Here is a 57671-nt window from a genome sequence, read left to right as displayed (position 1 = left end):
TTGAGCTCAGTTTGTCAGCCAGGACCTCATCACGGCATCCGAACGCTCATACCGGGATATTTCTGCTTCGAACTGCAGCGTCTCTCCGATGGAATCCAGCCCTTTCAACATTTTATTCTTGAGCGCCGGGTCAATCTGGAAAAAATATTTCGCCGCCGAAGGAAGAGAAACGGATTGGGCGACGAGATCAACGGCAATGACAGAGGCGGATTCCTGCGCAATTCGTATGAGTTCCTGCACTTCGTCGAATTTGAGGACAACCGGCAGCAATCCGTTTTGAAAGCAGTTGGCATAGAAGATATCGGCAAAGCTCGTCGATATGACGCAGCGAATCCCAAAATCCATAAGCGCCCATGGCGCGTGCTCACGGCTTGAGCCACAGCCGAAATTGTCTCCCGCAACCAATATGCCCGCCCCCGCATATTCGGGGCGATTCAAGACGAACTCGGGCCTCTCCTTTCCATCTTCGTCGAACCGGAACTGGTAAAACAGCCCCTCGCCCAGCCCCTCGCGCGTAACCGTCGTCAAATAACGTGCCGGGATGATCTGGTCGGTGTCGATATTGGCATTGGGCAGCGCGACGATCTTGCTTTCCAGACAGGAAAAAGCCTTCATTAGAGGTACTCCCGGAAATCGACGATCGAGCCGGCGAGCGCGGCGGCGGCGGCCATGACAGGACTGGCAAGATGTGTCCGTCCCCCCGGCCCTTGCCGCCCTTCGAAATTGCGGTTGGATGTCGAGAGGCAACGCTGGCCTGGCAAGAGTTTGTCCGGATTCATGCCCAGGCACATCGAACAACCGGGTTCGCGCCATTCGAACCCCGCCGCCTTGAATATCTTGTCGAGCCCCTCCTGTTCGGCGCGCGCGCGAATAAGGCCGGAACCGGGGACAACCATGGCGCGGACCCTGGGCGCGACGTGCCGCCCCGAATGCAAAATTCCGGCGGCGGCGCGCAGGTCTTCGATACGGCTGTTCGTGCACGAGCCGATAAACACGACATCGATCTTGACGCCGGCGATAGGCTGACCGGCCTCAAGGCCCATATATTCGAGCGCCCGTTCGGCCGAAGACCGCTTATCGGGGCTGGCGAACTCGGCGGGTGCCGGGACGGTCGCAGTAACCGGAATGACATCTTCCGGGCTTGTCCCCCAGGTAATCAACGGAGGGATTTCGGCTGCGTCGATTTCCAGTTCGCGATCCCAATGCGCGCCCTCGTCGGAAAAAAGCGTTTTCCAATATTGCAGCGCGGCGTCCCATGCCGCGCCGCTCGGAGCCGCAGGTCGACCTTCGAGATAGGCGAAGGTGACATCGTCGGGCGCGATTATTCCGGCGCGGGCACCAGCTTCGATCGTCATGTTACAAAGCGTCATGCGTCCCGCCATCGAAAGGGCGCTAACCGCGGAACCGCAATATTCGATGACGTGGCCGGTACCGCCGCCGGTCCCGATTCTGGAAATAACCGCCAGCGCAAATTCCTTCGCGCCGATTCCCGGGCCGGGTTCTCCCTCGATGCGCACACGAAAATTCCTGGCCTTTTTAAGCCGGAGCGTCTGGGTTGCCAGGACATGCTCCACCTGAGACGTGCCGATGCCCATCGCCAAAGCGCCGAACGCTCCGTGGGTCGATGTGTGCGAATCGCCGCAGACGATTGTCATCCCCGGCTGCGTACGCCCCTGCTCCGGCCCGACGACGTGCACGATGCCATTGCGGACGTCGCCCATCGGAAAAAACTCGATGCCATTGGAGCGCGTGTTCTTTTCCAGCACCTCCATCTGCAACCGTGCAGCGGGATCCGCCACGCCCGCAAGACCGAGCGACTGTCCTTCGGTCGGCGTATTGTGATCCGCGATTGCCAGACTGCGATCGGGTCGACGGACCTTCAAATTTCGCTGTTCGAGCGCAGAAAATGCTTGCGCCGTCGTGATCTCGGTCAGGAGATGAAAATCGATATAGAGGATCGTTTCACCATTATGCTCAGTGACATTGTGCGTGTCCCATATCTTGTCGTGAAGGGTCCTCGCCCGCGCTGGCGATGAAGATTTGCCTGTCTGGGGCGTTTCCTGTGCAGATCGTGTCATCGCGATGTCCCCTGTGCTCCGGTTCATGAAAGGACCATGTCCTTGAGTGGCTTGCTCGCGTCGGCGAGCTGTTCGGCGCCCGCGCGAAGGCCTGCGGTGACGATCATGCGGCCCTGGACATAATCCTTGGTCGCATTGACGCAGTCGATCGCGATCACCTTGCCCGCCTTGAGGTAGACGACCGAGAAGCTGCGGTTCGCGGGATCGCCGCGCAGCACCGCCTGATCGTGGCCGGTGGAAAGGCCCGCGGTCTGGAGCTTCAGATCATATTGGTTCGACCAGAACCACGGGATCGCATGATAGGGCGCCTCATCGCCGACGATGCCCTTGGCGACGACATTCGCCTGATCATTGGCGTTCTGGACCGACTCGAGCCGGATCTCGGCGCCCTCGGCGAAGTCGTTCACATGCGATGCGCAGTCGCCGATCGCATAGATGTCGGGCAGGCTCGTCTTGCAGAGCCGATCGACGCGCACGCCGTTGGCGCAGTCCGCCCCCGCTGCGATCAGCGGCTCGACGGCGGGGACGATGCCGATGCCGACGATGACGAGATCGGCGGGGATGAGCTCGCCATCGGCGAGCCGCACGCCGGTGACATGCGTGTCGCCCTCGATCGCGTCAACGCACACACCGAGCCTGAGGTCGACGCCGTGGTCGCGATGCTCCTTCTCGTAGAAGCGCGACAAATCCTCGCCCGCGACGCGCGCGAGCACGCGGTCCTGGGCCTCCAGCAGCACGACCTTCTTGCCCGCCTTGTTCAGCACCGCCGCGGCTTCGAGCCCGATATAGCCGCCGCCGATCACGACGATCTGCCTTGCGGTCTGCGACGCGGCCTTCATCGCATCGGCATCGGCGCGGGTACGCACCCCCTGCACGCCGGGAAGGTTCCCGCCCGGGATCGGAAGCACGCGCGGTTGCCCGCCGGTGGCCCAGACGAGCTTGCCATAGCCGATCGTCCCGCCGCCGTCGGTGGTAACCGTGTGCGTTCCGGGATCGACCGACACGACGCGCCGGCCGAGCAGCATCGTCACCTCGCGCTCGTCCCAATATCTGGCGGGACGGAGCTGTATGCGCTCGAATTCCTTCTCGCCCGCGAAATACTCCTTCGACAAGGGCGGGCGCTCATAGGGAAGCTCGGGCTCTTCGCCGATGATCACGATGCTGCCTGCGAACTTTTGCGTGCGCAGCATCACCGCCACCTGCGCGCCGCCATGCCCGGCGCCCACGATCACTACGTCGAACCGCATCCCCCTAAAACACCACGACACTGCGGATGCTTGTCCCCGCGTGCATCAGGTCGAAACCCTTGTTGATGTCTTCCAGCCCCATGACGTGGGTGATCATCGGGTCGATCTCGATCTTGCCCTGCATATACATGTCGACGATCTTCGGCACGTCGGTGCGCCCCTTCGCGCCGCCGAACGCGGTGCCGCGCCAGTTGCGTCCGGTGACGAGCTGGAACGGCCGCGTCGCGATTTCCTTGCCAGCCTCGGCGACGCCGATGATGATCGAGGTGCCCCAGCCGCGGTGACAGGCTTCCAGCGCCGTGCGCATCACGTCGGTATTGCCCGTCGCGTCGAAGGTGTAATCGGCGCCGCCGTCGGTCATCTGGACGATCGCCGCGACGACATCCTCGCGGCTCATGCCCTTCGAATTGAGGAACTCGGTCATGCCGAACTTGCAGCCCCATTCCTCGCGCGCGGGATTGATGTCGACGCCGATGATCCGGTTCGCACCCGCAAGCCGTGCGCCCTGGATCACGTTGAGGCCGATGCCGCCGAGGCCGAAGACGACGACATTGTCGCCGACCTGCACCTTCGCGGTGTTGATCACCGCGCCGACGCCGGTGGTGACGCCGCAGCCGATGTAGCAGCTCGACTGGAACGGCGCATCCTCGCGGATTTTCGCGACCGCGATCTCGGGCAGCACGGTGAAATTCGAGAAGGTCGAGCAGCCCATATAGTGGAAGATCGGCTGGCCCTTGTATGAAAAGCGCGTCGTGCCGTCGGGCATCAGCCCCTTTCCTTGGGTGGCGCGGATCGCGGTGCAGAGGTTGGTCTTGCCCGACAGGCAGCTTTTGCACTGGCGGCATTCGGGGGTGTAGAGCGGGATGACATGGTCGCCCGGCGTCACGCTGGTCACCCCCGCGCCGACCTCGCGCACGATCCCTGCGCCCTCATGCCCCAGCACGCTCGGGAAGATGCCCTCGCTGTCGAAACCGTCGAGCGTATAGGCATCGGTGTGGCAGATGCCCGTCGCCATGATCTCGACCAGCACCTCGCCCGCCTTCGGGCCTTCAAGGTCGAGTTCGACGATTTCGAGCGGCTTCTTCGCTTCGAAGGCAACGGCGGCACGGGTCTTCATGGGATGCTCCGAAAGTTGATATTGAGCCACCTAGGCGGAAAAGGCGGCCGCCAGCATGTCTGCCGCCTCTCGAAGATGCTCGGGCCGCTTCAGATAATGATCGGCATCATCGATCGCATGAAAGGAGGATGTCGCATTCCCCCGACTCTCGATCGCTTCGCGCCAGATCCTCGTGGTGCTCGGAAAGGTCGAGGCATCGCCGCCAAGTTCTATATATTGCACCGGTATGCTGGTTCGCATGACGTTGGTCGGGCCATCGGCGTTCGAGCATCCGGCCCATTGACTGAGGAAAGCTGTGAGCGACGTGTAGCGCCCGATCGCATTCGCCGCATAATTAACGTCCCGCGCGTTTCCCCAAATGCCACCGGCATGACGACCATTGGGATCGAGGGAAAGATCCATGAAACGTGGATCGGCAAATGTCCGGTGAACGACAAAGGCCTCGTCCGCGGATGGATTATTGATCCGTAGGAGCCCGAGACGAGCCTTTGCCCATGCCTCGATCCGGTCGCGCCGCGCGGATTGTGCCGAGCGATAGCGTTCGAGGAATTCGTCGGAATAGGGCGGACCGTTCACCGCATCATACATGTCCAGCGACGGATCGCGGCTCGCCGCATCGCTCTCGTCGGTGAGCGACGGGTCGATCCAGTCTTGCAAAAGGCGCGACCGGCCGAGATGGGCGGCGATCAGCGACAGGCTGTCAGCTGGCGGCAGATCGCCCGCCGACAGCGACACGGCATCGCCCGCGGGCGTCTCGACGATTGTCAGCTTCTCCGCTTGCGCCTGATAGAAGCATGCGAGCGCCGCGCCGCCGGAAAATCCGACAAGATGAACCTGTTCGTAGCCGCGCTCGCGCAGCCAACGAACACCCGCGCCAATGTCCTGGATCGCCTTTTCCATGATCAGCGTCGCGTCGTTATTCATGAAGCGCGTGTTGAGACCAAGCGCTGCAATACCCCGCTCGGCCAGTGGGGAAAGAAGCGGGTGCCCCAGGAAGTTATTCGTCGGATGCGCGATCAACGCCGCCACTCCGGTCGGCGCATCGGGCTCGACCAGCGCACCCAATATCCGGGGCTTCATGCGGGTGATGCCCGACTGGGTTTCGGACATGCCGACAGCCGGAATATCGATCTCGACGATCGTCCTACGCGGCATGGCGCGCCTCCGGTCGCGATGGCATCATGGGGGCAATCCTCTCTCTTTCTGTGACGGCTGGACTATGCCGAACGGACGTGCGCGCCTGTCCTCCACGATGAGGACGCGCGCCCGATTGCGGCAAAGGTTCAACCGGATCTCCGGAATTCTTCGATCGCATGGCCCGTGGGATGAAGGCCGTGTCCCGGCCGGGCCGTCGCACGCATCCGTCCGCCCCGGACCTCCGGCCAGCCATCGAACAATGGCTCGATCAGGGGAAATTCCTCGAGCATGGTCAGCGCGGGGCAAGCCGACGCCAGTTGGACGAACAGTCCCGGCAGGAAATGCGGCGACACCTTCACCCCGAACAATTCGGCTGCGCGCGCGGCACGCAGGCACGGGGTCAGCCCGCCCATCATCGCCAGGTCGGGCTGGAACAGCGAGAGCAGGCGCTCCTTCAAAACGGGGAGCAGCAGCAGGTCGTCCTGAAAATGCTCTCCGCCCGCGATCGCCAGCGTCAACGCGCGGGCAAGCCGGCGCAGACCGTCGAGATCGCTCGCGGACAGCGGTTCTTCCAGATAGTCGAGCCCCGATCGGACCGCGTCGCGCGCCAGCGCCATCGCCTGCGGCAGATCGAGTTTTTCATTGGCATCGCCAAGCAACAGCGCATCGGGCCCGATCGCCGCGCGCACCCGTTGCAGGAGCAAAAGATCGGCGGATCGGCCCGCCAGCCGCGGCTTGACCCCGCAATAGCCGGCGGCGATCGCCGCCTTCGCAAGTTCGGCTGCCTCTTCGGGGTCTTGCCCCGGCGAAAAGCCGGAAGAAGCATAGACCGGACGATCCACTTCGCCGCCCCCCAACAAGGCGGCGATGGACCGGCCGTGCACCTTGCCCCACAAATCCCACAGCGCGACATCGATTGCGGCCAGACCGACGAGGTTGGGACCCCCGCCCGTGCGATTGAACCCGGCGACGGCGCGGCGCCACGCCGCCTCGGGATGCGGGACCGGCTTGCCGACAAGCACCGCCACAGCGTCGCGTGCCGCCGCAAGGCTGGCCCCGCGATGGCCGCGCAGGACATAGCTGAATCCCCAGGCTTCCAGTCCGTCGTTCGTCTCGACGCGGGCCAGAATGACCTCGACCCCCGTAATCCCCGAACCGCCGCGCGCGCCACCCAGATCGAGGTACACGCATCCCGCTTGCGCACCGGTGACGTGCGCCGACGTCATCGGTTGCCGGCGAACTGGCCGCTACCGAACAACAGATCGTGCGATCCGTCGTGGGCGATAATCCCGCGCCGCTCCGCATCCGAAAGCGGGAGCAGGCCGGCGATCACCGCGGGCCGCGCAATGATCGTTTCGTACCAGCATTGCACATGGGGATAGGTCGCGAGATCGACCCCATGCCGCTCGTGCCGGCGCACCCATGGGAAGCAGGCGATATCGGCAATGCCATATTCGCCGGCCAGAAAGGGCGTCTGCGCCAGACGCGCGTCCATCACGCGATAAAGCCGCGCGACCTCGGCCGTGTATCGCTCTACCGCGTAAGGGATATCCTCCTTCGCATAGTGCCGGAAATGATGCGCCTGCCCGGCCATCGGTCCAAGGCCGCCCATCTGGAACATCAGCCATTCCATGACGGCGATGCGATCGCGGTCCGTCGACGGCAGAAACCGTCCGGTTTTTCGCGCCAGATAGAACAGGATGGCCCCCGATTCGAAAACCGATATCGGCCGGCCGTCGGGGCCGTCGGGATCGACGATCGCCGGGATCTTGTTGTTCGGACTGATCGCCAGAAAGGCCGGATCGAACTGTTCCCCCTTGCCGATATCGACCGGCACGACCCGGTAAGGCAGCCCGACCTCTTCGAGCATGATCGAAATCTTGTATCCGTTGGGCGTTGCCCACATGAACAGGTCGATCATCGGCGTCCTCACGGCATGGTCGCGCGAAGCGACGGGCGACCGCGGACCTTGCCATACCAGTCCGCGAGTGCCGGACGGCCGGCGAAACTGTCATGATAGACGTCGCGAAACGCGATCCATTCGATCGCGCAGACGAGCGCGAGCTGGCCGATGTTGAACGGGCCGGACAGAAGCCCGCCGTCGTTCTCGATCGCATCGAGCGCAGCGACCAGTTTGCCGCGATGCGCATCGACCCAGTCGGGCCAGCGTATGGCTTCGGGACGCAGCCCTTCGAGCCGGCAGGCGATCCCCGCCTCGATGATCCCGTCGGCAAGCGCGTGCAGCGTCAGCGCCGTCCACCGCATATCGTCGCGCGGAAACAATATGCCGCTGCCGATGCTGTCGAAATATTCAGCAATCACCGCGGAATCGACGATCCGCCGGCCGTCGCCGAGCTGAAGAACCGGAACCTTGCCGAGCGGATTCTCGCGCGACAGCTCCGGAATATGATTGGTAGGGACCGTCATCTGCGTGATTTCGACGGCCTCGACATCCCGTTCGACGCCGGCCTCCGCCGCCGCAGCACGCGCCTTGCGGGCGAACGGGGATGCGGAAGTATAAAATAATTTCATCGTCTGTTCTCCCCGTCAGGAACCCGGCCGCGCGCAAAGCCCTGCCAACACGCATCATAGTCTTTCTGAAGAAGCTCGGTCTCGAGCGCCCATCGGGTCGGGCGGATGACGTGCCGGCTCTCGAGCATGAAGGCGAGCGTGTCCTTGACCTTGTGGGGCGCCAGTTCGGCGACCGTTGCCTTTTCGACGCTTTCGCGGTCGGGGCCATGTGCTGTCATGCAATTGTGCAGGCTGGCACCGCCCGGATCGAAGCCCTTGGCCTTCGCATCGTGGACGCCCTGGATCAGCCCCATGAACTCGCTCATCACATTGCGGTGGAACCACGGTGGCCTGAACGTGTCCTCCGCGACCATCCAGCGCGGCGGAAAGATGACGAAATCGCAATTGGCCGTCCCGGGCGATTCCGACGGACTGGTAAGGACCGTATAAATCGACGGATCGGGATGGTCGAAACTGACCGTATTTATCGCGTTGAAACGGCGCAGATCATAACGATACGGTGCCAGATTGCCGTGCCAGCCGACGACATCGAAGGGCGAATGGCCGATTGTCGCCGACCAGAGCCGGCCCTGGAATTTCTGCACATGCAGATGCGGCTCCTCGCGGTCCTCGAACCAGGCGACCGGCGTTTCGAAATCGCGCAGGTTCGCGAGGCCCGCGGTCCCGATCGGTCCCAATTCGGGCAGCCGGAACATCTCGCCGTAATTCTCGCAAATATAGCCTCGCGCGACTCTATCCAGCAGTTCGACCTTGAATTTCAGCCCGCGCGGGATGAGCCCTATCTGCAGAGGTTCGAGCGTGAAGCGGCCTTGCTCGGTGGTGACGATCATCCGCCCCTGCTGCGGTATGATCAGCAGTTCTCCGTCGGAAGAGGAGAATATCTTTTTCTCCATCGAGACGTTGGCCGCATACATATGGATGCCAACGCCGGCTCCGTTCGCGATATCGCCGTTGCCGCCGAAGGTGACGATGCCGTCGACGAAATCGGTCGGAACGTCCGGAACGGGGAAGCTGTCCCAGCGCAAGCGATCGGGCGGAAGGTCGAGGTTGGGGAAAGGCGCGGTGTGGATTCCCTGCCCGCCGGCATAGGCCTCGAAACGTCCATGCTGAGCCGACGGCATCAGGCGGTAGAGCCAGACACGCCGATTTTCCGCTCGCCGGACGGTGAAGGCGCTGCCCGATATGACCTCGACATGAAGTCCGAATCTGGTGCGTTGCGGACTGTTCCGTCCGACGGGAAGCACCCCCGCCACCGCTTCGGTCGAGACGTAATTCCCGAACCCGGGCATCATGGCGCCATTCTGAATGGCCGGGCCGGTCGCGCTCGCGCCGGTTTCGATTTCTGCAGTTTCCATCGCTCTTCCAGTTCTCTCCCGGTCGATCGGATGTCGACACGTCATTGCCGGGCTCGGCGGCCATGATGGCCCGTTCGCGGAAAAGGGCTGTCCACCCGATTGGGGACAGCAGGCGCCGCCCTCCCTCCGCGTCCTCAATGGAGATGACGTATGACCTCGACGCTTGCGCTAGGCAGGACGGGAGATTGCGGGCCGTCAGAGCCCGGACCTGAGAGGGAGACTGCCAATGTTGCGCCGCCAGTATACCGTGTCCGTGTCCGCCGTTGCCATGCTGGCGCTGGCGCTGCCGCAATTGGCAAAGGCGCAAGAAGAAATGCCGCCGGCGATCGGCGACAGCGACAGCGCCAGCGTTGCCGCGGACGGATCGGGCGACATCATCGTGACGGCGACGAAACGCGCCGAAAGCATCAACTCGGTCGGCATGTCGATCACTGCGGCGGGCGAAGACGCCCTTGCCCAGGCCGGCGTCGTGGATACCGGCGATCTTGCCAAGATCGTCCCGGGCTTCAATTTCACCCCGTCCAGCTATGGCGTCCCCGTATTCACGCTCCGCGGCATCGGCTTCTACGATACCAGCCTTGCGGCTCCGCCGGCGGTCAGCGTCTACAGCGACGAGGCGCCGCTGCCCTATTCGATCCTGACCACCGGCGCGTCACTCGACCTTGAGCGCGTCGAGGTCCTCAAGGGACCGCAAGGCACGCTATACGGGCAGAATTCGACCGGCGGCGCGATCAACTATATCGCGGCCAAACCGGAGGATGTTTTCGGCGCCAGCAGCGAAATCAGCTATGGCCGCTTCGATGCATTGACGCTGCAAGGTCATGTCACAGGACCACTGGGCGAAGGCGTCAGCGCGCGCGCGGCCATACGCTATACCCGCGGCGACGACTGGCAACGCAGCTTCACGCGCCGCGACGGGATCGGCGAAAAGGATTTGCTCGTCGGCCGCCTGCTGGTCGACATCGAACCCGCCGACGAGCTGCGGATCCGGCTCAACGCCAACGGCTGGCGCGACCGGTCCGACAACCAAGCCTATCAATTCCTGCGGGTGCTCGTAAACCCGGCCGCCCTGCCGCCCGAATTGGTCAATTATCCGCTGGCGCCCGACACCAACAGGGCCGCGGACTGGACGCCCGGCTTCGCCTACAAGCGCCACAATGATTATTACCAGCTGTCGGGCCGCGTCGAATATACGCTGGGAAGCAATGTCGATCTGGTTTCGATCACGACATGGCAGGAACTCGATCGCAACGGCTTGGTCGATGCAGACGGAACCACGCTGCGCGCCAATGAATATTCGACGCCGGGGCATCTTGAAATATTCTCGCAGGAATTGCGATTGTCGGGGGAGGCCGGCCGGTTCTTCTGGCTCGTGGGAGGCAATTACCAGCATGAAAAGATTGCAGACTCGCTCGCCGCTACCTTCTCCAACATCGGCGTGCCGTTTGACGGCGTCGACACGCGCAACAGCACCATCGTCGACACTTACGCCGCCTTCGCCAATCTCGACTATGAACTGGACAGCGGCGTAACCCTCCATGCCGGCGCACGCTATTCGGACGATCGGCGCCGTTTCGAGGGATGCATGTACGACAATGGCAGCGGCCAGCTGGCCGCCCTGCTATCGGCGATCGCGACGGCGCGCAACGGCCGGCCGATCACGATTCCGCCCGGCGCCTGCGCATCGCTCGACACGAATTTCCTGCCCGATCAGTTCCGCGACACGCTGGCGGAGGATAATCTGTCGTGGCGGCTCGGCGCGGACTATGAGGTCGGCGCAGGCAAGCTTGTTTATGTCAATGTGAGCCGCGGGTACAAGAGCGGCGCTTTCCCGACGTCGGGCGCCACTTATGGCATCCAGTTCCGGCCGGCGACGCAGGAATCGGTCCTCGCATTCGAGGCCGGATTCAAACTCAGCCTGCTCGACCGCCAACTGCAGCTCAATGGCGCTGCCTTCTATTATGATTATACCGACAAGCAGTTTCGCGGAAAAATCATCGACCCCGTTCTCGGCGCGCTCAATGCGCTGGTCAATGTCCCGAAATCGCGCGTTCAAGGCGCCGAATTGCAGATCGGCTGGACGCCCTCCGACTCCTTCTCGCTCAACCTGGGCGGAACCTATGTCGGCTCGCGGATCAAGGGGTCGTTCCAGAACTTCAATGCTTTTGGTCAGCCGGTCGATGTCGGCGGCGAACAATTCCCGCTAACCCCCAAATGGCAGCTCACGGGGGATGCCGAGTATGGGACGGAAATCGGCAGCGGCCTTGACGCCTATGTCGGCGGAAACTTCAGCTACCAGAGCAAGCAGAATTCGGGCCTCGGCGCGCTGCCCGATCTGGACGTCGACGGCTATGCACTGTTCGATGCCAGGTTGGGTGTGCGCTCGCACGGCCGAGGATGGCATGCCGCCCTGTTTGTCCGCAACCTCACCGACAAGAATTATGTGACCTTTGTCAGCAGCGCATCACCGACGCTGCTCGCACAATTGCGCGGGCAGCCCAGGACGTTCGGCGTGACGATCGGCTTCGACTATTGAGTTAGGCGGGCGAACCGGTCGCCGGATATTCAGCGCGTTCAAGGAAAGACAGAATGGACCCTCGCGAAATCATCGCGCAAGACCGGATGACCTGGCGCCAATGGCTGGCCGTCGTGATCTGCCTCGTGCTCAATGCTCTCGATGGTTTCGACATGCTTGCAATCACCTTCGCGGCGCCGGTGATCCGAGAGGCATGGCAGGTCACGCACGAGCAGATCGGAATCGTCATCGCGTCCAGTCTGGTCGGCATGTCTTTGGGATCGCTGTTCCTCTCGCCGCTGGCCGACGTCCTCGGTCGCCGGACGATGATCATCATCTGCCTGACGATCATGGCGATATCGATGGCGATGGCGCCGCTGTCGTCGGATATCGCAACGCTGTCCTTCTGGCGCCTGACGACGGGCCTCGGGATCGGCGCCTTGGTCGGCACTATTACGGCGATGGCCTATGAATATGCCAATATGCGCTGGCGTAATCTCGCGATCGGCCTGATGGGCGTCGGCTATCCCGTAGGCGGCGTCCTTGTCGCGGCAACATCGGCGGCGCTGCTGCCCGCTCATGGATGGGAAGCGGTTCTCTGGATCGGCGCGGCAGCGACAGCGGCGATGATCCCCCTCGTCTTCCTCATCATGCCCGAATCCATCGCGTTCATCATGTCTAAACAAGGTGCCGGCGCGCTCGCCGATGCCAATGCGGTACTGCGGCAACTCGGCCATCGGCTCGCGACGCTCGTCCGCGACGACGGGTCGAGCCCCACCATCAGGCGCCTCGACATTTTTTCGCACACTTTTCTCCTGACCACCGCGACGCTGACCATCGCCTATTCGCTGCACACGATGACCACATATTTCGTGCTCGGCTGGGTTCCCTCGATCGTGGTGGATATCGGGCACGATCCGGGCACGGCGGCGCTGGTTTCGATGTGGATCAATATCGGGGGCGTTGTCGGCGGCCTGGCCTTTGGCTGGTTCGCCGGGCATTTCGGCCTGAAGCTCTCGACGGTCCCGCTTCTGGCAGGAACGATGGCGGCGGTAGCGATATTCGGCGACCTGACGTCGGGGCCGACCCTCAAATTGACCGGCTTCGCAATCGGATTCTGCATGATCGGTGCTTCGGTCGGTCTGTATGCGTTGATCGCGCACCTGTATCCGACTGCGCTCCGCGCCACGGGAACGGGCGTCATCATCGGCATCGGGCGGTCGGGTGCTGCTGTCGGCCCTGTCCTTGCCGGTGTCCTCATGACGGCCGAAGTCGACAAGGCAACGATCGCCATCCTGATGGCGACCGGTTCGCTGGTGGCGGCCATTGCGATCTGGATGCTGCCGACGCGCCCCGGTGCCGATCAGCGCAGCGGAGCCGTACCATGTCCCGCCGACTAGAAGGCGCTTGGCGGCACGGCGGTTTATAAGATATCTAACGTCATAGCGACCGAACGAAAAACAAGCGTCGCAGACAGGAGGGAACTGATGCTGTCTGTCGAGGAATTTCCGGGGCGAAGTACATCGCCGCTGCGAAAGATGGCAACATTGGTGTCTGCGATCGGGCAGGACGAGTTCGCCACTTCCGCGCTCGACGCGCTCGACGAGGCGGTGGGCGTCGACCATCTGTCGCTACTGCGCATCAACGCCAAGGGCGATGTCGATTTCCGCGCCGCCACCAGTGTTGGCGGCAGCCATTTGAGCGACGCCGTTTCGCGCGAATATTTTCACCGTTTCACGCATCTGGACCCGGTCAGATCGGTCAGCCGCCGCCGGATGGTACCGGGCGGCTATCTGCTGGTCCGTGTAACGGGCAAGGACGTGCTCAACGCTTCGTATCGGCAGGCCTGTTATACCAATCCCGACATCGGCGAACGCCTGACAATCTTTTCGCGCGTGAACGGCCTCGATTACCAGATCAATTTATATCGTGTGTCGAGCCGCGGACGCTTCGGCGAGGACGCGCCTCAGTTTCTTTCGGGCGTCGCCGAAATCCTACTCCCCGCGATCATGCGTCACGCGGATTTGATATCGGGTCCCGGCGAAGGCCGTGTTCGACGCCTGTCGCTGGAAGCGCTGGAGCATCGCGTTCGCCGTCTGAACGACAAGCTCAGCGATCGCGAGATCGATGTCTGCTCGCGCATGCTGTATGGTCAGTCGATCGAGGGGACTGCGCTCGATCTTGAAATCAGCCAGACAAGCGTCGTCACCTACCGCCGGCGAGCCTATGCCAAGCTCGGTATTACCTGTCACAACGAACTCTTCGCACTCGCCATGTAAAAGCCCCTCCGCGCTGTCAGCACGAGCGCGCGGAGGGGCCTGTCCCGCATTCGGCCAAGATCGGACGAATGCGGGTCGGGAGCCTGCCGGTCAAATTAGGCCGCTGCCGCGCCGCGATCCTCCGCGAGAGCCCTTTTCAGCATGTTGCGACCTTGGACAACGCCCGCATCCATGGATAGTGCCATCAGGTCATGATCGCCGGTACGCAGGACGACTTGCTGTTGCGCCTCGATCATCACCTTGTCTTCTTCCAGACCCGCGTAGGTTTCGTCGAGTATCTTGTCGCTGAGCGCCTCGTTATCGAGATCGAAGTTGCGCGTGTAGCTCCAGAAATAGTGCGTTGAGGTCTCGGTTTCGGGTGTGAGCGACTGGATGCTGTGGAAACGCAGCGCTCCCGGCACATCGACTCCGTCGAGCGCGCCCTTTCCTGCCGGAGCAAAGCCGGAATCGAGATCGAGCAGATTGCCCAGCGTGCGCCATTCATATGTCTGCCAGCGATCCACTGGCCCTTCGAGCGTGGGAGCGAGCCGGGAGATATAGGGCGGAACCGGGTCCGAAGGATATTGCCGCTTGATACGAATGCCGCCGTCGATGCGCTCGATCTTCGCCTGCGTGTTCGCCATGCTGCGCGAACCGCCGAAACTGTTCTGGTGAACGAAGGAGAGGTGCGAAAAGTCGAGCAGATTGTCCATGATCAGGCGATAATCGGCGCCGACATGGACATATCCCGGCTTCCATGCCCATTCGCTGCTCGCCTGCCAGGGGCGCGGTATGATATCTTCTGTTTTTGCGCGTTCGGGTTCTCCCATCCATATCCAGATATAGCCGTCCTGTTCAACGACAGGATAGCTGCGCACCCGGATCCGTGGACTGATGACGTCCTGCCCGGGTATTTCCACGCAGCGGCCGTCGGGCGCAAAAACCAGGCCATGATACATGCAGCGAACATTGTCGGCCTCCTGCACCCCGACCGACAGCGGAGCCTTGCGGTGACAACATTCATCGATCAACGCGGTGGCCGTCCCGTCGGCCTGGCGATAGAATAATATCTGCTGGCCCAGAATCCGTCGCGATAGAAGATTGCCGAACTGCAGCTCTTCAGGCCATGCCCCGACATACCATGCATTTTCGATGAACATTCCCGTCCCTTCTCGCTGGTTCTCGGAATAAAGGCTTCATTCTTGTCGGCATGCCGGGACATGCCGGCGAGGACTCATCCGAAGCCATCCCGTTTCGTTCGATCAATTTACGGCCTCGCCAGGAAGATTCTGTCATTCCAAAGATGGACAGAGACCTCCGATCCATCGGCTATGCCGCGAGGCAATGAGCCTTTGGAATAAAGGGGTTATCCATGAGCGATTTCGACTATGATCTCTTCGTCATCGGCGCGGGATCGGGCGGTGTCCGCGCCTCGCGCATCGCCGCCTCGCACGGCGCGCGCGTCGCGGTGGCGGAGGAGTATCGGGTCGGCGGCACCTGCGTCATCCGCGGCTGCGTGCCCAAGAAACTGCTCGTCTATGGCGCCCATTTCGCCGAGGATATCCACGACGCGCGCAAGTTCGGCTGGGACGTGCCCGACTGCAAGTTCGACTGGCCGGTGCTGCGCGACAATGTGCTCGCCGAGGTCGACCGGCTGGAAGGCCTCTATGGACAGACCCTCGACAATCACAAGGTGACGGTGCTCAAGACGCGTGCAACGGTCGCCGGTCCGCAGAAGATACGCCTCGCCGACGGGACCGAAGTCACCGCCGAGCGCATCCTGATCGCGACCGGCGGCTGGCCGCACGTTCCCGAGTTTCCGGGCAGCGAACATGCGATCACCTCGAACGAGGTCTTTCACTTGGATGCGCTGCCGAAGCGGATCATCATCGCGGGTGGCGGTTATATCGCCAACGAATTCGCGGGCATCTTCAACGAATTCGGCAGCAAGGTGACGATCGTCAATCGCGGCGACGCCATCCTGCGCGGCTATGACGAACAGATCCGCGACCGGCTGCTCCAGATTTCGATGACCAAGGGCATCGATTTCAAGTTCAACGCGCCTTTCCAGTCGATCGACAAGAAGGACGACGGGACGCTCATCGTCCATCTCGAGGGCTGCGATCCGATCGAGGCCGACGCCGTGCTAATGGCGACCGGGCGCACTCCGAACACCAAGGGCCTAGGGCTCGAAGAGGCCGGGGTCGAACTCGACGACAAGGGCGCGGTCAAGGTCGACGAGCGGAACCAGTCGTCGGTGCCGAGCATCTTTGCGGTCGGCGACGTCACCGATCGTATCCAGCTTACTCCTGTCGCGATCCGCGAAGGGCAGGCCTTCGCCGACAGCTTCTACGGCGAAAAGCCGACTGTGGTCGATTACAGCAACGTCCCCAGCGCGGTGTTCAGCCATCCGCCCATCGGCGCGGTCGGGATGACCGAGGCCGAGGCGCGCAACAAGCTGGGCTCGATCCGCGTCTACACCAGCGATTTTCGCGCGATGAAGAATGTCCTCGCGGGGCGCAACGAGCGCGCGCTTTACAAGATGATCGTCAACGCCGCGACCGACCAGGTCGTCGGCCTCCACATGATCGGCCCCGATGCCCCCGAAATCCTGCAGGCGGCGGCGATCGCGGTGAAGGCGGGGCTGACCAAGGCCGATTTCGACGCGACGGTCGCGCTGCACCCGAGCATGGCCGAGGAGCTGGTGCTGCTGAAATAAGGTTCGTGGGGCCTTCTGATGCCCAATGAACCGGTTTTTCGGAGGTTATCCGTTCCCGCGAACGCCTGAAGGGCGGCCTATGCGCGTAAAGTCCCAGCTTGGGGCGCAATTTCCTGAATTCTCATTAGCTATTGTTGCGTAACGCTCGACGATCATCGTGGTTGGTTGCCGGACTTTTGCGGTAATTTGCGCATCTCCTTGCCGATATCGGCGCAAAATCATTCATCCAGGCCATGGCCTCCTAACAGATTCCGATAGCCGCCCGCTGCCATGCGCCGCGCCTCGCGGACAAGCCGTCTCACCCGCGAACGCAGCGAATCCGATGCCGCCCGCCAGTCCAATGATATCCGCTCGTCTCCGAACAGGGCGCATGCAATGTCACGCTGCGATGCACCGGCCTTGAGGGCGTCCGCGACTCTCAGAACATCGATCAGTCTCTCGATCCGGCGCTCGACGGGAAAGAGCGCGGGCAGGAAGCGGCCGGTCCGGAACAGCCCGGCGGCCCGGCGAAGCGGAAGCAGCCGAGCATCCGTGTCGCGGCCGACCGAACCGGAAAGCAGATAGCGAAGCAGTACCGGGCGGCCGTCCGCCAGGCTTCCCTCTTCGACATCGATGCGAATGCGCCGGTAGCCATCGGAAAGAACCGCATGCTCACGCCCCTCGGGATCGGTGACGACGTAGAGCCAGCGCGCGAACCGGTCGTGATCGAACCGGTCGGCATGCCGCGGGTCGACCGGCAGAGCTGCGACGCGCAATGTATCGAGATCGATACCTGCATCCCACACGACCCGCGCATCGGGTGCCGCCCGCGAGGGATCTTCGGCGAAAGAGCAAGCCCCAGGCCAGGCGCCCTGGCCGGTCGCAGCCATCGCGCGTCGCCCTACTCGCCGACGTGTACCAGGCAACATAGGCCGGGTCCCGTCGCAGCCACTCCCACATCATCCCCGAACGGTCGATGCCGCGCAGCCGCCGGTAGGGCGCCGGGTCCCGCCAGTCGCAGTGAGACGTGGGCCCGGGCATTCAGCTCGCCCGCCCGTTAAGTGCCATATCGAACAAATCGCCTGCAAACAAAGCGTTGCGCGCCGCAGATGGGTGGCTATGATGGGTCATCATTCCAGCATTCGGGCGCGGCGGATACGGAAAACCGCGCACCCGCCCGAACCGGCAGGAAAGGACGGCAGCGGGGGGCACGGCGGCTTGAGACGCTGCCTCGGGCCGGGATAACGCATGAGAGACATGCGTGCGGAGGTCGAGTGGTTCCTCGACGCGATCGCGCTGGCGCGCGATGTCGGCGCCCTTGCAATGATCCTCGGTGAAATGACGAGCCGGATGGGTTTCTCGCATTTCGCGCTCACCCATCATGTCCATATTCTCGATGCGCCGAACGCGGGAATCCGCCTTCATGATTATCCCGAGGCGTGGGTCGACTATTTCGACACGCATCGTCTCGGCCTGTCGGACCCGGTCCATCGCGCAAGCCATCGCACGAGCGCCGGGTTCCGCTGGAATGCGATGCCCGACCTTATCCGGATGACACCCGCCGATCACCGGTTGCTCGAACTCGCACACGAGCATGGGCTTACCGACGGCTTCACCGTTCCCGCCAATGTCGTCGGCGAAGCCACGGGTTCGTGCAGTTTCGCGATCGGTCCCGGCCGCGCCCTGCCGGCGGATGCGCTGCAGTGGGCGCAGCTTGCGGGCATCGCCGCCTTCGAGGGCGCGCGGCGTATCTGGCTCGCCGGCGCCGTGCCACCCGGACCGCGGCCGTGCCTCACCGACCGGCAACGCGACTGCCTCATCTGGGCGGCGCGCGGCAAGACCGCTTGGGAAAGCGCGCGCATCCTTGGGATCAGCGAAGAGACGGTGGTGCGCCATCTCAAGCAGGCCCGCGACAGATATGGAGTCGAGAAGCAGACATCGTTGCTGATTCGTGCCCTGTTCGATGGAGTTATCAGCTTCTCCGACATCTTCTGGCGTTGATATGCCCATTTCTGGGAATAGCGCGATCGCGCTCCGAGCCCGACCCTCCCGTGCACACGCAAGACGGGAGCCTCAACCATGCTGCATCTGCCTGACGCCGACTGTTCCGCCAGCGAAGACGATGTGTTGCGTGCGATGTTCGTGGCGCGCAAGCAAGTGTTCGTCGATCTGCTCCGCTGGGACGTGCCGGTCCTCGACGGACGGTTCGAGATCGACCAGTTCGACGACGAACATGCCATCTACATCGTCGTGACCGACCGGGCCGGCCGCCATCTCGCCTCGGCGCGATTGCTGCCAACGACACGGCCGCATATCCTCGCCGATCTCTATGCGTCGCTGTGCGACGGCGATGTGCCACGCGGGCCGCGCACATACGAGGTCACGCGCTTCTGCCTCGATCGGCATATCGATGCGCGGGCAAGGCGCCGGGCGCGCGACCGGCTGGTCATGGGACTTGCCGAGTTCGGGCTCGCGGAAGGCATCACGCTCTATACCGGCGTCGCTGAGGCTGGCTGGCTGGAGCAGATACGGGCCTTCGGCTGGCGCGCCTGGCCGTTGGGCGCTCCGCAACGGATCGACGGACGCCAATTGGGAGCGCTGGCGATCGCAATCGATCGCGACACGCCGCGCCTGCTGGCCGAGGCCGGGATCGGCGGGTCCGCCACCCCGGCGTGGGAGCCGGTTCATGCGCTCTGAGACGATCGATGCAGCCGCAGCCTCCCTTGCCGGCTGGTCTGCGAAGCTCGCACGCGACGGCTATTGCATCATCCCCGATGCGCTGCCCGAAACGCAGGTCCGGCAGCTCGACGCGGCGCTACGGCCGAGTTTCGCGGCGACGCCCTTTTGCGAGGGTGGTTTCTACGGTGCCCGCACCCAAAGGTTCGGGCGGCTGCTTGCAAGGACGCCGCTCGCCGAAGCGTTCGTCCGTCACCCGCTCATTCTCGGCATCGCCGAAGCGATGCTGCAACCCTGGTGCGATCGCATCCAGCTCAACCTCACCCAAGCGATCGCAATCCATCCCGGCGCGCTGCCCCAGCTTCCGCACCGGGACCAGGATATGTGGTGCGGCGCCGTCGGCGAGACCGAATATCTCGTCAATGTGATGTGGCCGTTCACCGACTATCGCGCCGACAATGGCGCGACGCTGATCTGGCCGAACAGCCATGGCCAGGCGGCGGTCGCCGCGCATCGAGAGGATGAACCGGTCATCGCCGAGATGGCGCCGGGATCCGCCCTCCTCTTCCTCGGCTCGGCGCTGCACGGCGCGGGCGGGAATACAAGCCGCGAAATCCGCCGCGGCATGGTCGTCAGCTACTGCCTCGGCTGGCTCAAGCCTTATGAGAACCAGTGGCTCGCCTACCCGCCCGAGATCGCGCGCCACTTCGACCCCGAGCTCGCCGCGCTCGTCGGCTATCGCCAGCACCGTCCCAACCTCGGAAATTTCGAAGGGCAATGCCCTTCGATCCTCCTCGGCGACCATATTCCAGCCTGCATCGGCGCAACCGACGCCTTGCGGCCCGACCAGCAGGCGCTCGTCGACGCCTTTGTCGCGGAGCAACGGAGCGAACGATGAATGCCGGCGTGACGTCGGAGCGCGTCTATGACGCGCTCAAGGCCCGATTGCTTGGCGGCGAGGTGCCGCCCGGCGAGCGGCTCGAACCCAAGAAGCTCGCCGCGCTGCTTACAAGCAGCGTGTCGCCGATCCGCGATGCGCTGCACCGGCTCGCGGGCGAGCATATCGTCGAGATGCGTACCTCCGAGGGATTTCAGCTCCCGCTCGTCACCGAGCCCGCCTTGCGCGAGCTCATCCAGTGGAACGGCGAGTTGCTGCGCATCGCGCTACGGCGCTGGCCCGTCACACCCTCCCAGTTAATCGAACTTCCGCTAACCGAAGATTATGCCGCTTGCCTGCGGACGCTTTTCGGCCTCATCGCTGCGCGTTCGGGCCGCGCCGAAATTGCCCGCCAGGTCGAGGCGGCGAGCGACCGGCTGACGGCCTCTCGCATTGCCGAGAGCAAGATCCTCTCCGATCCCCGGGGGGATCTCGCCGATATCGCCGCTGTGATCGAAACCGGCGATCCGCGATCGATCGCGCGCCATATTGCTGTCTATCACCGGCAGCGCATGGCGCTCGTCCCCCCGATTGTCGAGGCCATCTACCGCCGCGGATAAAGCGCCTCACATATAACGCGTCTATATTCGGCGTATGGTCTGCGTATAAATTTCGGATAGCCTTGCTCCTTTCCTAATCTTCTCCTTGCCGCAATCCCGCGGCAAGAGGAGAAGTCTCATGGAACGTGAACATGAAGAACTGATCGACCTCGGCGCGGCGAGCGTCGAGACGCAGGGACCCGACGGTCAGCAGCTCGAACTGTCGGTGATCGGCAAGCCGTTCGGCATCGACAACGACGACTGAGCCAGGTGGACGGGCGGACTGCGGTCCGCCCGTCAAACGGCATGCTTGAGATGGAGCAGTTCAGCCTTCGACCCGGGATCTCCCATCAAAGCTTCGACGACGGCGCGATCATTCTCGATCTCCATCGCGACCGATACTGGCGCGTCGATAGCAGGGCCGCGTTCGTGCTCGACTGGATATGCGGGGACACGGCGCGAGCACCCCATCCGGAGGCGGTCGAGCAGCTTTGCAGTCTTGGCCTGATTGAGCGGTCGCGGGGAGACACAGCAAATTCGAAACCGACATTGCCGCAGGGACGGAGCAGCGCAATGGAACAACCGGGCCAGAGCGTGCATGCGCGCGTTCGAGATATTCTCGAAGTGCTGACCTTGCTCGTCACCGCACGCATAATCGTCCGCCGAACGGGCGTTCGCGGGGTGGCCGATGAGGTGCGCAGGGTGCGCGCCGCAAACCCTCGCCCGCCTGCGGAGGATCTCGATCTTCTGGTTCAGCGATTTCACGCAAGCCGCAGCATGATTCCACTCGCCGCCAAATGCCTGCCCGATACTCTCGCCTTTGTCAGATATGTGGCCCGACGCGGGCATTTTCCTCACGTCGTCTTCGGTGTCGTGCCGATGCCCTTCGCCGCACACTGCTGGTCGCAAAGCGGTGACCGGATTCTGAACGACGCGGTCGGCCATACACGCGCCTTCGCGCCGATACTCGTGCTGTGACCCGCCCCCGCTATCTGGCGATCCTAGATCCGCTCGAAACCGGTGCGGCGGAGAGGATGGCCGCCCGAAGCGGCGCGCTTGGCCTCGTCTATCGGACGACGCATACGACGGTTCTGGCGGGAGCGGAGACGCCTTTCCTCAGAGACAAGGGCACCGGGATCCTCATCGGACGGCTGTTTGCGAAGGCGGACGGCCGCGAGATCAAAGCCTTGCCGTCTCCGATCGCCTCGGGAGACGCCCGGTCGTTGATCGGCGACTATTGGGGCGATTATCTTATTCTGGGCGAGCTGCCGGCTCGGTCAGTACTCCAGGCGATCCGAGCTCCATCAGGAACGCTACAGGCCTATCGCATCCGTCAAGGTCCAGTCACCTATCTCACGTCCGATGTCGAGATTGCGCTCGAATACGGCCTGATCATTCCCGCCATCAACTGGCACTTCGTTGCCTATCACCTTGCTTTTCTCCACCTTCGGTCTGCGGCCACCGGCCTTGCCGGCCTCGACGAAATGATGCCGGGAGAAGTGCTCCGTCTCGACGGCGGGCGTGCAACGACGCGCAGTCTTTGGACGCCATGGGCCTTTGCTGCACCAGAGCGGCGCGTTGCCGCGATGGATGAGGCGAGCAATCTCGTAGCCAACGCGGTCCGCAACTCAATCAAGGCCTTGGTCCGGCCAGCCGACCGGGTCCTCCTCGAACTATCTGGCGGGCTCGATTCTTCCATCATCGCAGCCGCGTTGTCCGAAGCCGGCCGGGAAATCGTCGCACTTAATCTCGCCACGTCGGATCCCGGTGGTGACGAGCGGGATTATGCACGCACTATGGCGGCGCATTGCGCTATTTCTCTATGTGAAGCGCAGGTCGAAGAGGCCATCGATCTGACCGCCGACGTCCCGGCCCTGACCGCGCGTCCCGGTCTGCCCGCCATGCTGCGTTCGGCCGATTCGGTGTTTTCTCGGTTAGCGAGAGAGGAAAATCTTACCGCCTACGTCAGCGGCACCGGTGGCGACTGCGTCTTTTGTTCGCTGAGTAGCGCCGCCCCCGCCGCCGACTATTTGAGATCGCACGGACCGAAAGCAGCCCTCGCAACGATCGTGCGCGATATCGCGGCCATTCATCGCACGAATAGCTGGCACGTGACGCGGCTGATGCTGAAGCAGCTTCTCAACCGAAAGTCACGCGCTGCGTGGAGGCGCAACGAAGAATTTCTGAATGAAGACCGGCTACCATCCATGCCGCCCGCGCACCCCTGGCTGGATGGACAGGACCGCGCGCTGTCCGGCACACGCGCGCATGTCCGCGCGATCATCGCAGCGAACGCGCACCTCGACGGTTATGGTCGACAGGAGATCGCCCCATCACTTTACCCGCTTCTCTCCCAACCCGTGGTTGAAGCCTGCCTAGCTGTCCCGACGTGGCTGTGGGTTGAGGGCGGCTATGATCGCGCCGTCGCACGCAACGCATTCAGCCGGTCGCTACCCGCAGCGATCGTCACACGCCGCACGAAAGGCTCGATGGATGCCTTTTGCGCGCGTATTTTCGATCAGCATCGGATGAGACTTCTACCATTTCTCCTTGACGGCCTACTTGCCAGCGCTGGCTTTCTCGATCGACCGGCGATTGAAGCTTATCTCACCCGGCCGTTCGGCAACCGCGACGATCGTTTCTACCACCTCCTGCCTATCGCTGATACCGAGGCGTGGGCGCGCGGCGTACAGGCCCGATCATCGTGATCTCGCCGCAGCCAGCGCGTTCCACCGGCGATATTGCTCGGTCTTGGCCGGGTTCGGATCGACATGGCCCTGCAGCCAAAAGCGGAACCAGTCGAGGTTGCGTTCGTAAACAGCGCGTTTGTGCCGCGGTTGGTACATAATGTGGGTTTCGGCAGGAAACGCCCAGAGTTCGACGGGTTTGCCGGCACGCCCGAGCCGCGCCGCAATCTCGACGTTGCTGCGGAATTCGCGCTCGGGCAATTGCATCAGGAGCGGCGCGTCGAGCTTGCCGATCGAATGCGATGCCGCCAGCTGTTTCCAGCGCGCGTGATCGACATCGGGCGGTCCGAGATTCCAGACCTTCTTCAATATATCCGGCACTTCACGACCGGCAATTGCGTTGAGCCAATAATAGGTTTCGGACAGCAGCGAGTTGCTGATCGAAATTGCCGAGAGTTTCGACGAGTGGGTCGCGATCCACATCGTGACCTCGCCGCCGAAACTCAGCCCGCCCATACCGACCCGGGCCGGATCGATCAGTCCCTTGCCCGCGAGCATGTCGATCGCAGCGCTGACACCGGCCTGAGCGATCCGATATTGCTCGACCTGATCGCCCAGTCCCGCTTTCGTGGGCAATCGGTTGACACAAAGCACTGCGATGCCCGCACCGGCAAGCTGCCGTAGCGGGAAATCGTCGCCCGTCCCTCCACGCAAATAGCCATCACAGACATAATAGGTCACGAAAAGTGGTGCATTTCGGGGTTTACCCTGCGGCAACATCAGTTGGCCCGTGAAACCTTGGCCTGACGGGTCCGTCCAGCCGATCTGCTCGAACTGCGGCACATCGGACCGCGCGAGCGCCAGGTTAGGCGACGCCAGCACCTTAATCTCACCGGTATCCAGATCAATCCGAACGAGCCGGGGCGGCAAATTGGCCGAAGCGGCGACGCAGAAAGCCGCCGATGCATTTGCGGCGCATCCGCGCCGGTCGTCGCGTCCGCCATTGAAGCGCCCGACCCCGCCGCCGACGCGACGGACCTCGCCGCTTGCCGGGTCCCAGAGATACAGGATCTGATTGGCTGCGAGATCGCTCGCGGCGAACAATATCTCGTCCCTGTTTCCGCGCCACGCCAGACCACGGATCAATTGCCGGCATTCGGATGCCGCGCATAACAGCGGCGTATCTTCACCCGGCCGCTGGACGGCAAGAACCGCTTGCTGACCTTCACTCAGCGCATAGGCCGTGCCGCGTTCATTGCCGGACGGCTCGGCCGCAAGGATATAGCGGTCACCAAGCTTGTCGAACGGTTTACTGCGCTTAACGATCCGCGCCGCCTCCCCAGCAGTAGCGAGCCGTGTCGCGCCAGTGGAGAGATCGAGCGTGCGATAACTGACCGGGGTGTCGGCCAGAAGCCCGCCATGTGCAAACCAGAAGCCAGTGATGCGATCGGTCGCAAGCCGCCCGTCGATCCGGGAACCGCGATAGAGGGGGCGCGACGGATCGACCTGTGCATCGATCAGAACGCCATTGTCGTATTCTTGGCGTTCAGCACGAGCGATGTCTTCACGCGCCGCACCGATTGCATAGGTCAGCGTCAGGCTATCGGGCGCCAACGCAAATGCGCGAATATTGGCCGCATCGCCGGTCAGGCGGTCGATATGCGCGCCATCGACACTGCTACGCCATATCTGGATTTCGCCTTCTCGGATCGTTCGGTAGATAATCGCCCGCGAATCCGTCGTCCATGTGGGTGGTTCCGCAGCGAGGGTGCCGTCGGGCCAGTCACCCTCGCCTGCATCGGCGATGCGTCGCGGCGACGTCGTCCCGTCGGCCCGTACCACATACCAGTCGAGATCATGCTTGTTGCGCTCGATCGAGGCGGTCTCGGCGCGATAGGCAACCCACTCCCCGTCAGGCGAAATAGCGATACTGGACAAATCGGTAAGTTCGATCATCTCTCGAATGGTTGGTGTCGGCGAACCGACACCCGCAGCTGCCATCAACGCTGCCATGGCGATGCCGCCGCTCACCACGACGTCACCAATTGCAAGGCAACAAGGCGGCCGATCGCACTGGCATTTTCCGGATCGAAGCCGGACGCCGACTGCAATGTCTGAAGATTTACATAGGGTGGCCGGCGGTCCAACAGGTTGGTAGCGCTCAGCGAAATACGCGTCCCCGCCAGGATCCGGTCGAACTTATAGCTCAGAGTCAGGTCCACCGTTGTCCAGTTCTTGACGGTCTCGACGGGCGTGACGCTATTGTTCTTGTAACCGGCCGTGTAATTCGCAAAAGCCGCGGCGGACCAAGGGCCATCCGCAACTACAAGACGGGCGCGCAAGCGCATATGGACGGGATTTCCGATCGTTGAGAGAATATCGACGTCTGGAGATCCCGCTGTGATCTTCTGCTTGTTACGCAGAAGCCAGGTTCCGCTGATGCCGGCCTCGATCGAACGGCGCAGCCCGGCGTGGCTGTAGCCGAGGTCGAAATCGAGCCCTTCGAGATCTACCGAGGAGAGGTTTCGGGTCCGGCCATCGATGATCGCCCGGACTTGGCCCGGAGCGATACCGAACGGATTGAAGAAGTTCTCATCGGCATAATATTTGGCGACATCGCCAACCGGGGGATTGTCGATGATGAGTTCCTCGTAGACACTCCGGTTGGACAGGAACGACAGATAATTGATGCCGGCGCTACCGATGCGATCGCGATAGGCGATGTTGAAATAGCCGATGTCGAGACGTAGACCCGGAATCTGGCCAGGCGTGAGCGTCGCTCCCAACGTCCAGGTACTAGCTCTTTCCGGCCCGAGATCGGGCGTGTTTCCGAACAGCGCGAGAACAGGCGTCGTGCCTGTCGAGGATGCCGGGTCGGGCACATAAAGAGGCGCGATAGAAGCGGTCCCTTTGCCGGTCCGGATGTCGAGGAAACCTGGTGCGCGAAACGACCGGCCATAATTTGCGCGGAAGGCCACCTCGCTACCCGTTCGCCAGCTTAGCCCGAACCGGGGATTGAATGTCGTCCCGAAATCACTGTAACGCTCGGCGCGACCAGCCACGGACATGTTGAGCGCTTCCACCCCACTTATGTTCATCTCAGGACGAACAAGCGGTATTGCCAGTTCGGCAAAAGCGGCCGCCACCGAACGGCCGATCGGAAAACCCGCCGATCCGGCATCGACGGGGATCGCCGTCGAATCATAGTTAGTGCCTGTTCCATTGTAGCGCTCGCGCCTGAATTCGGCACCGACCGCAAGGTGCGCAACGCCCCCAGGGAGGCGGATCAATGGGCCATCCGCCTTGAACGTGGCCGACCAGATTCGCGATTCACCAATCGTTTCGTACCAGCCGCGGACTTTTTCGATCGTCGCTCTCGCTGTGTGCGACCCGTCTCCGAAGAGATTATAGGCGCTGGCAGGATCGCTGTTCGACAGCGTCTGTGCTAGCCAATAATAGTTCGGCACGTTGATCGTGCGCAATTCTTCATGTTGCTTTCCAAAGGAACCGCCGAGACCCAGGCGCCACTGTCCCAGTGCCGCCTCGAGGCCACCTACGCCGCTATAGCTGCGTACGGAGGCACGATTGGTCTTGATGCCGAGATCGTCGGTGAAGTCATAATTGACCAAGACTGGCTGCCCAGTCCCGATCGGATCGACATAGAAGGCGTTGGTGGTGGGAACGCTGACGTTACCGCGGTTACTCGGCGGCGTGCGAAGGACGGATTGTCGATCCGCGAAAAAGCCCTGCGCGGTAAAGCGCAGCCAGGGCGCGAGCGACTGGGTCAGCGAGCCGAAGGCGGCATGGCGCTCCTGGCGCGGTAAAATGTCGCTGTTTGCGCGCCCGTCGGCAAGATTGGGCTGCCCAGCGAGCAGCTGGCCCGGCGTGAGAGCGGTACCGTCCTGCCCGCGCGGAATACCGTAGACCGTGCCGTCCGCGGCCAGGATCGTCCCCGGATTGGAGAAACTCTTGCGATAATCCGGCCCACCGAAAGCTCGCAGATCCTCCGTCGCGAAACCCCGGTCCGCTGCCGCAAGATTGCCTCGGTGATAATATTCATATCCGAGCATGAGGCTCCCGCTCGACCAATCGACGCCTGCGATCTGACTGGCCTGCCATTCGTTGACCCCCTTCGCCGCGCCGAAGCGCGCCCGGCTTTCGGCACCTTGGAAGCGATTGCGAAGCCTGACGTTGATGACCCCGCCAACCGCGTCTGACCCGTAAATCGCCGAAGCCCCATCCGCGAGCACCTCGATGCGCTCGATGGCCGACGAGGGAATCAGTGACAGGTCGACAAACGTCCCTGAAACGCCGCCGAGCGCGATACGGTTGCCATCGATCAGGGTGAGCGTAGAGGTCGTACCAAGGCCGCGAAGATTGACGCTCGATCCCAGTCCCAGATTTGCCCCCGCATTGTTGCGATCGGTGTAGCCGCTTGTCCCCTCGTTCGGTCCGCCCCCGAAATTCTGCGGCAGCGCCTGGACGATCTGCTGCGTCGTCGCATAGCCGCTTCGCTCGATGTCATCGCGATCGATCGTCACGACGCGCGCACCGGCGGGCGGCGCGCCGCGGATGCGGCTCCCGGTCACAACAATATCCTCTTCGGCAACCGCCGCCCCGCTGTCAGCAATCACCCGACTGTCGCTATGCCCGGCCGCGGTGCCCGCACGCCGCACGACCAGGCCGCGGCCCACCGGAAGGCTAACAAGGCCGCTGCCGCGAAGAAGCCTGGTCACGGCCTCCTCGAAACCATAGCGTCCTTCGATCGCCGGTGCGGTGCGTCCCACCACAAGGTCGGAAGAGACGCTAAGATTCCGCCCGAACTGCGTTGCCACCTTGCGCAGCGACGCGCCGAGCGGCTGCTCGGGCAAACTCACCTGCTGCCGCGCTTCTTCCTGTGCGAGCAGCGGAGCGGGCGCGAGCGACGCCGCTGAGCCCATCAAGAAAAGCAGCAAATCCCCGTTTCTCATCATCGTCTCCCGGTCGAGCGGGCACGCTTTGTGCCCTCTTCGACCGGTGAGACGCCCGTCGCCGGATTAACCCTGTGACTTTTTCAGCCGGGCGCTCGCTGCCCTACCGGATGCTTACCGAACATCGCTCTTGCCCTCGCGAAGCAAGAGACTCCCGTCCGCCGTCGTCTCGACCGTCATCCCGAAACTCGCGCCGAGCGCGTCGGCGAAGCTCTTGGGGTCGTCGCGCCGGAACGCACCCGACACGCGCTTCGCGCCATCCCCCCCTCTCTCGATCCGCACGGCTTGTCCGCCACCGCGATTGAACGCCGCGACCGCCTCGGCGAGCGGCACCTCGTCGAAGCCGATCATCGGCTCGGTCCAGGCGAGGCGCGACGCGTCGGTTCGCGAAGGCACGCCCATTATTCCGACGCGCATCACAAGCTCCTCGCCCGGCGCAAGCAGGCGCGAGCCATGCGGGGAAGATTTCGCCGCTTGGCGGTCCCGGACTTCGACCGAGCCCTTGAGAAGGACGACCCGCACCGCGCCGTCTTCAAAGCCGACATCGAAGAGCGTGCCATGCGCGATCACGCTCCCCGCGCCGGCGTCGACGATGAAGGACCGCGCGGGATCGTGCGCGACATCGAAACGCGCGCGGCCGCGCAGGAGAGTGAAGCGCCGCTCGCGAGGCGAGCTGAGGTCGGAAAGCGCCGCATCGCGATCGAGCGTCACCTTCGAACCGTCGGCCAGCGTGAGCGTCCGCACGCCGTCCACGGCCGCGATGGTCGTTGCCGCGGGCGTCTGCGTGCCTGCGGAACCCAGCCATCCCATCTGCGCCGTCATCAGGCCCGCCGAGAGCAGGGTCAGCAAGGCTATGCCTGCAGCGAGCAGCGCGGCAGGGGGCATCTTCCGCCGCACCCGCATAAGATCGCGGTCCCGCCCGGTCCGGCTGTTCGCGAGAAAGAGACTTTCGTCCCATGTCGCGTCGAGGCGCGCATAGGCCTCGGCGTTGGCGGGGAGCGCCCGCCACGTTTCGAAGGCGGCGCGCTCGGCATCGGCATCGGGCCCGCGCATGACCGCGAACCATTCGGCCGCGCTACGCGCGTCGGCCCGCCGCGACCTTTGCGTCATGGCGTCGCACGCGATTGCGCGAGATAGGCGATGGCACGCGTCATATGCATTTCAACCGTTTTGACGCTGAGTCCCGTTCGGGCAGCGATTTCGGCATAGCTATAACCATCGATCCGGTGCGCGAGAAATATTTCCCGCGTCCGCGGCTTGAGCCGCAGTAGTGCCGCTTCGAGCCGGCGCAGGCGATCGCGCGCCTCGAGTGCGGCGAGCTGGTCGGCCGAGCGGAGCGCAACCTCATCCTCGCCAACATGGAGCATGGCCGAGCGCCGCTCGTTCTGCCGCGCATCGTCGCGCAGCATATTGTCGGCGGCGCGCCGGAGATAGGCGGCGGGGGCCGCGATGCTCCGCCGTTCCCGCTCGCTGAGACCGGCCAGCCGGCAGAAGACGCGTTGCACCACGTCGCGTGCGCGCTCATCGCGCACCCGGCGCCGGATGAACCGCAGAAGACCGTCATGATGCGCGCGATATAGCGCTTCGAGCGCGGAACCTCGCGGCAGTGCGCGACGGTCGTCGGGCGGCAACGGGTCCGCCTCGGCAACGACCGCGAACTCCATTTTCTCGGTGATCGGTTTCAGCTGCACGCGCGGTCTCCGCGCATGCAAGTAGCGCGCTGCGCGCGTCGACAGCGCGCGCCGCGCGCGGTCCCCAAGCCCAAAGCCATGGGCGCTCTCCGGCAGGGAGGCCAACCGGACATGCCGGTTGCCAGACGCCGGCCCGGAACATGCGCTGCCGCCTTTAACCGCCTGCGCGGCCTGGACATTCGCGGCTGCGGCCCGGAAACGCTTTGCTCCGGCCCAATTTCCCGTTTGCGCGGCAGTCTTGCCTCGCGCAGCTTTTAAAAAAGATGCGCGGGTTCAGCATAAGGGGCCGCGCTCGCAATGCAAGCGCGCGGTCCCGCATGCCGGGCGACGGAAACATGCTTGAGCATGTGCCGAGACCTTTAGCCCCGCAGGGCCTGGACATACGTCCCGGCCACCCGGCCTCGCGGTTCGAAGCAATTGCGCCTTGCTCGAACGAGCCTCGGCAGTTCGGTCGCGATCGGAAGAATTGTCGCGGGGGAATCGGAAGATCCCCCCGCGACACAGGATTTTCTAGCCCGCCGGCACCAATGTCTCGCTCAAGGCCCAAAGACGGTCGGCAAGCTCGGGATCGGATGCCCAGGGTTTCACGCCGCGGCGCACCTCGGATTCCGCCGGCGAAGGGAGCGCGATATCGCAATCTTCGCAATAGACGCCGCCGTGGCCTTCGAGCTCGGGAGCAACCGCGCACCAGAGCTGGGTGGCAGCCCCCTGCTCGACGTTTTTCTTGTCATTGTCGGGGTCGATGACAGGGTTTCCATCATCATCGATCGCGCCATATTGCCGGATGACCTCGACCGGAAGATGCTTGGAAAGGCCGGTCACGATCCCGCCGGGATGGACGGAAAAGGCCCGTATGCCGTCGTCGGCCCAGCGCCGATCGGCGCCCAATGCGAAAAGCGCATTCGCCGTTTTCGCCTGCGCATAGGCGAGGGTCGCGTCATAGGGCCGCACGGTAAAGTTGGGATCGTCGAAATCGACACCACCGTAGAAATGGCCGCGCGACGAGAGTGCGACGATCCGGGCGCCGTTCGCCGCCGCGAGGTTGCGCCGCAGGCCGCGGGCGAGTTGAAAATGACCGAGGTGATTGGCGGAGAACTGCATCTCGTTGCCGCGCCCGTCGCGCTCGAACGGCGTCGCCATGATGCCCGCGCTGTTGACCAGGATATGTAAAGGAAGGTCCGCAGCGACGATGTCACGGGCGAAGGCGTCGACCGATTGCGGATCGGCGAGGTTCATTTCGGCGATTTCGACGTTGGCGATACCGCTCAGCGCCTTCTCCGCCCGCTCGCGCGATCGCGCCGGCACGATCACGCGTGCGCCCGCCTGTGCCAGCTTCCGGACGGTTTCGAGGCCGAGCCCGGCGGCGCCGCCGGTAACGATCGCGTTTCGACCGGCGAGATCATGGCCCTCGATGACATCGGCGGCGGTGGAGGAGGCTCCGAAGGCGGAGCCCAGGGGTTTCTGGATCATGGATTAATCGTCCTTTCTTCGAAAAAGGAGCTAGTCACGCGGCGCCGCGATCACCATCTTCGGTCCGACAGGAATTCATCGCGATCGTTCAATATGCATAATGACCCGATTTCCGACCTCATCGCGCTCATCGACCCGCGCATGATCGTGACGAGCGGCCTTGTCGCGGGCGACGATTGGGCGGTCCGCTGCCCGGCGCCCGATGGATTGAAGTTCGTCGCCATGCTGCAAGGGTCGGCGTGGGTGTACTCCGACGAGACCCCGGCCCTCCCCCTCGAAAGCGGCGACGTTCTGCTTCTCAACGGCACGCTGCCATTCGTGCTCGCCGGGAACCTGGCCGCCACTCCGCTCGATGCATCGGAAGTCTTCACCGACGCCGGAAGCGGTATCGGAAAGATCGGCACGTCGGCCGGCGCGCGCATGATCGGCGGGCATGTCGCACTCGATCGCGATCGCGGACATCTCCTGCTCGACATCCTGCCTCCCGCGATCAAGCTCGGCCGCGACCGGTCGGCCGCCGCGGGCGTGCGCGCCATGATCGGGCGGCTCGACGCCGAGGTCCGCGAGGGGCGCATCGGCGGCGGCGGCGCGATCAGCCAGCTCGCGCAGCTGATCATCCTCGACGTTCTTCGATATCATCTGGAGGAAATGGGTGACGGCGCGGTTGGCTGGCTGCGCGGGGTCACCGACCCGCGCATCGGACCGGCGATCAAGCATCTTCACGACCGGCCCGAGCATGATTGGCATGTCGACGAACTGGCGCGCCTCGCGGGCATGTCGCGCACGGCCTTCGCGCAACGCTTCAAGGCCATCGCCGGCATCCCGCCGGTCGCCTATCTCACCAAATGGCGGATGCACCTCGCGGAGCAGAAGCTTGCGGGCGGCGCACGCGTGGCACAGGTCGCGCATGCGCTCGGCTACGCGTCCGAAGCCGCGTTCAGCCAGGCCTTCAAGCGCGAGCGGGGCCTGCCCCCGAGCAGCATAGCCGAACAATCCTCGCTCGCGGCCGAGACGGCCGGCTTCAATCGCGATTCGTGGCGCGGCGCCCCGCTGTTCACCACCGCAGACAGCGAAGCCTCAGCGGCCGAAGAAGTCCAATAGCGCATCGCCCGTCGCAGCGGCATTCTCCTCGGCGAGGAAATGACCTGCCTCGACCGGCTGCCCTTCGACCTTGCTGCCCCATTCGCGCCACACGGCGAGCACGTCGTACCATTGCTCGAGCGCGCCGCGGCTTCCCCATAATATCTGCAGGGGGATGTCGATACGGACTTTCCCTTTTTCATGCTGGTCGAGCACCCGGTCGTACGACGCCCCGGCGCGGTAGTCCTGACACATTGCATGAATGACCGCCGGGTTTTCCATGCACGCCAGATAGTCGCGATAGCCGACCGGATCGAGATAGTCGGCGGCGCCGGGGAACTGCTCCTTGAAAAAGAAGGTCTCGGGATCGGCACCGATCAGCCGCTCGGGAAGCGGCGCCGGTTGCGCGAGAAAGGCCCAGTGCCAATAGCCGAGTGCGAAGCGGGCATCCGCGCGGGCCCACACCTCGCCGGTCGGTATGATATCGAGGATGCTGAGTTTCCGGATCGCGCCCGGATAATCGAGTGCCATGCGATAGGCGATGCGGCCGCCGCGATCGTGACCGGCGACGAAAAAGCGCTCGTGGCCGAAAGACCGCATGACCGCAATCATGTCCCATGCCATCAATCTTTTTGCATAGGCGGCATGGCCTTCGCGCTCCGGCGGCTGGGTGCTGCGGCCATAGCCTCTGATATCGGGCGCGATGATGGTGAAGTGCGAGGCGAGCCGGTCTGCCACCTGCCGCCACATCATATGGGTCTGTGGATAGCCGTGAAGCAAAAGCAGCGGCGGCCCCTCGCCGCCGTGGCGCGCGAAGATGGAGACGTCGCCGCAGGCGACATGCTTCGTAGCAAAGTCATCGAAGGCCATGATCGTTCAGCCTCGCTGCGGGGCCGGGCCGATCGCCGGAGCCGAAACGGTTGCCTCCGGAAGAGGTCCTAGCAACGCTTCCGGAATCGGTTCGCCCGCCGCGTGCGCGCGGTGGAGGACGCTGGCCTCTTCCCGCGCGAGCGTTTTCGCGACGTAAAGGAGACAAAGGATCGCGCACGGAATGCTGTAGAGGCTGGCCAATATGGCGCCGCGCAGATCGCCGGTGACGTCGCTGGTCAGCCCGACAACATAAGGCCCCAGGCCCAGCCCGATCACCGACGTGCTGAGCGCCTTCAGCGCGAAGGCGATCCCGCGCATCCGGGGAAGCACGAGATCCTGGGCGGTGGCGTGCATGCAGCCCACCCAGAGCGTCATCGCGATCGAACCGATCGTGAAGGCGACGTAGAAGGTCGTCCGGTCCCCGGCCTGATATTGGACGAAACTGCAAAGGAAGAGGAGGATCATCGCAGCGATCGACACGAAGACACGCCCGGCCGGGTGCCGGCGCTTGGCGATATCGCCGAGCACGCCGCCGATACTGGCGCCCAGCACGCCGGTGGCGGCGCCGATGGCGCCGAGCACGAGGCCTTGTTCGGGTTCGAAACCGAGATAGCGGTGGGCATAGAGGAAGACGAAGGCGAAGAGCGAGTTCGCGCAAATGCCCATGAAACCACTGACGCCGAGCAAGGCGAGAAATGTGCGCGAGCCCGCGGTGAGGCGATAGGTGACGACGTCGCTGATTTTCACAGCCTGCAACCAGCTGAGAACCGCATAGGCGGCGATACCGATCGCCATCCACTGGACGACATTGGTCGTGAGCAAAAATTCGCCCCACTGGGTGATCACCGCGCGTTTGGCCGGCGGCAGAAGCTTGTCGGTATGAACGATGACCTGCCAAGCGACGAGGGCGATCACGGCAGCGCCGCCGATATTCTGGAGCAGGTGACGCGGCGTGCCGCGGCGCGCGATCAGCGCGAAGCTGAACGGCGGGATCATCGCGGCGAGGTCGAACAGCACGCCGCGAAGCGGGACACCGCGATTGGTCTGGGGCAAGGCTTCGAGCGCGCCGGGGGTCGGCTCGCGAACGGTGAGCGCCACGAGCAATGCGAGGAACAGACCCGGGATGCCGACCCCGAAAAAGGCGGCTTGCCATCCCGCGAACCCGAAAGGCGCCGAGGCCGGATCCGGATAGGCGGCACTCCAGGCGGAGACGATCGCGCCGCCCACGACGAGCGACGCGCCGATGCCAAGGTAGGAACCGGTCGTGTAGAGCGACAGCACAGTCGATCTTTTCTCTTTCTCGAACAGGTCTCCGAGGAGCGAAATAGCGGCCGGCGAGGCACTGGCCTCGCCGATACCCACCCCGACGCGTGCCATCGTCAGGTGAGCGAAGCTGCCCGAGAGGCCCGATAGCGCGGTCATGATCGACCAGAAGAGCAGACCGCCCCACAGCGTGCGTACCCGGTGCCAGGCGTCGGCCAGCTTGGAAAGCGGCACGCCGAAAACACCGTAGAAGAGCGCGAAGGCGGTTCCGTACAACAGGCCGATCTGGGCGTCGGTTAGATCGAGGTCCTTCTTGATGAAGGGCGCGAGCACGGTGATGATCTGGCGGTCGATCTGGTTGACCATGTAGATCAGGACGAGCACGCCCAGCACATACCAACGATACCAGTTCTTCATCGCGCGCATTCCCGTCCTCTTCTCAGTCAGCGACTGCCGATCGCCGTGGTCTTGCCCGGCAGAACCGAAGAGGGTCCCACCCGCAGCCTCGCGTGACGAACCAACCCCGTGCCTCTCCCATGCGCGTACCGTTCGCGCCGGTCCGGTCGCCGGCCGCCGTCACCGATCATTCTCGCCTTCTTGCTCTATGACCGCTTCCGGCTTCGGCGTCAGTCCCCCATTACGGGGACCACTTCGGTGCCTCTGTCCCCGCGGAAGGGGGCATACAGGAAGCGCTCTATTTCACACCCTTGGCATCATGAAACGCATGGATCGGCGGGGAATAATGACGAACAGGCCGGGGCGACGACCCACAACCGAAACGACAAGCCTGCGCTCTTTCAGGCAGCCGATCGCTCGCCGCGAGCGGAGTTGCCGTCATGGTTGAGGCGCGGATGAGCGACGCCGCGGAACGGCGGGCGCTGGCGGAAGAACTCGCGCGCTATAATACGCGCGTGGCGCAGCCCGACGATCCGCCGCTTTTCACCCGCGCGCCGAAGCCGGCGATGGTCCCGCTCCACTGGAAGGCGGCCGATATCGAGCGATTGCTCAGCCGCATCGGTGCGAATCTGAAGCTCGAATCGGGAGGGCAGCGTCGTACGCTTCGGCTCACCAATCCCGGCCTGCCGTACGGGACGACCACGACCCTCTGGTGTTCAATCCAATATATATTGCCCGGCGAAATCGCCACAGCGCATCGACATACGGCGACCGCGCTGCGCTTCATCATGACCGGTGATGGCGCTCACACGACGGTCGATGGTGAACGCTATGCGATGCGCAAGGGTGATCTCGTCCTGACGCCGAGCCTTGCCTGGCACGATCACGAGCATCGCGGCGACGAACCGATGATCTGGCTCGACGTGCTCGACATTTCGCTGGTGCGCGCCCTCGACGCCACCATGTTCGAGCCGGGGACGAGCGAACTCCAGACGACGGCCCCCGTGGCGGAACGCTCCATGCTCGAATATGGATCGGGGCTGATGCGACCGCTTGGCCGGCGCGGCAGCTTTCCCGCCGCGCCCGTGCCCGTTTATAGCTGGACGAGGGCGCTGGAAGTGCTCGAGCGCGCAGCTTCGCTCGATCCCGATCCCTATCATGACACCGCGTTCGAGTATCGCGACCCCGTAACGGGCGGCCACGCGCTCTCGACGATCGGCACGGTGCTTCAGCGCCTGCGTCCGGGCATGCGCGGCCAAATGCACCGCAATACGGGAACGAGCGTCTTCTATGTCGTGCGCGGCCACGGCCGCATCGAAATCGAAAGCCAGGCCTTCGACTGGGGGCCCGGCGACTTCGTGGCCATCCCTTCCTGGCATGCCCACGCTATCGGCAACGCCTCGACGGCCGACGACGCGATCCTGTTCCACGTCAACGACCGGCCCGCGCTCGAAAAGCTCGGACTCTTCCACGAGTCCTTCGACTAACCCCGCAGATCCAGGTGAAGAACTTGTCCGACACTCTTTCCTCGCAGACCGAAATCGATGTGCCCGTGCTGATCGTGGGGGCGGGTCCGGTCGGCCTCGCGCTCGCCGGCGATCTCGGTTTCCGCGGCGTCGCCAGCCATGTCGTCGAGCGCACCGATGGCGTCGTCCGCCAACCGAAGATGGACATGGTCGGCGTCCGTACCATGGAATATTGCCGCCGCTGGGGCATCGTTCCCTGGGTACTCGAGGCCGGCTATAACCGGGATTATCCGCAAGATTGTGCGTGGGTCACCTCGCTCAACGGCTACGAGTTCGGTCGCGAACCTTTCCCGCCGCCGAGCCAGGAACAATGTCCGCCGCAAAGCCCGCAAAAGCGCGAACGCTGTCCGCAGAATTTCTTCGACCCGGTCCTCCGCCGATTCGCCGCGCAGTGGCCGGGAACGACCCTCGGCTATCAGAGCGAGCTGCTCGATTTCGACGAAGCCGACGACCATGTCGCGGCTCGGATCCGCAATGTCGAGACCGGCGCGGAAGAACTGGTCCGCGCGCGATATCTGGTGGGCTGCGACGGCGGCGCGAGCCTTGTTCGCCAGCGCCTCGGAATCGAGATGAGCGGAGAGCCTACCCTCACCTTTACGACCAACGTCGTCTTTCGCTGCGAGAATCTCGAGCGCCTCCACCGGATGGATCCAGCCTATCGTTACATCTTCATCGGCCCCGAAGGCACCTGGGCAACACTCGTCGCAATCAACGGCCGCGATCAATGGCGTTTCTCGCTCGTCGGCGACAGCACGAAGCGGACCCCCGACGAAATCGAAATACGTGCCGCCATCGAGCGCGCCGTCGGCACGACGTTCGACTATGAAATCCTTTCGATCCTGCCGTGGATCCGCCGCCAACTGGTTGCGGAAAGCTATGGCGGTGGCCGCGTGTTTATTGCCGGCGATGCAGCGCACCTCACCTCGCCGACGGGCGGGTTCGGGATGAACACCGGAATACAGGACGCGGTGAATCTGTCATGGAAGCTCGCCGCGATGATAGAAGGCTGGGGCGGCCGGCATCTTCTCGCTTCCTACGAGGCCGAGCAACGCCCGGTCGCGGTCCGCAACGTGTCCGAGGCAACCGAGAATCTCAAACGCATGCTGTCGCCGCGCGTGCTGTCGCCTGACCCCCGCATCTTCGGCGAGGGCCCTGAGTCCGAGGCGGCGCGGCGCGAGTTCGGCGACCAATATACCGAGCTCATGCGCCGCGAATGGTATTCGATCGGTATCCATCTCGGATATATGTACGAGGGATCGCCGATCATCGTCCCCGACGGTACGCCGCAGCCCGAGGACCGGGTGTCGAGCTATGAGCAGACCGCTCGGCCGGGTTCGCGCGCCCCGCATATCTGGCTTTCCGAAGGCCGGTCGATCATCGACGAGTTCGGCAAGGAATTCGTCTTGCTGCGCTTCGGCGCTCCGGCGGCCGAAGGACAGGAGATCGCGCGCGCGGCGGCGCAGCGGGGCATGCCGTTCCGGGTTGTCGATATTGGCGACCGGGCTGCAGCGGATCTCTATGCGGCGCGCCTCGTGCTGGTCCGGCCCGACGGGCAGGTGGCGTGGCGCGGAAACGCGGCGCCGGCGGACGCGGCGGAATTGATCGCGCGAGTAAGCGGCGACATGGCCGCAGCCCCCCTGAAGGGACACCGGGAGAAGGTTGCATGAAAATCGCCGCACTCGACGGTGGCCGCGTCGCCCTGGTGGACGGCGACACGCTGATCGACGTCAGCGATCTTGCAGGTGTGCGCCCTGGCGAATGGCCGCCGGTCGGTGGCACACGCGCTATCGCCGCCTTCGCGCAGGAGCCTCCGCGTCTCGAGGACCTTGCCGACCGGCCGCGTATCCCGCTGGGGGGGACAAGGCTGGAATGCCCCTTGGCATGGCCTAACAAGGTCGTCGCCTTTCCCGCCAACTACCATGATCATATCGACGAGATGCGGGCGGCCGGCGCGTTGATTTCGCCGAAGCCCGCGAGCGGCCAGGGCTTTTTTCTCAAGGCCAATTCGAGTCTCAGCGGGCCCTATGACTCGATCGTCCTGCCCGACCTGCCCGGCCGCGAGGTTCACCACGAGTGCGAGCTCGCGCTCGTCATCGGCACCGGCGGGCGCGACATCTCGCGCGAAGATGCGATGAATCACCTGTTCGGCTATGCCTGCCTTGTCGACTTCGTGGTACGCGGCAAGGAAGAGCGGGTGATGCGCAAGTCGTTCGACAGCTTCTGCCCGCTCGGACCCTGGATCGTCAGCGCCGACGAAATAGCTGATCACCGCGATATCGCTCTCAGCCTCACCGTGAACGGCGAGCTCCGCCAGTCGGCAAACACGCGCGATTTGATCGTCGATATCCCGGGAATGATCGCGATGGCCTCGTCGGTGATGACGCTTCAGCCCGGCGACGTCATCGCGAGCGGAACGCCCGCCGGCGTCGGCCCGGTCGTCGATGGCGACGAGGTTCTTATCAGCATTGCCGGTATCGGCGCGATGCGCCTCAAAGTGGTCCAGGGTCGAGGCGGGCGTCATCCCGTCTGGGCCGAGCCGACAGGAAAGGACTGACATATGCCGGCCTATATCATTGCCATCCGCGAAAGGCTTCACGACGAAGGGCCGCTCCGCTCATATGCCGAGCTCGCAGCGAAGGCCCCGCGCGACGCATTAACGCGGCGCGCGCGTTACGGTCATGTCGAGGTGCTTGAAGGTCCCGACTGCGACGGCGTGTCGATGGTCGAATTCCCGACGCTCGAGGCCGCACGGGCATGGTACAACAGCCCCGAATATAGCCAAGCGCGCGCGTTCCGGCGGCAGGCTGGCGATTATCGCGTGTTGCTCGTAGAAGGCCTCGAACCCGAAACCGAGGAGAAGCGAAATGGCTGAGGAAGACCGTCCGCCTTCGGTCGTGGCCGAGCGCTTCGGCGACATCGCGCCGCGCCTCGTGCGCTATACCGACGAGGTGCTGTTCGGCGACGTGTGGGAAGGGGCCGACCTGTCGAAGCGCGACCGAAGCCTTGCCACCATATCGGCGCTCGTCGCGATGAACCGCACCGAACAGCTTGGTCCGCATATCGTCCGCGGCCTGAAGAACGGGCTCACGCGGGACGAGATCGTCGAGACCATCACCCATCTTGCCTTTTACTCCGGGTGGCCCACGGCCATGTCGGCGATCGCCGTCGCCCGCGACCTGTTCGACCGTGACGCACAATAAAAGCAGCGCGGCGTTCGCACAGCGTGGATCGCAATTTCAGCGGGAGATCCTTTGGTGACGACCGATCGCAGGACGATGCTGGGCGCGCTCGGCGCGGCGATTCTGGGTAGCGGTCTTTCGGCCACCGAGGCGCGCGCCGCATCATCGCCCGCCCGACGCTCGAAGACATTCATCCTCGTTCACGGCGCCTGGCATGGCGGCTGGTGTTACCGCGACGTCGCGGCACTTCTTCGCGCGGAGGGACATGTCGTCTACACTCCGACGCTGACCGGGCTGGGCGAACGGCGCCATCTCGGGGTCAATATCGTCAACCTCGATCTCCACATCGAGGATATCGCGCAGGTTTTCGAATTCGAGGAACTCGCCGACGTGATCCTTGTCGGCCACTCCTATGCCGGCATGGTGATCACCGGCGTCGCCGATCGTCTTGCCGACCGGATCGCGGGGATCGTCTATCTGGACGCCTATGTGCCGCGCCGCGACGGCGATTCGATCCGCAAGATACAGGGAAGCAGTGTCGGGGATGCGACCGCCGCGATGGGTGCCGACGGATGGAGCGTCGCGCCGCCCCCGCCCGAGAGTTTCGGCGTCAAGCCCGCGAACCGCGAGCGAGTCGCACGGCTGTGCACCCCCCAGCCGCTTGCCCCGATGCTCCAGGAACTGCGCCTGACGGGCAAACATCTCGAAATTTCCAATCGCCACTTCGTCTACGCATCGGGCTGGGGAACCGGAGGACAGACTCCGTTCCGGCGCTTCTACGACGAACTGCGCACAGAGCCTCAATGGAAGACGCATGTGATGCCCTGCGGCCATGACATGATGATCGACGAGCCCCGCGCAACCGCGAATCTCCTGCTTTCGATCTAGCCCGTAGGAAGAAGTCCGAGGTCCCATGCCTTCTTATCGTTCGCGCACTACGACCCATGGCCGCAATATGGCGGGCGCGCGCGGCCTCTGGCGTGCGACGGGGATGAAGGACGATGATTTCGGCAAGCCGATCATCGCGGTGGTCAACAGCTTCACCCAGTTCGTGCCCGGCCACGTCCATCTCAAGGACCTCGGCCAGATGGTCGCGCGCGAGATCGAGGCGGCGGGCGGGGTCGCCAAGGAATTCAACACGATCGCGGTCGATGACGGGATCGCGATGGGGCATGACGGCATGCTCTATTCGCTGCCGAGCCGCGATCTGATCGCCGACAGCGTCGAATATATGGTCAATGCGCATTGCGCCGACGCTATGGTGTGCATCTCGAACTGCGACAAGATCACGCCGGGTATGTTGATGGCGGCGCTGCGCATCAATATCCCGGTGGTGTTCGTGTCGGGCGGGCCGATGGAGGCCGGCAAGGTGGTGCTGAAGGGCAAGGAAGTCGCGCTCGACCTCGTTGATGCGATGGTCGCCGCGGCCGACGAGAAATATACCGACGAGGAAGTCACCGCGATCGAGCGTTCGGCGTGCCCGACGTGCGGGTCGTGCTCGGGCATGTTCACCGCCAATTCGATGAACTGCCTCACCGAGGCCCTGGGGTTGTCGCTGCCCGGCAATGGATCGACGCTGGCGACGCACGCCGACCGCAAGGAACTGTTCCTGCGCGCGGGCCGGATCGTCGTCGAAATGTGCCGCCGCCATTATGAGGAAGACGACGACAGCGTGCTGCCGCGCAATATCGCGACGTTCGAGGCGTTCGAAAATGCGATGAGCCTGGACATCGCGATGGGCGGATCGACCAATACGGTGCTGCACCTGCTCGCCGCCGCGTTCGAGGCGGGGGTCGATTTCACGATGGAGGATATCGACCGGCTGTCGCGGCGCGTTCCCTGCCTGTCGAAGGTCGCCCCTGCAAAAAGCGACGTGCATATGGAGGACGTCCACCGCGCGGGCGGGATCATGGCGATCCTCGGCCAGCTCGAGCGCGCGGGGCTGCTCCACGCGCATTTGCCGACGGTGCACAGCGCGACGCTGGGAGATGCGCTGAACAAATGGGATGTCGCCCGCACGAACGATCCCGAGGTGCAGAAATTTTTCATGGCAGCGCCGGGCGGCATACCGACGCAGACCGCGTTCAGCCAGGACCGGCGCTGGGACGATCTCGACCTCGACCGCGAGGCGGGCGTGATCCGGTCAGCCGAGCATGCCTTCAGCCAGGACGGCGGGCTGGCGGTGCTGTCGGGCAATATCGCGCTCGACGGCTGCATCGTGAAAACCGCGGGTGTCGACGAAAACATCCTGAAATTCACCGGGCCGGCCAAGGTTTACGAAAGCCAGGACGCGTCGGTTGCGGCCATCCTGACCGGGCAGGTCGAGGCAGGCGACGTCGTCGTGATTCGTTATGAGGGGCCGAAGGGCGGGCCGGGGATGCAGGAAATGCTCTACCCCACGAGCTACCTCAAATCGAAGGGGCTGGGCGCGGCGTGCGCGCTCGTCACCGACGGCCGCTTTTCGGGCGGTACGTCGGGATTGTCGATCGGCCATGCTTCGCCCGAGGCGGCCGAAGGCGGCGCGATCGGGCTGGTCGAGAATGGCGACCTGATCGAGATCGACATTCCGAAGCGCACGATCAACCTGCTGGTCGCCGACAGCGTCCTCGCCGAACGCCGCGCCGCGATGGAAGCCAAGGGCGACGCCGCCTGGCAACCCGCCAAGCCGCGTCCGCGCAAGGTTTCGGTAGCACTTCAGGCCTATGCCGCGATGACCACGAGCGCCGCGCGCGGCGCGGTGCGCGACCTGACCCGGCTCCTTCGAAGATAAGTTAAGGGGCCGGACCGGCGGTTAGCAATCGATCCTGGTCGCCATGTCGTGATAGCCGCCGCGGTAAAAGAGCAGCGGCTTGCCACACTCATCCGCCTCGAGAGCTTCGACCGCGCCGACGACGAACCAGTGATCTCCGACCTCGATGACCCGGTCGATCGAACAGTCGATCCACGCCACGGCGCTATCGAGAATGGGCTGGCCCGACGGCGAGGTTCCGCAGAGGAGACCATCGAACCTGTCCTCGCCCTTGAGCGCGAAACGACGACAGGTTTCGAGCTGGTCGGCGCCAAGAACATTGACGCAGAACCGCCCCGCGGTCTCGATGGCGCGCCAGGTCGAGGATTGCTTGCCCGGAAAGAAACCCACCAGCGGCGGATCGAGCGAAACCGAAGTGAAGGATCCCACGACCAGCCCGTGCCGCCGCCCCTCCCCGTCCCGTGCGGTAATGACGCATACACCGGTCGGATAGCACCCGAGGACAGCGCGAAATTCACGGGGGCCGATCCCGCCGTTGCTCATTCTATCATCCTTTTCGAAGAGTCGCCGGGCATGCAGCAAGTTCGGTATGGTTGCGAAGCCACGCCCTAGCGCCCGCGCCACCGCGGCGGGCGCTTGGCGACAAACGCGTCGACGCCCTCGCGATTATCGTCGGTCCGCTTCAACTGCTCGTTGAGTTCGGCTGCGAGATGCTGAACCTCGCGCGCTTCGCTTTCGAGCGATGCGAGAGCGATGCGTTTCGTTGCCTGGAGCGACAGCGGTGCACAGGCCAGCATCGCATCGGCATATCGCCGCGCGGCCTCCAGCGCTTGCCCCGGACCCACAACCTCGTTCACGAGACCGAGTCGCGCCGCCTCGGCGGCATCGATCCGTTTGCCGGTCAGGAGCAGTTCCATCGCGAGATGCCAGGACAGGCGCTGCGGCAGGCGCCGTGCACCGCCGCCGGTCGCCGCCGCGCCCACCTTCGCTTCGGGCAATGAGAATGTGGCCCCTTCCTCGGCGACGACAATGTCGCAGGCGAGCGCGATTTCCCAGCCGCCACCGGCGGCAGGACCGTTCACCGCCGCGATCAGCGGCTTGAACAGATCGTAGCGCCGGGAAAGCCCCGCCCAGCCCGTCTCGGGCATCGCGTCGTGAAAACCGTCCTTGACGTCATGCCCGGCGCAGAAGGCCCGTCCCGCCCCGGTGATGATCGCGATCCAGAGACTGTCGTCGCGGCCGAAATCGTCGAGGAGGTCCGAGAGCTCGCGGCAGGCCGGGGCGTGGAGCGCGTTCAAAACCTCGGGGCGGTCGAGCGTGATCGTCAGGATATGCCCGTCCCGCCCGGCCTTGATGAACTGCCCCATATGCCGCCCCAATTCTAGAATTTGTACCCGAGATTGACCCCGTAGGTCCGCGGCTCGAGCGCCGATCCGCTGGCCATGGCGCCGAGCGCGTTCGCCTGCTTGAACAAGGTCGTCGCGGCAAGCGTATTGCCCACATTGCGCACGAAAAGCCCTGCCGTCCAATTGCCGTCTCCGTCCTCGTAGTTGAGGAACAGGTTGCCGACGTCATAGGCGGGCGTGCGCAAGGTAGGCAGATTGAAGATGCTCCAGTCGATCTTGCCCGTGCGGCGATATTCGCCGCGGAAGCTAAGCGTGCCATCGGGGAGATCGAAACTATATTCGCCGCCGACATTGATCGTATAGCGCGGCGCGCCCTGGACCCAGTTGCCGGCGAGCCGGAGCGGTCCCAGCTGCGGGCGGTCGTTATCCACCGTCGTCAGATCGCCCTTGAACTTCGCATCGAGCACGGCGAGCGAACCATCGAAGCGCAGGCTGCGCGTCGGCCGGGCACCAACCTCGAGCTCGACCCCCTTGATGGTCGCGGCGCCGGCGCTTTGCGTCAGCACTCCCGACACTCCGGGGCCTACGCCCACGACCTGCGTCTGGATATTCGAATAGTCGTAATAGAAGGCCGCGACATTCGCCGTCGCGTCGCCGCCGAACAAGGTCGTCTTGAGGCCGGCCTCGTAATTGTCGACCTTTTCTTCCGGGTAAGGCGGATTGGTCTGCCCCCAGTTGAACCCGCCGCTCTTGAAGCCCTGCGAATAGGTTACATAGCCGAAGATATCGGGCGAGAATTTATAGTCGATCGTGACCTTCGGATTGAATTTCGAAACGTTTATATGCTGGTCGTTCGGGAAGCCGGGATTGGGCGGATTGAGGATGAGTCCCCCGGTGACGCCGGGCGCCGGGAAGGGCGTGACGAAATTGGTCCCGAGATAATTGTCGTGATTATGCTTCTTTTCGGAAGTGTAACGCCCGCCCACGGTGACCGACAGGCCGTCGGCCACCTCGTAGGTGAGCTGACCATATAGCGCAACCGAGCGGGTGAGAAGCGTGGCGAGGCTGTGCGATCCCTGCGCCAGATAATTTTCGACATTGGGCACGAACGCTGCCCTCGGCAACGCGGTAAGCGAACGAGGCGTCGTCTTGTCGTTGAAATAGAAGGCGCCCGCGACGAAACTCAACGGTCCGCGATCGCCCAGGAGCTGGATTTCCGCCGTATATTGGTCGTTGTGCGAATAGAAATTGTTTCGCGGACTGATGCCCGGCGAGCCCGAATTGCCTTGGACGAGGCGGTAATAGGAGAATGAGGCGGCGAAGAGCGACTTGAGGCTGAGCCAGTCGTTGAGCTCGTAATTGGTTGTGAGGCTCACCCCCTTTTGCCACCGGCGGTTGCTGTTCTCGTAGCGCGACGTCGTGTCGCGGGAAAAACTCAGGACGCAGTCGGGGGCGCTATAGGTTTCAGGCGTGCAAAAGGGCGGAATCTCCATCAGCGTCGTCACGGGCAGAGCTTGCCCGAACTGCGAGGGCATATAGTTGCGGTCGTCCTCATTGTGGTAATTGGCGATCAGCGTCACGTCGAAACGGTCGGACGGCTCCCAGCGCAACGTCGCGCGCAATGACTGGGTATGCGCGTTGTTGATCGAGGTGCCCGTATAGAGATTCCGTCCGTAGCCCGAATGGTTGACGAGCTTCACGGCGACGCGCGCGCTCAGCGTATCCGAAAGCGCACCGCTCAGCGCCCCTTCGGCGTTGAGCGTGTCATAATTTCCCGCGGTCAGATTGAGATACCCGGACGTCTCGGTCGTCGGCATTCGTGTCGTGACGTTGAAAGCGCCGCCTGTCGCGTTGCGGCCGAACAGCGTGCCCTGCGGCCCGCGCAGCAACTCGACACGTTCGACATCGAAGAAGCTGCCGGTCTGCGCCGAGGGCTGGCCGTTGTAGACGCCGTTGACATAGAAGGCGATGCGCCCCTCCGCACCCGCGCGCAGGTCGGTGAAACCGATACCGCGCACGGAAATGCGAAGCTGGCCGAGGCCCTCGCCGATCTGCACCGACGGGAGCGCCGCCCCGATATCGAGCGCCGAGTTGATCTGCTTCGTCTGAAGCGCGTCGCCGCCGATCACCGAGACCGCGACCGGCGTTTCCTGGAGGCGGCTTTCGCGGCGTTCCGCGGTGACGATAATGTCGCTGTCGGAAGGCCCCGCGCCGGCCGCCGCTTCGATCGCTTCATCGGCGGGGTCGATTGCGGGATTCGCCTGGGCGCGCGCGGCGCCGCTCGTGAATATCAGAAGGATGGCCGATGCACCTGCAAGTTGCGCACGCCTGGTCCGAATGCTCATAAGATATCCCTCTCCATATCTGGCCTGTTGCGGCTCTCGCATCGGGTTTCTAGCTTTTTTACGCGGTGTGAATGTCCCCATGGGCGGGGACATTCCCGCCGATTGATATGCTCGCCGTCTCATGGGGACAGGCCAATCATATTAGACATGCCGCGATGGCGGTGCGAAGCATCGCGCCCACAACCAGAATTATCGGAAGAGGGATCATGAACGAGCGAGCCGGACGCGAAGGCATTTTGGGCGATATCAAGGTCGCCGATTTCACGACGATGATGGCCGGCCCCCTCGCCACGCGCTACATGGCGGATCTCGGAGCCGACGTCATCAAGATCGAGGCGCCCGAGGGCGACTATATTCGTACCAGACAGCCGATCCGCGGCGAATCGAGCGCCTATTTCGGCCAGATCAACGCCGGCAAGAAGAGCATTTGCCTCGATCTCAAGCAGGAGGCGGACCGCGCGATCGCCCGGGCGATTATTGCCGAAGCGGACGTGCTGGCCGAAAATTTCCGCCCCGGCGTGATGGCGAAATTCGGCCTCGACTACGAGGCGGTCAAGGCGATCAACCCCGACATCATCTACTGTTCGGTCTCGGGCTACGGCGTCTCGGGGGCCGGCGCGAAGCGCCCTGCTTTCGCGCAGATCGTCCAGGCTGCCTCGGGTTACGATCTAGCATTCATGGGCTATCAGGATGTGGGCTCGAGGCCGCCCAACAGCATGCTGTTCGTCGCCGACGCGCTCGGCGCAAGCTATGCCTTTTCTTCCATCCTTGCCGCCCTCTACCATCGGCGCGAGACCGGGGAAGGCCAATATATCGACGTGACGCTGCTCGAATCGATGTTCCAGCTCATGGTGTACGAGGTCCAGGAAGCCCAGTTTCCGGCGCGCGAAGTGCGGCCGCTGTTCCGCCCGCTGAAGACGAGCGACGGTTTTGTGATGGTCACGCCGACTTCGCAGCGCAATTTCGAGAATGTCTGCGCGGCGATGGGGCATGAGGAATGGCTGTCGGACCCGCGTTTCGCCACGACGGGCGAGCGTCACCGCAACTGGGCGACGCTCTACGAGCTGATGGAAGGCTGGACGAGCGGGCGCGACAGCGCGAGCTGCGAGCGATTGCTCAACGGCGGCGGCGTGCCTTGTTCGCGCTACAAGACCGTCAAGGAGGCGTTGGCCGACCCGCTGCTCGCCGATCTTGGAACGATGGCGGAAGTGCGCGACCGCGACGGGCGTTTCAAGATTCCGAACCTGCCGTTTCGGATGTCGCGTTCGCGGGTGCAGGTCCAGCCCTATGTGTCGGGACTCGACGAGGACCGCGAGGAAGTGCTCGCCGCCTTCGGCCTCGAAGCGCCGGCGGCCTGACCGCGCGACATTCGAAGGAGGCTTGCATGCCCCGCCCCGAGCTTTCATGCTGACGCGAGCATCCGTTCCCGCAGGGAAGAAGCCCGTGTCCGACAAGTCGCATGACGGCAGCCGCATCGCATCACCGCGCATCCAGCTGCGGCAGCTGCGTTATTTTCTCGCCGTCGCCGAAGAGCTGAATTTCACGCGCGCCGCCGAACGGATCGGCATCGCCCAGCCGCCGCTCAGCCAGCAGATCGGCAATCTCGAGCGCGAGCTCGGCGCCAAGCTGTTCCTGCGCACCAATCGCGCCGTTGCATTGACCGAGGCGGGCGAAGCGCTGGTGCCCTATGCCCACCGGCTGCTCAACGACACCGATCGCGCCGCCTCGCTGATCGGCGAAATCGCCCGCGGAGAGCGCGGCCTGATCCGCATCGGCGCGATCTATTCCGCCATCTATACCGTCATCCCGCACGCCCTTCACAATTTCGCGGCAGTAAGGCCGCATGTCACGATCCAGCTCGCCGAGATGACCATCGCGCAGCAGCTCGACGCGCTCGCCGCTGGCGAGATCGACGTCGGACTGCTGCGCGGCCCCGTTATGGCGCCAAATGTCGCCACGGTTTCGCTGTTCGAGGAAAGTTTCGTCGCGGCCCTGCCGGCAAACCATCCGCTCGCGCAAAAGGATAGCGTGACGCTGCAGGACATCGCGGAATTTCCGCTCATCGTCATTTCGCCTTCGCTGAGCCGGCTTTACGGCATGCGCGTGCTGAGCGCGCTGATCGAGCGCGACATTCCATTCACGATCGCGCAGGAGGTCGCCGACATGTCGGCGCTGCTGAGCCTCGTTGGAGCGGGGCTCGGCATATCGCTGGTTCCCGCCTCGGTGCGCGGAATCCGTTTCAGCGCGATAGCCTATCGCCCCGTCACCGAGCCACTCCCCACCACCCTCTGTCAGCTCGCCTACCGGGGCGACGTGCATTCGCATGTGCTCGCACCGTTCATCGAAGCGGCCACCAGCGCCGTCGCAAGCCAGATCGACGAGCTCGGCGGTCGTTTGCCGCCCGCCTGACGAGCGGGCGCGCACGATAGGCGCAGCATCTCGTCCTATGCGCAAGATCATATTGGACGCGGCGCACCCGCGCCCTTACCGATTTCCACAGACAAACATAGGGCAGAGGATCGAATGCGGTTTACAGAAGAGCAGCGGGCGTTCCAGGACAGCATCCGGCGGTTCGCCGAGAAGGAGATCGCTCCCATCGCGGGCCGGATCGACGAGGACGACGAGATTCCGCGCGATCTGATCGAGAAGTTCGGCGACATGGGGCTGCTTCAGCTCTGGGTTCCCGAGGAATATGGCGGTCCTGGCGGCAGCCTGACGCTCGTGTGTCTCGCGAAAGAAGAGATCGCGAAATATTCGCTCGCCGCCTCGACGCTGTGCGCCAATAATTCGATCGGCCTCATTCTTCCGGTCCTTGCCCTCGGCACCGAGGCCCAGAAGCAAAAATATCTGACCGAGGCAGCCCGTGGGCGCCTGATCACCGCGATCGCGATGACCGAACCGCAGGCCGGATCGGACCTCACCGCCATCGCCACCCGGGCGCGGCGCGACGGCGACGACTATGTCGTCAATGGCCAGAAGACATGGATCACCTGGGGCGGTATGGCCGATTACATCCTGCTTATCGCGAAGACCGCCGACGAACCGACGCACGCCAGCCTCAGCGCCTTCCTCGTCGATACCCGCACGCCGGGCTTCCGCGTCGGGATTCGCGAGCGCAAGATGGGACGGCACGGTGCCCCCAGCGACGAGCTGCTTTTCGAGGACATGCGTATCCCCGCCGACTGCCGGATCGGGGAAGAAGGCCATGGCTTCAAGGCGTGCATGAAGGTTCTCGACCTCAACCGGCCGACGATTGCCGCCTCCTCGCTCGGACTTGCGCAGGGCGCCCTCGACGTTTCGCAAGCCTATGTGAAGGAACGCCGGCAATTCGGAAAGCCGGTCGGGCATTTCCAGGGGGTTCAGTTCCGTCTCGCGGAGATGGCGATGAAGGTCGCGGCGTCGCGGGCACTGCTCTACGAATGCACCGAGGCGCTCGATGCGGGCGCCGGTGACGAGGTGACCATGCTCGCCTCGATGAGCAAATGCTTCGTCACCGACCGGGCGATGGAAGTCACTGCCGATGCGGTGCAGATATTGGGCGGCTACGGCTATTCGAAAGATTTCCCCGTCGAGCGCATGATGCGCGATGCGAAGCTCAACCAGATCATCGAGGGGACGAACGACATCCACCGCATGATCATCGGCCGCAAGCTGGTAGCCTGAAGGTGCAGGGCCTGTTGCACGGCCGGCGGGCAATCGTCACCGGAGCGACAGGCGGGATCGGCAGCGTGATCGCACGCCGGATGACGTGTGCGGGCGCCCGGGTGGTCGGCATCGACTATCGGACCGACGGAGACGCAGGCTTCCCTCTTGTCGCCGGCGACATCGCGACGCGTGAGGGGGGCCATGCCGCCATCTCGCGCGCGATCGAGCTCGCAGGCGGCGTCGATATCATGGTGCATTGCGCGATCTGGATGCGGTACGGCGAGCTGGCCGAAATCGAGCAGGCGCATTTCGACCGGCTGCTGGCGAGCGCCGTGGGAGGCATATTGTGGAGCGTGCAGGCCGCGCTTCCCACGCTCGGCCGCGGTGCCAGCATCGTCAACCTCTCCTCGGTCGCGGCCTTTCGAGGTGCGCGCTCCAGCCTTCTTTACGGCGCTGCCAAGGGCGCGGTCGATGCGATGACGCGCCATCTTGCCGCCGAACTGGGTCCGGCAGGTATCCGGGTCAACGCGATCGCGCCCGGCTTCGTCGACACTGAAGCAGCCCGGCGCAAGGTGGGCGAGGCGCGAATCCAAGAGCGGCTTCGTTCTACCCCGCTCGGCGCGCTCGCCCGCCCCGAAGCGATTGCCGACGCCGCAATTTTCCTCGCTTCCGATCATGCTGCTGCGATCTCGGGCGAGACGCTGATCGTCGATGGCGGGCGTAACGCGACGGCATTCAACGATTGAACCCGGCGGCCAATGTTTAGGCTCTTATGTCAGAGAATCTTAATATTGGACCCCGGCAGCGGCGCAACGCACCTTCTCGCCATAACAGGATGAGGAAGGATGCTTTCGATGGAACCGGCAAGCGCTCGCAGGGAATCTCGCGGGGATGGCGACATAACCGATCTCGTCCTTTCGATCGGCACCCCCGGTTTCGCCGAGGAGATGCTGTATCTGCTCGAACGCGACATCGACCTCGCATCCTGCGCGGTGCTCGTCTTTCGTGACAAGGGCTTCGTCCCTCTCGTCTCGGCCTCGAACGCGCCGATCGGCCGCGGCCATGTCCGGCCGGTGACCGTGGATACCGGCCTCACGCTCCATATCGATCCGTCGGTCGCCTATTCCGCGCCTCCGGGCAGCCAAGGCTATCGCCAGATCCTTCTCCGCAGCGCCGAGGACCGCGGGGATATCGCACTCGGCCTGGAAGCCACCCGCAGCTTCGACCGGGACGGAGTGGCGGCTGTCGCGTCGCGCGCGAAGCTGCTCCTGACGCTCAGCTGGAAGCACGCCGACACGCTGATCCGGCAGGAACGCATGGCGCACGCGATCACCGACCTCGACGAAATCGACCATCATATCGCCGCGGCGCCCGAGCAATTGTCACCGCGCGAAGCCCAGGTGTGCGCGCGTATTCTCTACGGACAGACAACGACCGGCATCGCGCTGGAACTCGGCATCGGCAACGAGAGCGTAATGACGTACCGCAAGCGGGCTTACCGGCGTCTCCAGATTGCCAGCCATCGCGAGCTTTTGTGCTGGTACCTCACGCTACGCGCGCGCGAGACGCTCGGCTCGCCGCGCCGGCAGGACGCGGCATCTACGCGCCTGGCATCCTGAAATCACCGTGGCGGGCCACTTGCGCGAACTTGGCGTGGCGGCGGACCGCCTCCGCCTGCTCGAGCGCCACTTGGTCGATCGTTATATCGATTCCGGACGCCTTGCCGGCGCGCAGCTCCTGATCGCCCGTCATGGCGAAATCCTGTTCGACGGATGTTGGGGTTCGCTCGATCTCGCGCGCGGCACACCGCTTCCCGACGACGCGGTCTATCGCATCTACTCGATGACCAAGCCGGTGACATGCGTCGCGGCGCTGATCCTGATCGAGCGCGGGCTCCTGTCGCTCGACGACCCCGTTGCGCTCCACATTCCCGAATGGAGCGACCTCGGCGTCCGTGTTTCGGGAGAGGCCGGCAGCTGGCAGGCAGCGGCAGCCGAGCGGCCGATGCGGATCGTCGACCTGTTCCGTCACACCGCAGGGCTGACCTATGGCTTTCAGAACAAGACGGCAGTCGATGCCGCTTACAGGGACCGCGCAATCGGCGAACCCCATGGCGCCCTCACATCGGATGAAACGATCGCGGCGCTGGCCGATATTCCGCTCGATTTCGTCCCGGGCTCGGCGTGGAACTATTCGATAGCCACCGACATATTGGGATTTATCGTCGAGCGGGTCGGCGGCCGCCCGCTCGATCGTTTTATGCGCGAGGAGATATTCGCGCCGCTGGGCATGGCCGATACGGGTTTCACGGTACGCAGCGATCAGGCGCGCCGGTTCGCGGCGAGCTACCGGCGCTTGCCCGACGGGACGCTGGCGTTGCACGACGAACCCGCTTCGAGCCCCTATCTCGCCCCGCCTACCTTCTTTTCAGGTGGCGGCGGTCTCGTCTCGACCGCGCACGACTATATGTGCTTCGCGCTGATGCTCGCGGGCGGCGGCGCGCTCGGCGACGCGCGGATTCTCTCGCCTCTGACCGTCCGTCTCATGGGCAGCAACCATTTGCCGGGCGGCCGCGATATCGCCGCCCTGTCGCGCTCCGCCTACTCCGAAGCGCTCTATGCCGGCATGGGCTTCGGGCTGGGCGTGGCGGTCGTCACCGATCCGGTTCGCACCGGCATGCTTTGCAGCCCCGGCGAAATGCATTGGGGCGGCATGGCTTCGACGGTTTTCTGGGTCGACCCCGCCGAGGCGCTTTGCGTCACCTTCATGACCCAGTTGCTGCCGTCCGCGGCCTATCCGATCCGGCGCGAACTGCGCGCGCTCGTCTATGGCAGTCTGACGCGGCTCGGCCATTCCTGAACGCGAGCAAGCGCGGCGCGCCTTGCCGCGACAGCCGGCACGCTCGCCGTCGGCCGGTTCATGTCATGAAGAGCCGTGCGGGCGTCTCGAGATAGGCTTTGATACGCTGAACGAACAGCGCCGCGTCCCAACCGTCCACGACGCGGTGGTCGAAGGAGGCGGAGAGATTCATCATCTTCGCGACTTCGACGCGGCCCTCGCGCACGACCGGGCGCTCGACCATCTTGTTGACCCCGAGGATGGCGACCTCGGGACTGTTGATGACCGGTGTCGTGGCCACGCCGCCGAGCGGACCCAGACTGCTGATCGTGATCGTCGACCCGCCAAGTTCGCTACGGCTAGCGCGGCCGGCGCGCGCCGCCTCGCTTAGGCGGGCGATCTCGAGCGCGGTTTCCGGGAGATCGCGCGCCCCGGCGTTGCGCAGGACAGTGACCACAAGCCCCGCGTCGGTTTGGGTCGCAATACCGATATGGGCCGCATGGTAGCGCCTCACGACGCCGGCTGCGTCGTCGTAGAGCGCATTCATCTGCGGAAATTCGGGAAGTGTCCGCACCAAGGCGCGAACAAGGAACGGCAGGAGAGTCAAACGCGGACGGCCGGAAGACGCCTCGGCGTTGATCTCCGCGCGAAGCCGTTCGAGGGCGCCGACATCCACCTCTTCGATATAGGAGAAATGCGGAATCCGCCGCTTCGTATCCTGCAACCGCTCCGCGATCCGCCGACGAAGCCCGATGATCGGGATCTCGTCGAAATCGGGATCGCCCGGCTCGGCGGCGGGCGTATCGTCCTTCAAGGCCCGCGCGGGTACCCGCCTGCCATCGAGATAGGCATCGAGGTCGGCTTGTCGAACGCGTCCCTTGGGCCCCGACGGCCGGACGAGCGACAGATCGACCCCGAGCTCCTTCGCGCGGCGCCGAACCGCGGGCGTTGTGAGGACGCGGCCGTGCCCGCCGCCGCCGGCGGCGCGTTCGGCGGCAGGTTCGACCGTCTTCGCCGCGAGCGTATCGGTGACCTGCGCCGCTTCGACCGGGTCGCAAGCCGTCGCCTCCCCGACGGCTTCCCCGATCGCCAGGACGAGAATGACGCTGCCCACACGCAGCATTTCGCCTTCCTCGCCCCGGCGCTCGGTAACGACGCCCGTCACCGGCGATGTTACCTCGACGGTGGCCTTGTCGGTCATCACGTCGATGAGCGGCTGATCCTCCTCGACGCGATCGCCGATCGCTACATGCCATCCGACGCACTCGGCTTCGGCGGTCCCTTCGCCGATATCGGGAAGTTTGAATTCGTAGATATCGCTCATCGGCTTGTCGCGCGCCGCATCGCTGCGGCGATCCTGTCCGGCCCGGGGAAATAGTGCCATTCGAAGGCATGCGGATAGGGCGTATCCCACCCGGCTACCCGCTCGACCGGGGCTTCGAGATGATAGAAGCAATGTTCCTGCACGAGAGCGGCGAGCTCGGCCCCGAAGCCGCAGGTCAGCGTAGCCTCGTGGGCGATCACGCAGCATCCCGTCTTTTCGACCGACTCCCTGATCGTATCTAGGTCGAGCGGAGCCAGCGTACGCAGGTCGATCACCTCGGCGTCGATTCCGCTATCGTCGGAAGCGGCGAGCGCGACATGCACCATCGTTCCATATGCGAGGACGGTAACCTCGCCGCCTTCGCGCACCACGGCCGCCTTCCCGAGCGGGACGGTGTAATGCCCCTCGGGCACCTCGCTCGCGGGATGGTCGGACCAGGGTTTCACCGGACGATCGTGATGGCCGTCGAAGGGACCGTTATAAAGGCGCTTCGGTTCGAAAAAGAGTACCGGGTCGTCGTCCTCGATCGCCGCGATCAGCAGGCCCTTGGCATCATAGGGTGTCGAGGGGATCACCGTCTTGAGCCCCGCGACATGCGTGAATATCCCCTCGGGAGACTGGCTATGCGTCTGGCCCCCGAAAATCCCGCCGCCATAAGGGGCGCGCACCGTCAGCGGTGCCCACCATTCGCCGGCGGTGCGATAACGCAGGCGCGCCGCTTCGGAGATCAGCTGGTCGGCAGCGGGGTAGATATAATCGGCAAACTGGATCTCGACCACCGGACGCATGCCGTAGGCGCCCATTCCAACGGCCACCGCGACGATCCCGCCCTCGGCGATGGGCGCGTCGAACACCCGCGTCAGTCCGTGACGCTCCTGAAGCTTGTCGGTGGCGCGAAATACCCCGCCGAAGAAGCCGACGTCCTGCCCGAACACCACGACCGACGGATCGTCCCGCAACGTCTGGTCCATCGCTGAATTGATCGCCTGGATCATGTTCATCCGCGCCATCGTCAGAGCCCCAGTTGCGCGCGTTGTCGCACCAGGTGAGCGGGCATGTCGCGATAGACATCGTCGAACATGGTCGCCGGGTCGAGCCCAGGCCCCTGACCGAGCGTCCCGAGCGCTTCGGCTGCCTTGCCTTCGCGCTTCACCACCTCGTCCACCTCGGCGGCAAGCGCCGCGTGCCGCGCCTCGTCCCAAAGCCCCTCGATCAGCAGATGCGCCTTCAACCGTTCGACCGGATCGCCGAGCGGCCAGGCCGCGCCTTCGTGACGCGGTCGGTAGCGTGCGGGGTCGTCGCTCGTCGAATGCGCGTCGGCGCGATAGGTGACGAGCTCGATGACCGTGGCGCCGAGGTTGGTCCGTGCCCGCTCCGCCGCCCACCGGGTCGCCGCATAGACGGCGAGAAAGTCGTTGCCGTCGACGCGCAGCGCCGGAAGCCCGTATCCGAGCCCGCGCGCCGCCATCGTCGTTTCATCGCCTCCGGCGATGCCCACGAACGAGGATATCGCCCACTGATTGTTGACGATGTTGAGAATGACGGGCGCCCGATAGACCGACGCGAAGGTCAGGGCATAGTGGAAATCGCCCTCCGCGGTCGCGCCGTCGCCGATCCACGCGGCGGCGATCCGGTGGTCGCCGCTCGCCGCCGATCCCATCGCCCAACCGACGGCCTGGCTGTATTGCGTACCCAGATTTCCGGAGATCGAGAAAAAGCCGGCTTTGCGGCTCGAATAGAAGACCGGCATCTGCCGGCCCTTGAGACGGTCGCCGCTGTTGGAATAAACCTGGTTCATCATGTCGCGTAACGGCCAATCGCGCGCGATCAAGAGACCCTGTTGGCGATAGGTCGGGAAACACATATCGTCCCCGTCAAGCGCCATCGCGGCCGCCACCGCGACCGCTTCCTCACCGGTGCACTTCATGTAGAAGCTGGTCTTGCCCTGCCGCTGCATGCGCACCATTCGTTCGTCATAAGCCCGCGTGAGCATCATCGCGCGAAGACCCGCGACAAGCCGATCGGGGGCAAGCCCCGGATTCCATTCGCCCACCGCACGGCCATCTGCGGCAAGCACGCAGATCAGCCGATGGGCGAGCGGGGCAACCGTACCCGCCGCGACGTCGACCGGAGGTCGCTCGACAGCACCGGCCGGGTCGAGCGCGATATGGCTGAAGTCCGGCGTATCCCCGGGCCGTCCGCGCGGCTCGGGAACATGGAGCGTCAAACGTCGGTCGTTCGGCAGATGCATGCCAATCCCCGTTTCGAAAGGAGTTCGCGGCGCCGAAGATCGCGGCGGCAGCCGCCAAACCGGCGGCCTCGCCCCTCTCCGACAGGCGCTTTACTCAGCCGCGATCGCGCGCCTGGTCCGCATATTGCTCGATCAGATGCGGCGCCGCATTGACCATCTTGATCGGGTCGGCGACCGAGTGCATCCGCGCGGTCGAGGCGTCGCGCAGGCAGCGCGCGATGACGCTGGGTTCGCGAATGCCAGCCGAACCCGCCCAGGCATGACAATTGCGGACCACCTCGGGACCGACCTCATGTACCCACGAAACGAACTGATACATACGCGCGAACTGGGCCGGCGTCGGCGGATTGCCGGCCTCGGCCTCGCGTTCGAGCTCCTCGAAAATCTCGATGACACGCGAACGCAGCGAGGTGTAGGCAGCCTCCTGGACCGCGAAATCCTTCTGGAACATGGGGTGGCTGCCGATCGGTCCATTATAGCCGAGCCGAGCCTTGCCGGCCGCGATGATCGCGATCTCCTCGAGCGCCCGCTTCATCATGCCGAGGACCACCGCGCAGTGGCCGGCGGCGCCGAACGCAAGGCCGCCCATACGATAGCTCGCAGGACCGCGCAGCGGCGTATAGGTGCGCACATTTGTCGCGAAATCGGGCGAAACTGTCACGTCGTCGACGACGAAATCATTGCTTGCCGTCGCGCGCAGGCCGAGCACATCCCAGTTGGGCACATATTCGATCTGATCTCGTTTGAGATAGAAAGTGACGGTTGCCGGAGCGCCCTGCTCATCCCGAACGACCTCGCCATTCTCGGAGAGGGTCATCCCTGCCAGAAACCAGTCGGCATAGCCCGAACCGCTCGCGAAACCGAACCGGCCCGATCCGCGGAACCGGCCGTCGGCGAGCTTCGTCGCCTTTCCGATGGGCCCCGGCATGCCAGCGACGATCGCGCGGCGCCC

Annotated in this window: 50 protein-coding genes and 1 pseudogene (1 of these 51 running past the window's edge); 25 read left to right on the top strand and 26 right to left on the bottom strand. The window is 64.0% G+C overall.

Going from position 1 to position 57671, the window contains the following annotated elements:
- Positions 1 to 6: 6 nt before the first annotated feature.
- The 9 genes from leuD to hmgA form a co-directional block, all read right to left on the bottom strand.
- Positions 7 to 615 (bottom strand): 3-isopropylmalate dehydratase small subunit, encoded by a 609-nt coding sequence (leuD, locus tag QZL87_RS03290; RefSeq protein ID WP_295323709.1) that lies wholly within the window; start codon positions 613 to 615, stop codon positions 7 to 9.
- Positions 615 to 2078: a 3-isopropylmalate dehydratase large subunit gene (gene leuC / locus QZL87_RS03285; protein ID WP_295327144.1), complete on the bottom strand. Its 1464-nt coding sequence runs from the start codon at positions 2076 to 2078 to the stop codon at positions 615 to 617. Before leuC ends, leuD begins: the two co-directional genes overlap by 1 nt.
- Positions 2079 to 2101: 23 nt before the next feature.
- The gene (locus tag QZL87_RS03280; protein ID WP_295323706.1) at positions 2102 to 3325 is read right to left on the bottom strand and encodes an FAD-dependent oxidoreductase; all 1224 of its coding nucleotides are present in this window, start codon (positions 3323 to 3325) and stop codon (positions 2102 to 2104) included.
- Between the two features lie 4 nt (positions 3326 to 3329).
- The gene (locus tag QZL87_RS03275; RefSeq protein WP_295323703.1) at positions 3330 to 4442 is read right to left on the bottom strand and encodes an S-(hydroxymethyl)glutathione dehydrogenase/class III alcohol dehydrogenase; all 1113 of its coding nucleotides are present in this window, start codon (positions 4440 to 4442) and stop codon (positions 3330 to 3332) included.
- 30 nt (positions 4443 to 4472) lie between these two features.
- Entirely contained in the window at positions 4473 to 5597 is a 1125-nt protein-coding gene (locus QZL87_RS03270; protein ID WP_295323700.1) for an alpha/beta hydrolase, read from the bottom strand.
- Between the two features lie 128 nt (positions 5598 to 5725).
- Positions 5726 to 6805 (bottom strand): mandelate racemase/muconate lactonizing enzyme family protein, encoded by a 1080-nt coding sequence (locus QZL87_RS03265; protein WP_295323698.1) that lies wholly within the window; start codon positions 6803 to 6805, stop codon positions 5726 to 5728.
- Positions 6802 to 7500, bottom strand: coding sequence for a glutathione S-transferase N-terminal domain-containing protein (locus QZL87_RS03260; protein ID WP_295323696.1), 699 nt, complete (start codon positions 7498 to 7500; stop codon positions 6802 to 6804). The genes QZL87_RS03265 and QZL87_RS03260 overlap by 4 nt, the downstream gene beginning before the upstream one ends.
- Positions 7501 to 7508: 8 nt before the next feature.
- Entirely contained in the window at positions 7509 to 8111 is a 603-nt protein-coding gene (locus QZL87_RS03255; RefSeq protein ID WP_295323693.1) for a glutathione S-transferase family protein, read from the bottom strand.
- Positions 8108 to 9400, bottom strand: a complete 1293-nt coding sequence (gene hmgA, locus QZL87_RS03250; RefSeq protein WP_295327141.1) for a homogentisate 1,2-dioxygenase — start codon at positions 9398 to 9400, stop codon at positions 8108 to 8110. Before hmgA ends, QZL87_RS03255 begins: the two co-directional genes overlap by 4 nt.
- A 292-nt stretch (positions 9401 to 9692) precedes the next feature.
- On the opposite strand from hmgA, the gene QZL87_RS03245 reads away from it, so the two are divergent.
- The 3 genes from QZL87_RS03245 to QZL87_RS03235 all read left to right on the top strand — a co-directional run bounded on the left by QZL87_RS03245 (position 9693) and on the right by QZL87_RS03235 (position 14260).
- Positions 9693 to 12002, top strand: a complete 2310-nt coding sequence (locus QZL87_RS03245) for a TonB-dependent receptor (protein ID WP_295323690.1) — start codon at positions 9693 to 9695, stop codon at positions 12000 to 12002.
- An 86-nt stretch (positions 12003 to 12088) separates the two neighbouring features.
- Entirely contained in the window at positions 12089 to 13381 is a 1293-nt protein-coding gene (locus QZL87_RS03240; protein WP_295323687.1) for an MFS transporter, read from the top strand.
- A gap of 87 nt (positions 13382 to 13468) precedes the next feature.
- Positions 13469 to 14260 carry a LuxR C-terminal-related transcriptional regulator gene (locus QZL87_RS03235; protein ID WP_295323685.1) on the top strand — a complete coding sequence of 264 codons (792 nt, stop codon included), beginning with the start codon at positions 13469 to 13471 and terminating at the stop codon, positions 14258 to 14260.
- 95 nt (positions 14261 to 14355) lie between these two features.
- Here QZL87_RS03235 and QZL87_RS03230 read toward each other — a convergent pair whose 3' ends face one another.
- Positions 14356 to 15399, bottom strand: coding sequence for an aromatic ring-hydroxylating dioxygenase subunit alpha (locus tag QZL87_RS03230; RefSeq protein WP_295323683.1), 1044 nt, complete (start codon positions 15397 to 15399; stop codon positions 14356 to 14358).
- A 212-nt stretch (positions 15400 to 15611) separates the two neighbouring features.
- Between QZL87_RS03230 and gor the strand changes: the two genes are divergently transcribed.
- Complete coding sequence (gor, locus tag QZL87_RS03225; protein ID WP_295323680.1) at positions 15612 to 16958, top strand: glutathione-disulfide reductase; 1347 nt, start codon at positions 15612 to 15614, stop codon at positions 16956 to 16958.
- A 218-nt stretch (positions 16959 to 17176) separates the two neighbouring features.
- On the opposite strand, the gene QZL87_RS03220 is transcribed toward gor, so the two are convergent.
- Positions 17177 to 17827 carry a DUF2285 domain-containing protein gene (locus QZL87_RS03220; RefSeq protein ID WP_295323678.1) on the bottom strand — a complete coding sequence of 217 codons (651 nt, stop codon included), beginning with the start codon at positions 17825 to 17827 and terminating at the stop codon, positions 17177 to 17179.
- 4 nt (positions 17828 to 17831) lie between these two features.
- Positions 17832 to 17900, bottom strand: a pseudogene (locus QZL87_RS19225) (hypothetical protein); the annotation flags it as partial.
- 285 nt (positions 17901 to 18185) lie between these two features.
- Between QZL87_RS19225 and QZL87_RS03215 the strand changes: the two are divergent.
- From QZL87_RS03215 to QZL87_RS03185, 7 genes are all read left to right on the top strand, one after another.
- A complete protein-coding gene (locus tag QZL87_RS03215) occupies positions 18186 to 18938 on the top strand; it encodes a LuxR family transcriptional regulator (RefSeq protein ID WP_295323675.1) in 753 nt (250 codons plus the stop codon).
- A gap of 78 nt (positions 18939 to 19016) precedes the next feature.
- Positions 19017 to 19634, top strand: coding sequence for an acyl-homoserine-lactone synthase (locus tag QZL87_RS03210; RefSeq protein WP_295323673.1), 618 nt, complete (start codon positions 19017 to 19019; stop codon positions 19632 to 19634).
- Entirely contained in the window at positions 19624 to 20511 is an 888-nt protein-coding gene (locus QZL87_RS03205) for a phytanoyl-CoA dioxygenase family protein (protein WP_295323672.1), read from the top strand. Before QZL87_RS03210 ends, QZL87_RS03205 begins: the two co-directional genes overlap by 11 nt.
- On the top strand, positions 20508 to 21110 hold the full coding sequence (locus QZL87_RS03200; protein WP_295323671.1) for a GntR family transcriptional regulator: 603 nt from the start codon (positions 20508 to 20510) through the stop codon (positions 21108 to 21110). Before QZL87_RS03205 ends, QZL87_RS03200 begins: the two co-directional genes overlap by 4 nt.
- A 118-nt stretch (positions 21111 to 21228) precedes the next feature.
- Positions 21229 to 21354, top strand: a complete 126-nt coding sequence (locus tag QZL87_RS03195; protein ID WP_295323669.1) for a benenodin family lasso peptide — start codon at positions 21229 to 21231, stop codon at positions 21352 to 21354.
- 41 nt (positions 21355 to 21395) lie between these two features.
- On the top strand, positions 21396 to 22067 hold the full coding sequence (locus tag QZL87_RS03190) for a lasso peptide biosynthesis B2 protein (RefSeq protein ID WP_295323666.1): 672 nt from the start codon (positions 21396 to 21398) through the stop codon (positions 22065 to 22067).
- Positions 22064 to 23797, top strand: coding sequence for an asparagine synthase C-terminal domain-containing protein (locus QZL87_RS03185; protein ID WP_295323664.1), 1734 nt, complete (start codon positions 22064 to 22066; stop codon positions 23795 to 23797). Before QZL87_RS03190 ends, QZL87_RS03185 begins: the two co-directional genes overlap by 4 nt.
- On the opposite strand, the gene QZL87_RS03180 is transcribed toward QZL87_RS03185, so the two are convergent.
- From QZL87_RS03180 to QZL87_RS03160, 5 genes are all read right to left on the bottom strand, one after another.
- Positions 23789 to 25807, bottom strand: coding sequence for an Atxe2 family lasso peptide isopeptidase (locus QZL87_RS03180; RefSeq protein ID WP_295323661.1), 2019 nt, complete (start codon positions 25805 to 25807; stop codon positions 23789 to 23791). The two genes, QZL87_RS03185 and QZL87_RS03180, sit on opposite strands and share 9 nt — an antisense overlap.
- Complete coding sequence (locus QZL87_RS03175) at positions 25804 to 28746, bottom strand: TonB-dependent receptor (RefSeq protein WP_295323658.1); 2943 nt, start codon at positions 28744 to 28746, stop codon at positions 25804 to 25806. Before QZL87_RS03175 ends, QZL87_RS03180 begins: the two co-directional genes overlap by 4 nt.
- Positions 28747 to 28860: 114 nt before the next feature.
- Positions 28861 to 29856 carry a FecR domain-containing protein gene (locus tag QZL87_RS03170; RefSeq protein WP_295323655.1) on the bottom strand — a complete coding sequence of 332 codons (996 nt, stop codon included), beginning with the start codon at positions 29854 to 29856 and terminating at the stop codon, positions 28861 to 28863.
- Positions 29853 to 30437, bottom strand: a complete 585-nt coding sequence (locus QZL87_RS03165; protein ID WP_295323653.1) for a sigma-70 family RNA polymerase sigma factor — start codon at positions 30435 to 30437, stop codon at positions 29853 to 29855. The genes QZL87_RS03170 and QZL87_RS03165 overlap by 4 nt, the downstream gene beginning before the upstream one ends.
- A gap of 510 nt (positions 30438 to 30947) precedes the next feature.
- On the bottom strand, positions 30948 to 31907 hold the full coding sequence (locus QZL87_RS03160; RefSeq protein ID WP_295323651.1) for an oxidoreductase: 960 nt from the start codon (positions 31905 to 31907) through the stop codon (positions 30948 to 30950).
- Between the two features lie 93 nt (positions 31908 to 32000).
- On the opposite strand from QZL87_RS03160, the gene QZL87_RS03155 reads away from it, so the two are divergent.
- Positions 32001 to 33008 carry an AraC family transcriptional regulator gene (locus tag QZL87_RS03155; protein WP_295323648.1) on the top strand — a complete coding sequence of 336 codons (1008 nt, stop codon included), beginning with the start codon at positions 32001 to 32003 and terminating at the stop codon, positions 33006 to 33008.
- On the opposite strand, the gene QZL87_RS03150 is transcribed toward QZL87_RS03155, so the two are convergent.
- Positions 32985 to 33857: an alpha/beta hydrolase gene (locus tag QZL87_RS03150; protein ID WP_295323646.1), complete on the bottom strand. Its 873-nt coding sequence runs from the start codon at positions 33855 to 33857 to the stop codon at positions 32985 to 32987. The two genes, QZL87_RS03155 and QZL87_RS03150, sit on opposite strands and share 24 nt — an antisense overlap.
- A 6-nt stretch (positions 33858 to 33863) precedes the next feature.
- A complete protein-coding gene (locus QZL87_RS03145; RefSeq protein ID WP_295323643.1) occupies positions 33864 to 35546 on the bottom strand; it encodes an MFS transporter in 1683 nt (560 codons plus the stop codon).
- A gap of 425 nt (positions 35547 to 35971) precedes the next feature.
- On the opposite strand from QZL87_RS03145, the gene QZL87_RS03140 reads away from it, so the two are divergent.
- Genes QZL87_RS03140 through ilvD form a run of 7 tightly spaced genes read left to right on the top strand, consistent with a single transcriptional unit; the run spans position 35972 to position 42991 of the window.
- Complete coding sequence (locus QZL87_RS03140) at positions 35972 to 37003, top strand: cupin domain-containing protein (protein ID WP_295323641.1); 1032 nt, start codon at positions 35972 to 35974, stop codon at positions 37001 to 37003.
- A 23-nt stretch (positions 37004 to 37026) separates the two neighbouring features.
- Complete coding sequence (locus tag QZL87_RS03135) at positions 37027 to 38709, top strand: FAD-dependent oxidoreductase (protein ID WP_295323638.1); 1683 nt, start codon at positions 37027 to 37029, stop codon at positions 38707 to 38709.
- A complete protein-coding gene (locus QZL87_RS03130) occupies positions 38706 to 39596 on the top strand; it encodes a fumarylacetoacetate hydrolase family protein (protein WP_295323636.1) in 891 nt (296 codons plus the stop codon). The genes QZL87_RS03135 and QZL87_RS03130 overlap by 4 nt, the downstream gene beginning before the upstream one ends.
- 3 nt (positions 39597 to 39599) lie before the next feature.
- The gene (locus tag QZL87_RS03125; protein ID WP_295323634.1) at positions 39600 to 39914 is read left to right on the top strand and encodes a DUF1330 domain-containing protein; all 315 of its coding nucleotides are present in this window, start codon (positions 39600 to 39602) and stop codon (positions 39912 to 39914) included.
- The gene (locus tag QZL87_RS03120; RefSeq protein ID WP_295323631.1) at positions 39907 to 40242 is read left to right on the top strand and encodes a carboxymuconolactone decarboxylase family protein; all 336 of its coding nucleotides are present in this window, start codon (positions 39907 to 39909) and stop codon (positions 40240 to 40242) included. Before QZL87_RS03125 ends, QZL87_RS03120 begins: the two co-directional genes overlap by 8 nt.
- 54 nt (positions 40243 to 40296) lie before the next feature.
- Positions 40297 to 41109 (top strand): alpha/beta fold hydrolase, encoded by an 813-nt coding sequence (locus QZL87_RS03115; protein ID WP_295323629.1) that lies wholly within the window; start codon positions 40297 to 40299, stop codon positions 41107 to 41109.
- 25 nt (positions 41110 to 41134) lie between these two features.
- Positions 41135 to 42991, top strand: coding sequence for a dihydroxy-acid dehydratase (ilvD, locus tag QZL87_RS03110; protein WP_295323627.1), 1857 nt, complete (start codon positions 41135 to 41137; stop codon positions 42989 to 42991).
- Positions 42992 to 43012: 21 nt separating this feature from the next.
- Here ilvD and QZL87_RS03105 read toward each other — a convergent pair whose 3' ends face one another.
- From QZL87_RS03105 to QZL87_RS03095, 3 genes are all read right to left on the bottom strand, one after another.
- Positions 43013 to 43513: a flavin reductase family protein gene (locus tag QZL87_RS03105; protein ID WP_295323624.1), complete on the bottom strand. Its 501-nt coding sequence runs from the start codon at positions 43511 to 43513 to the stop codon at positions 43013 to 43015.
- Between the two features lie 65 nt (positions 43514 to 43578).
- A complete protein-coding gene (locus QZL87_RS03100; RefSeq protein WP_295323622.1) occupies positions 43579 to 44337 on the bottom strand; it encodes an enoyl-CoA hydratase-related protein in 759 nt (252 codons plus the stop codon).
- A 14-nt stretch (positions 44338 to 44351) separates the two neighbouring features.
- A complete protein-coding gene (locus QZL87_RS03095) occupies positions 44352 to 46661 on the bottom strand; it encodes a TonB-dependent receptor (protein WP_295323620.1) in 2310 nt (769 codons plus the stop codon).
- A gap of 206 nt (positions 46662 to 46867) precedes the next feature.
- On the opposite strand from QZL87_RS03095, the gene QZL87_RS03090 reads away from it, so the two are divergent.
- From QZL87_RS03090 to QZL87_RS03065, 6 genes are all read left to right on the top strand, one after another.
- Positions 46868 to 48019 (top strand): CoA transferase, encoded by a 1152-nt coding sequence (locus QZL87_RS03090; protein ID WP_295323617.1) that lies wholly within the window; start codon positions 46868 to 46870, stop codon positions 48017 to 48019.
- Positions 48020 to 48104: 85 nt separating this feature from the next.
- Positions 48105 to 49070 (top strand): LysR substrate-binding domain-containing protein, encoded by a 966-nt coding sequence (locus QZL87_RS03085; protein WP_295323614.1) that lies wholly within the window; start codon positions 48105 to 48107, stop codon positions 49068 to 49070.
- A gap of 114 nt (positions 49071 to 49184) precedes the next feature.
- Positions 49185 to 50324, top strand: a complete 1140-nt coding sequence (locus QZL87_RS03080; RefSeq protein WP_295323611.1) for an acyl-CoA dehydrogenase family protein — start codon at positions 49185 to 49187, stop codon at positions 50322 to 50324.
- A 2-nt stretch (positions 50325 to 50326) separates the two neighbouring features.
- Complete coding sequence (locus QZL87_RS03075; protein WP_295323608.1) at positions 50327 to 51052, top strand: SDR family oxidoreductase; 726 nt, start codon at positions 50327 to 50329, stop codon at positions 51050 to 51052.
- 108 nt (positions 51053 to 51160) lie between these two features.
- Positions 51161 to 51925, top strand: a complete 765-nt coding sequence (locus QZL87_RS03070; RefSeq protein WP_295323606.1) for a LuxR C-terminal-related transcriptional regulator — start codon at positions 51161 to 51163, stop codon at positions 51923 to 51925.
- Between the two features lie 34 nt (positions 51926 to 51959).
- Positions 51960 to 53165, top strand: a complete 1206-nt coding sequence (locus QZL87_RS03065; protein WP_295323603.1) for a serine hydrolase domain-containing protein — start codon at positions 51960 to 51962, stop codon at positions 53163 to 53165.
- A 58-nt stretch (positions 53166 to 53223) separates the two neighbouring features.
- Here the strand turns inward: QZL87_RS03065 and QZL87_RS03060 are convergent, their stop codons facing one another.
- The 4 genes from QZL87_RS03060 to QZL87_RS03045 form a co-directional block, all read right to left on the bottom strand.
- Entirely contained in the window at positions 53224 to 54468 is a 1245-nt protein-coding gene (locus tag QZL87_RS03060) for a dihydrolipoamide acetyltransferase family protein (protein ID WP_295323600.1), read from the bottom strand.
- A complete protein-coding gene (locus tag QZL87_RS03055; RefSeq protein WP_362988480.1) occupies positions 54465 to 55478 on the bottom strand; it encodes an alpha-ketoacid dehydrogenase subunit beta in 1014 nt (337 codons plus the stop codon). Before QZL87_RS03055 ends, QZL87_RS03060 begins: the two co-directional genes overlap by 4 nt.
- Positions 55479 to 55480: 2 nt before the next feature.
- Positions 55481 to 56719, bottom strand: coding sequence for a 3-methyl-2-oxobutanoate dehydrogenase (2-methylpropanoyl-transferring) subunit alpha (locus QZL87_RS03050; protein ID WP_295323598.1), 1239 nt, complete (start codon positions 56717 to 56719; stop codon positions 55481 to 55483).
- 94 nt (positions 56720 to 56813) lie between these two features.
- A protein-coding gene (locus QZL87_RS03045; RefSeq protein WP_295323596.1) for an acyl-CoA dehydrogenase family protein crosses the window boundary here: on the bottom strand, positions 56814 to 57671 show its 3' portion. It continues 339 nt past the right edge of the window; the window shows 858 of its 1197 coding nt (coding positions 340-1197); its start codon lies off the right edge, out of view — the gene reads right to left on this strand; the stop codon is at positions 56814 to 56816.

This window comes from uncultured Sphingopyxis sp. (assembly GCF_900078365.1).
Lineage (GTDB): Bacteria > Pseudomonadota > Alphaproteobacteria > Sphingomonadales > Sphingomonadaceae > Sphingopyxis.
This window is presented reverse-complemented; position numbering and strand designations above follow the sequence as displayed.

What these genes read in the sequence shown, in the direction of transcription:
- leuD (WP_295323709.1), bottom strand. Translation starts at nt 615, where the DNA reads ATGAAGGCTTTTTCCTGTCTGGAAAGCAAGATCGTCGCGCTGCCCAAT.
- leuC (WP_295327144.1), bottom strand. Translation starts at nt 2,078, where the DNA reads ATGACACGATCTGCACAGGAAACGCCCCAGACAGGCAAATCTTCATCG.
- QZL87_RS03280 (WP_295323706.1), bottom strand. Translation starts at nt 3,325, where the DNA reads ATGCGGTTCGACGTAGTGATCGTGGGCGCCGGGCATGGCGGCGCGCAG.
- QZL87_RS03275 (WP_295323703.1), bottom strand. Translation starts at nt 4,442, where the DNA reads ATGAAGACCCGTGCCGCCGTTGCCTTCGAAGCGAAGAAGCCGCTCGAA.
- QZL87_RS03270 (WP_295323700.1), bottom strand. Translation starts at nt 5,597, where the DNA reads ATGCCGCGTAGGACGATCGTCGAGATCGATATTCCGGCTGTCGGCATG.
- QZL87_RS03265 (WP_295323698.1), bottom strand. Translation starts at nt 6,805, where the DNA reads ATGACGTCGGCGCACGTCACCGGTGCGCAAGCGGGATGCGTGTACCTC.
- QZL87_RS03260 (WP_295323696.1), bottom strand. Translation starts at nt 7,500, where the DNA reads ATGATCGACCTGTTCATGTGGGCAACGCCCAACGGATACAAGATTTCG.
- QZL87_RS03255 (WP_295323693.1), bottom strand. Translation starts at nt 8,111, where the DNA reads ATGAAATTATTTTATACTTCCGCATCCCCGTTCGCCCGCAAGGCGCGT.
- hmgA (WP_295327141.1), bottom strand. Translation starts at nt 9,400, where the DNA reads ATGCCCGGGTTCGGGAATTACGTCTCGACCGAAGCGGTGGCGGGGGTG.
- QZL87_RS03245 (WP_295323690.1), top strand. Translation starts at nt 9,693, where the DNA reads ATGTTGCGCCGCCAGTATACCGTGTCCGTGTCCGCCGTTGCCATGCTG.
- QZL87_RS03240 (WP_295323687.1), top strand. Translation starts at nt 12,089, where the DNA reads ATGACCTGGCGCCAATGGCTGGCCGTCGTGATCTGCCTCGTGCTCAAT.
- QZL87_RS03235 (WP_295323685.1), top strand. Translation starts at nt 13,469, where the DNA reads ATGCTGTCTGTCGAGGAATTTCCGGGGCGAAGTACATCGCCGCTGCGA.
- QZL87_RS03230 (WP_295323683.1), bottom strand. Translation starts at nt 15,399, where the DNA reads ATGTTCATCGAAAATGCATGGTATGTCGGGGCATGGCCTGAAGAGCTG.
- gor (WP_295323680.1), top strand. Translation starts at nt 15,612, where the DNA reads ATGAGCGATTTCGACTATGATCTCTTCGTCATCGGCGCGGGATCGGGC.
- QZL87_RS03220 (WP_295323678.1), bottom strand. Translation starts at nt 17,827, where the DNA reads ATGGCTGCGACCGGCCAGGGCGCCTGGCCTGGGGCTTGCTCTTTCGCC.
- QZL87_RS03215 (WP_295323675.1), top strand. Translation starts at nt 18,186, where the DNA reads ATGAGAGACATGCGTGCGGAGGTCGAGTGGTTCCTCGACGCGATCGCG.
- QZL87_RS03210 (WP_295323673.1), top strand. Translation starts at nt 19,017, where the DNA reads ATGCTGCATCTGCCTGACGCCGACTGTTCCGCCAGCGAAGACGATGTG.
- QZL87_RS03205 (WP_295323672.1), top strand. Translation starts at nt 19,624, where the DNA reads ATGCGCTCTGAGACGATCGATGCAGCCGCAGCCTCCCTTGCCGGCTGG.
- QZL87_RS03200 (WP_295323671.1), top strand. Translation starts at nt 20,508, where the DNA reads ATGAATGCCGGCGTGACGTCGGAGCGCGTCTATGACGCGCTCAAGGCC.
- QZL87_RS03195 (WP_295323669.1), top strand. Translation starts at nt 21,229, where the DNA reads ATGGAACGTGAACATGAAGAACTGATCGACCTCGGCGCGGCGAGCGTC.
- QZL87_RS03190 (WP_295323666.1), top strand. Translation starts at nt 21,396, where the DNA reads ATGCTTGAGATGGAGCAGTTCAGCCTTCGACCCGGGATCTCCCATCAA.
- QZL87_RS03175 (WP_295323658.1), bottom strand. Translation starts at nt 28,746, where the DNA reads ATGAGAAACGGGGATTTGCTGCTTTTCTTGATGGGCTCAGCGGCGTCG.
- QZL87_RS03170 (WP_295323655.1), bottom strand. Translation starts at nt 29,856, where the DNA reads ATGACGCAAAGGTCGCGGCGGGCCGACGCGCGTAGCGCGGCCGAATGG.
- QZL87_RS03160 (WP_295323651.1), bottom strand. Translation starts at nt 31,907, where the DNA reads ATGATCCAGAAACCCCTGGGCTCCGCCTTCGGAGCCTCCTCCACCGCC.
- QZL87_RS03155 (WP_295323648.1), top strand. Translation starts at nt 32,001, where the DNA reads ATGCATAATGACCCGATTTCCGACCTCATCGCGCTCATCGACCCGCGC.
- QZL87_RS03150 (WP_295323646.1), bottom strand. Translation starts at nt 33,857, where the DNA reads ATGGCCTTCGATGACTTTGCTACGAAGCATGTCGCCTGCGGCGACGTC.
- QZL87_RS03145 (WP_295323643.1), bottom strand. Translation starts at nt 35,546, where the DNA reads ATGCGCGCGATGAAGAACTGGTATCGTTGGTATGTGCTGGGCGTGCTC.
- QZL87_RS03140 (WP_295323641.1), top strand. Translation starts at nt 35,972, where the DNA reads ATGAGCGACGCCGCGGAACGGCGGGCGCTGGCGGAAGAACTCGCGCGC.
- QZL87_RS03130 (WP_295323636.1), top strand. Translation starts at nt 38,706, where the DNA reads ATGAAAATCGCCGCACTCGACGGTGGCCGCGTCGCCCTGGTGGACGGC.
- QZL87_RS03125 (WP_295323634.1), top strand. Translation starts at nt 39,600, where the DNA reads ATGCCGGCCTATATCATTGCCATCCGCGAAAGGCTTCACGACGAAGGG.
- QZL87_RS03120 (WP_295323631.1), top strand. Translation starts at nt 39,907, where the DNA reads ATGGCTGAGGAAGACCGTCCGCCTTCGGTCGTGGCCGAGCGCTTCGGC.
- ilvD (WP_295323627.1), top strand. Translation starts at nt 41,135, where the DNA reads ATGCCTTCTTATCGTTCGCGCACTACGACCCATGGCCGCAATATGGCG.
- QZL87_RS03105 (WP_295323624.1), bottom strand. Translation starts at nt 43,513, where the DNA reads ATGAGCAACGGCGGGATCGGCCCCCGTGAATTTCGCGCTGTCCTCGGG.
- QZL87_RS03100 (WP_295323622.1), bottom strand. Translation starts at nt 44,337, where the DNA reads ATGGGGCAGTTCATCAAGGCCGGGCGGGACGGGCATATCCTGACGATC.
- QZL87_RS03095 (WP_295323620.1), bottom strand. Translation starts at nt 46,661, where the DNA reads ATGAGCATTCGGACCAGGCGTGCGCAACTTGCAGGTGCATCGGCCATC.
- QZL87_RS03090 (WP_295323617.1), top strand. Translation starts at nt 46,868, where the DNA reads ATGAACGAGCGAGCCGGACGCGAAGGCATTTTGGGCGATATCAAGGTC.
- QZL87_RS03080 (WP_295323611.1), top strand. Translation starts at nt 49,185, where the DNA reads ATGCGGTTTACAGAAGAGCAGCGGGCGTTCCAGGACAGCATCCGGCGG.
- QZL87_RS03070 (WP_295323606.1), top strand. Translation starts at nt 51,161, where the DNA reads ATGGAACCGGCAAGCGCTCGCAGGGAATCTCGCGGGGATGGCGACATA.
- QZL87_RS03060 (WP_295323600.1), bottom strand. Translation starts at nt 54,468, where the DNA reads ATGAGCGATATCTACGAATTCAAACTTCCCGATATCGGCGAAGGGACC.
- QZL87_RS03055 (WP_362988480.1), bottom strand. Translation starts at nt 55,478, where the DNA reads ATGGCGCGGATGAACATGATCCAGGCGATCAATTCAGCGATGGACCAG.
- QZL87_RS03050 (WP_295323598.1), bottom strand. Translation starts at nt 56,719, where the DNA reads ATGCATCTGCCGAACGACCGACGTTTGACGCTCCATGTTCCCGAGCCG.